Genomic DNA, 57,067 nt, shown 5'->3' with positions numbered 1-57,067 from the left:
CGGATCGCCTTTCGTGCAGGACCTTGACCAGGGGCGCCGCTATGCGACCCTCGAGGATTTTCGCAACTTCGTGAAGCTCGCCTACATGAGTCCCGGGCTGCAGCATTCCGGCGGCACGATTTGCGAGCCTGTCGATGTGCCCGTCAACAAACGTCACTTCGACATGGTTTACAGCCACATCCGGTACAGCGACAAGCCGTTCATGGGTTCGGTCACGCATCCGGAGCGCGCCGAAGACACGGTGGCCATGGCGCGAATCGTGTTTGGCGAAGATTTTCTGGCGAACAACACGGTGCTGACCAGCCTGATCAACGCCAATTCGCCGATGTGCTTCGACGCAACCATGCTCGGCGCGGCGACGGTTTACGCCGAAAACAACCAGGCGACGGTCATCTCTCCGTTCCTGCTCGCCGGAGCGATGTCGCCGGTGACCGCAGCGGGCACGCTGACCCAGATCCTGGCCGAGGCGCTAGCCGGCATGGCCTACATTCAGCTCGTGCGGCCCGGAGCTCCCGTGGTGTTCGGTTCGTTCGCATCGGCCGTGTCGATGCAGTCGGGAGCGCCGACCTTCGGCGGCCCGGAACCCAGCCTGGTCTTGTACGGTGCGGGCCAGCTGGCGCGCCGCCTGGGCGTGCCGTTCCGCAGCGGCGGCGGCTTGTGCGCTTCGAAAATTCCAGACGCCCAGGCGGCTTACGAATCCGCCAATACACTGCAGACGGCAGCGCTGGCGGGCGTGAACTTCATGCTTCACGCGGCCGGCTGGCTCGAGGGCGGCTTGTCGATGGGCTACGAGAAGTTCATCCTCGATGCCGACCAGGCCAATATGATCGCGGTGCTCCTGAAGGGGGTGGACATGTCGGAGTCCGGGCAGGCCATGGATGCGCTGCGCGAGGTCGGGCCCGGTTCGCACTTTCTCGGCGCCGCGCATACCCAGGCCAACTTCAAGACCGCGTTTTACCGTTCCGGCGTCGCGGACAACAACAGCTTCGAGCAATGGGAGCAGGATGGCTCGCTCGACGCCGCCCAGCGCGCCAACCGGATCTTCAAGCGGATGCTCGAGGAGTACGAGGCGCCGCCGCTCGATCCGGCCATCGACGAGGCCCTGCTGGAGTTCATCCGGCGGCGCAAATCCGAGTTCGAGGATCGGGACTACTGATGTCCGGCGAACATCAGAGCGCCGAGCGTCCGATCCTGGTCATCGCCTGCGGCGCGCTGGCGCGCGAGATCGAGGCGCTCAGCCGCCGCTGGGGCTGGAAGCACCTGCATCTGAAGTGTATCGACGCGAAACTGCACAACCGGCCGGCCGAAATTCCCGCGCGACTGCGGAAAATGATCCGCCGGCACCGCTCGGCTTACGACGAGATTTTCGTCGCCTACGCCGACTGCGGCACCGGCGGAGGCATCGACCGGGTGCTTGCCGAGGAAGGCGCCCAGCGGCTGGAAGGGGCGCACTGCTACGAGTTCTTCGCCGGCCGGGAACGTTTTGCAGCGCTTTCCATGGCGGAGCCCGGCACGTTCTACCTGACCGACTTCCTGGCGCGCCACTTCGATCAGTTTGTTGTCAAGCCGTTGGGCCTGGACCGGAATCCGGAACTCCGCGACGCGTATTTCGGCAACTACCGCAAGCTCGTTTACCTCTCGCAGACGGAAGACGAGCGGCTTCTCGAATCGGCCGCACGGGCCGCCGCGCGCCTTGACCTGGAATTCGAGCACGTGCACTGCGGTTACGGCGAACTGGAAACCAGCCTGGCGGCGCGTTTCAGGCGGCGGCGGACGATCCCTATTGCAGCCGAAGGCAGCAGGGGAGCCTAGCGAGAGATGGGCGCCGGTTCCGCTACCGGGCGGGTTGGGACATACCGGATGCGGCGATGGTCGGTGCGCAACGCCCGCGGACTCAAGAGAATCTATTCCGCCATCGAGCGGGTCCTGGTCTGGTGTCACCCGCTGTTGCGGCGCATCGGGTTCGCACGGCTCGACAAGCCGTTCATGAAGGTCGAGTCGATCACGAAGGGCTTCCTGCTCGACTCGCAGAATTGCGGCCAGTGCATCGTGGGTTTCACCGGACTGTCGTGCCCGATGAACTGCCCGAAGAAGATGCGCAACGGCCCCTGCGGCGGCGTCCGCGCCGACGGCAACTGCGAGGTCAAGCCCGATATGCCATGCGTCTGGGTGCTCGCGTGGGAAGGCAACCAGCGGTTGCGCGAAGAGGAAATTCCGCTGCAGGTCGTGCAGCCGCCCGTCGATCACCAGTTGATCGGCCGGTCGGCCTGGCTGCGCGAGGTGCGCATCGTGGTCGGGAACTCCAGCCATGCAGTTTGAAGACGAACCGCTGGTACCCGGCGAACGGCTGCCGATCAGGCCCGGACACTCCTCGTTCGGCCGGCTCGAACGCGTGCTGCGGGCTGGCGGCTTCGCGGTGACCGCCGAAATCGCACCGCCCGATTCGGCCAATCCGGCCGAAGTGTACGAGCGTGCGGCGCTGTACGACGGCTACGTGGATGCGATGAACGCGACCGACGGCTCGGGCGCCAACTGCCACATGTCCAGCGTCGGTATGTGTTCGCTGCTGTGCCGGCGCGGCTACGCGATGGTGATGCAGGTATCGGCCCGGGACCGCAACCGGATCGCCATCCAGGGCGACGTGCTCGGCGCGTCGGCCATGGGCGTGGCCAGCATCCTGTGCCTGACCGGCGACGGCGTGGATGTGGGCGATCATCCGCAGGCCAAGCCGGTATTCGACCTGGACTGCATGTCCATGCTCAGCATGATCCGCTGCATGCGCGACGAGTCGCGGTTCCTGAGCGGGCGCAAGCTGAGCGTGCCGCCGCCGGTGTTCCTCGGCGCCGCCGCGAACCCGTTCGCGCCGCCGCTGGACTACCGCCCGCTCCGGCTGGCGAAGAAGGTCGCCGCAGGCGCGCAGTTCGTGCAGACCCAGTACTGTTTCGACATCGAAGCCTTCAAACGCTACATGGCCGCGGTGCGTGACGCCGGAATCCACGAGAAGGTCTTCGTCCTGGCCGGCGTGGGCCCGCTGGCGTCGGCCCGGTCGGCCGAGTGGATTCGCCGCAACGTGCCGGGCGTCCATATTCCCGACGCGATCGTCCGGCGGTTGAAGGGCGCAGCGAATCAGCAGCGGGAAGGGGTGAATATCTGCCTCGAGATGATTCACCGGATCCGGGAAATCGAGGGTGTGCACGGCATACACATCATGGCCTATCGCCAGGAGCACTGGGTCGCGGAAATCGTCGAGCGGTCCGGTGTGCTGGACGGCCGCCGCCCCTGGCAGCCCCCGCTGGACTGGAAGAACGCCGCGTGGGATCGGGGTCACCCCGCGTTAACGGACGCGCCAGGCAGGCAGGCAGTGGAGAAAGTCTCATGACGGAAACAGTCATTACGTCGCCCACCAGGGAAGTGCGGATCGGTTTCGACCGGCCCTTCGTCATCATCGGAGAGCGCATCAATCCCACCGGACGCAAGGTCCTGGCGGAGGAGATGGCGCGAGGCGATTACAGCCGGGTCGAGGCGGACGCCATCGCCCAGGTCGAGGCCGGTGCGCACATGCTGGACGTCAATGCCGGCGTGCCGCTGGCCGACGAACCGAAGATGCTGGCCGACAGCGTTCAGCTTGTTCAGTCGATCACCGACGTGCCGCTGTCCATCGATTCATCCATCGTCGCGGCGCTGGAGGCGGGATTGTCCGTGTACCAGGGCAAGGCGCTGGTCAATTCGGTGACCGGCGAAGAAGAGCGGCTGGAGTCGGTCCTGCCGCTGGTGAAGCGGCACGAAGCCGCCGTCGTCGCCATTTCCAACGATGAAACCGGTATCTCCGAGGACCCGGACATGCGCTACGCGGTGGCGAAAAAGATCGTCGAACGCGCCGCCGACCATGGCATCCCCCGCGAGGACGTGGTGGTGGATCCGCTGGTCATGCCCATCGGCGCCATCAACATGGCGGGCAGACAGGTCATGCACATCGTCCGCCGGCTGCGCGACGAACTCAAGGTCAACACGACCTGCGGCGCATCCAACGTCAGTTTCGGATTGCCGAACAGAAACGGAATCAACTCCGCGTTTCTCACCATGGCCATCGGCGCAGGCCTGACCTCGGCGATCACGAATCCGCTGCACGACGACGTACTTCAGGCGGTGCTGGGTGCCGATGTCATGATGGGCCACGATCCGAACTGCACCAACTGGATCCGAAAGTACCGCCAGCCGTCGGCCGCGCGGCCGGAGCGTGAGCGCGGCGGCAGGCGCCGGCGACGCCGGTCGGCCGTGGCCTGAGCACGGCACCAGCGCCCCGCACGAGGAACTGACATGGCCAGCAAGGACGCCAGGATCGTGTTTACGCCTTCCGGACGGCGCGGCACGTTTCCCCGCGGCACCCGGTTGCTGGATGCCGCCCGCAGCATCGGCGTGGACGTGGACTCGGTGTGCGGTGGCCGCGGACTGTGCGGCCGCTGCCGCATCGTGTGCATGGACGGCGACTTCGCCAAGCACGCCATCAAGTCCCGCCCGGCGCACCTTTCGGCGCTCAACGAGACCGAGGCGAGGTACAGCGAACGTCGCCGGGAGCTTGCGAACAACCATCGCCTGAGCTGCCAGGCAGAGATCCGGGGCGATCTCGTTATCGACGTGCCTCCGGAAAGCCAGATGCACCGCCAGGTGGTACGCAAGGATGCCGAGCACCGCGAGATCAAGCTCGACCCGGCCACACGCCCCTACCACGTCGAGGTGCAGCCCGCCGATCTGCTGGAAGCCACCGGCGACCTGCAGCGGCTCTGCGACGCGCTGGCCTGGGAGTGGCACCTGGAAGACCTGGCGTGCGATCCCGCCATTCTGCCGGGATTGCAGACCGCGCTTCGGGATGGCGAATGGCGAGTCACCGCGGCCGTGCACCGGCAAACCACCCTCGTCGCCGTCTGGCCCGGCTTCAAGCCCAGCGTCCATGGCGTCGCGCTCGACATCGGTTCCACGACCATTGCCGCCCACCTCGTGAACCTGACAACGGGCAACGTGGTCGCTACCGACGGGATCATGAACCCGCAGATCCGTTTCGGCGAGGACCTGATGAGCCGGGTTTCCTACGTGATGATGCACGCGGAAGGCGCCGCCGAACTGACCCAGGCCGTTCGCCAGGGCGTGAACGACGTGATCGGTGACGTTTGCAGCCGAGGCGGCATCGACGCAGCGGACGTTGTCGAGCTTACGATCGTCGGCAATCCGATCATGCACCACCTGTTCCTGGGGCTCGATCCCCGCGAACTCGGTGGCGCCCCGTTTGCGCTGGCTGTCGATACCGCGCTCGATCTGAAGGCCCGGGACATCGGCATCGGGATTCATCCCGGCGCCAATGTCTACGTGCTTCCGTGCATCGCCGGACACGTGGGTGCCGACGCGGCCGGCATGGTGCTGGCCGAGGAGCCGCACCTGCTCGAGGAGGTTTCGCTGGTAGTGGACGTGGGCACCAACGCGGAGATCGTGCTCGGCAACCGCGACCGGCTGCTGGCCTGCTCCAGTCCCACCGGCCCGGCATTCGAAGGCGCGCAGATTTCCGCCGGCCAGCGCGCCACGCCCGGCGCCATCGAGCGCGTGCGTATCGATGCGGAGAACCTTGAGCCGCGTTTCAGCGTAATCGGTTCGGAGGTCTGGTCGGACGATCCGGGGTTCGAGGAAGCCGCGGGGGCGTCCGGAGTGACGGGTATCTGCGGATCCGGCATCATCGAGGTGGTCGCCGAGATGTACCTGGCCGGAATCATCAACGAGGATGGCGTCGTCGACGGCTCGCTGGCCGCCCGCAGCAAGCGAATCGTCGCGGACGGGCGCACCTTCTCCTACGTCCTGCACGACGGCCCGCGGCAAATACTCGTCACCCAGAATGACGTCCGCCAGGTGCAACTCGCCAAGGCGGCGCTGTACGCGGGCGTGCGGTTGCTCCAGGACCGGGCGGACTTTGACGGTATCGACCGGATACGGCTGGCCGGGGCGTTCGGTTCCCACATCGATCCGAAGTACGCGATGGTCCTCGGGCTGATTCCCGACTGCGACCTCAGCCGGGTCGAGTCGGCCGGCAACGCCGCCGGCATGGGGGCGCTGATCGCGTTGCTTAACGTACCCGCCCGTGCCGAGATCGAGGCCGCGGTTCGGAGGATCGAAAAGATCGAGACGGCGGTGGAGCCTAAGTTCCAGGAATACTTCGTGGATGCCATGGCGATCCCGAACAAGCGCGACGCCTTCCCACGGCTGTTCTCGGTGGTGACAAGGCCGGCCGGGGGGCCGAAGTCCGTCGGCGCGCGCCGGCGACGACGCAAGAGGGCGGAATCCGCGGGAGGCGAACCATGAATCGCAAGGTTTCGTTCACCGCGATGGATCACGGCACCCGCGAGGATTACGACCTGGTGGAGGCTCAGGACGCACGCAACGCGGACGAACTCGCCGACCGGGTGCTGGCCTGGCTGCGCTCGATGCACGGCGACTCGCCCTACCGGATCAGCCGCCTGGAGCACGCGCTGCAGACCGCGACCAGGGCGGAACGCGACGGCGCGGACGACGAAACCGTCGCCTGCGCGCTGCTTCACGACATCGGCGACGTAATTTCGCCGCGCAATCACTCCGAGGTGGCCGCCGCAGTGCTCGTCCCTTACGTGAACGAGAAAAATCACTGGATCGTCAAGCACCACGGGCTGTTCCAGGGCTATTACTGGCTGCAACACTACGGCCGGGACCGCAATGCCCGGGACCGCTATCGCGACCACGAGCACTACGAAGCGTGCATCGAATTCTGCGCCCGCTGGGACCAGGTTTCGTTCGATCCCGCCTACAGGACGCACCCGCTCGAACACTACGAGCCGCTTGTGCGCGAACTGTTCGCCCGACCGAAGCGGACATTTCTCTGAGCCGGCGGTGAAATCGCGAGCGAAAGTTGTCGTGATCGGAGGCGGCGTCGTCGGATGCGCCGCGTTGTATCACCTAGCCAGGAAGGGCTGGGGCAACGACGTGGTGCTGGTCGAGAAGGGCGAACTGACATCCGGCTCGACCTGGCACGCCGCGGGTCTGCTGCCGTTGTTCAACATGAGTTACTCCGTGGGCCAGGTACACAAGTACTCGGTCAATCTCTACCGGCAGCTCGAGGAAGAAACCGGCCAGCAGGTCGGGTTCAACCGGGTCGGCAACCTGCGGCTGGCCATGAACGACGACCGCATGGACGAGTACTGTCAGTATGCGGCGACCGCGAAGACCATCGGGGTCGACGTGCGCTTCCTGACGCCGGCGGAGATCAGGGCGCTCTGGCCCCTGTGCAATATCGACGGACTGGTCGGAGGCATCTTTCACCCGGAGGATGGCTACATCCAGCCCGCCGATCTGACCCAGGCGCTGGCACGGGGCGCCCGCGCACGCGGCGCTGCGATCTACCGCAATACCGCGGTGGTCGGGATCGCCCGGGCTACTTCCGGCGCCTGGGTAGTGCACACGAAAAAGGGCGACATCACCTGCGATCACGTGGTCTCCGCGACCGGGAATTACGCCCGACAGACCGGCGAGATGGTAGGACTTGACGTCCCCGTGATGCCGGTGGAGCACCAGTACATCGTCACCGAACCGCATCCCGACCTTGAGAAGCGCAAGCGCGAGGGCCTGCCCGAACTCGGCGTGCTGCGCGAATCGGACGGATCGTGGTACCTGCGCGAGGAAAACAGCGGCTTCATCCTCGGTCCCTACGAAAAAGACGCGCCCTGCTGCTATGTGGATGGCCCGGACCCGCAAGCCGAGTACGAACTGTTCCAGGAAGACATCGACCGCCTCATGCCGCACATCGAGGCCGCGATGAACCGGGTGCCGGCGTTCGCCGAGGTCGGAATCAAGAAGGTCTACAACGGCGCCATCGCCTACACGCCGGACGGCAATCCGATCATCGGGCCGGCCTGGGGCATCGAGAATTTCTGGCTGTCCGAAGGACACAGCTTCGGCATCACGGCGGCGGGCGGCGCGGGGTGGCAACTGGCGGAGTGGATCGTCGAGGGCGAGCCGACCATCGACATGCTGGGCGTCGAGCCGCGCCGCTTCGGCGAATACGTCACCAGGGACTACCTGGTCGAGAAAACCGAGGAAGCGTACGCGCACGTATTCATCATCCATTACCCGGACGAGGAACGGCCGGCCGCGCGTCCATTGCGCACCGCGCCCTGCTACGAACGAATGAAGGCGCGAGGCGCGGTGTTCGGGCAGAAGTTCGGCTGGGAGCGGCCGAATTTTTTCGCCACCGACGGCCTGCCCCAGGAAGACGACTGGTCGTTCCGCCGCTCGCGCTGGTTCGAGGCGGTCCGCAGGGAAGTCGACAACGTCACCCGCAACGTCGGCCTGCTGGACATGACGGCTTTCGCCAAGTGCCGTATATCCGGCCTGGGCGCGGAAGATTTTCTCAACCGGTTCGTCGCCAACAGTGTGCCTAAGCAGGCCGGGCGCCTGTGCCTGGCGCACGCGCTGAACCGCGACGGCGGCGTGCATTCCGAGTTCACGATCCGGCGCGAAACCGGCGATTCCTTCTACCTTGTGTCGGCCGGGGCCTTTCAGCGTCTGGACCACGACTACCTGCGCAAGCACATGCCGCAGGACGGTTCGGTGCATTTCACGCCGCTGACCGGCGCTACCGGAGTGCTGGTGGTGGCCGGCCCCAAGGCGAGAAAACTGTTGTCGCGGGTTACGCGCGCCGACCTCTCCAACGAGGCGTTTCGCTGGCTGACCGCCCGCAATATCGTGATCGGTTCGGCGCCGGTCAACGCCATGCGATTGAATTTCGTGGGCGAGCTTGGCTGGGAATTGCACCATCCGCTGGAGTACCAGAATCACATCTTCGATACGCTGTTCGAGGCCGGCGAAGACCTGGGGCTGGCGCCGTTCGGAATTCGCGCCATGGATTCCATGCGAATGGAAAAATCCTACCGGTTGGTGGGCCTGGAACTGTCGATCGAGTACTCCGCCTTCGAGTCGGCGCTGGATCGCTTCATCAAGCCGGACAAGGGCGACTTTCTCGGACGCGACGGGCTGCTGGCGGGGAGTCGGAACGGTCTCAAGCAGGTACTCGCCACGCTGGAAGTTCACGATGTCGAGGACGCCGACGCGCTGGGCAACAACGCGCTGCTCAAGGACGGCGAGACCGTCGGCCGCGCCACCAGCGGGAACTTCGGCTTCCGGGTGGGCAAGTCGCTGGCGCTGGGCATGCTGCCACCCGAACTGGCGGTTCCGGGGGCCGAGGTCGAGATCGAGGTCCTTGACAAGACCCTCCCGGCGACGGTGATTGCGGACAGCCCGTTCGATCCGGCCAACGAACGGCTGCGCGACGTAAACGGCGCCAACGGATAGCGCGCGATGAGACGATACTCGGGGCTGGCCCTGCTGCGCAACGCGCTTGACTACAACAGAAACTGGCCGCCTGCCTGGCGCAGTCCCGAGCCGAAGAAAAGCTATGACGCGATCATCGTCGGCGGCGGCGGGCACGGCCTGGCGACCGCGTACTACCTGGCCAGGGAGCACGGCCTCGGAAACGTTGCCGTGCTTGAGAAGGGCTGGATAGGCGGGGGCAACACCGGCCGCAATACATCCATCGTCCGCTCCAACTACCTCTGGACCGAGGCGTCGCTGCTGTACGAGAAATCGCTCAAGCTCTGGGAAGGATTGAGCCGGGAACTGAACTACAACGTCATGTTCAGCCAACGCGGCGTCTACAACCTCGGCCACTCGCTGCAGGACATGCGCGACATCGAACGGCGCGTCAACGCCAACCGGCTCAACGGGATCGACGCCGAGGTGCTCGGCCCGGCCGATGTCCAAAAGGCGATTCCCTGCATCAATACCTCGCCCGGCGCGCGCTATCCGATACTCGGCGCTTCGCTGCAGCGGCGCGGCGGCGTTGCGCGCCATGACGCCGTCGCCTGGGGCTTCGCGCGGGCGGCCGACGCGCTCGGCGTGGACATTATCGAACGGTGCGAGGTCACCGGCATCGAGGTCCGGGCAGGCAGGGCCGTGGGCGTCGCGACCACGCGCGGTGCAATCGCGGCCGACCGCATCGGCGTGGTAGTCGCCGGGAACGCCGGCGTGCTGGCGGGAATGGCGGGCCTGCGCCTGCCGATCGAGAGTCACCCCCTGCAGGCGTTCGTTTCCGAGCCCATCAGGCCGGTGCTGGACACCGTGGTCATGTCCGGCGCGGTGCATGGATACATCAGCCAGTCCGACAAGGGCGAACTGGTGGTCGGCGCCGGAATCGACGCCTACAACGGCTACGGCCAGCGCGGCAGCTTCCCGGTGATCGAGCATGCAATGCAGGCGATCATCGAGCTGTTCCCTGCGTTCAGCCGCGTACGCATGCTCAGAATGTGGGGCGGAATCGTCGATATCTGCCCGGACGCCTGTCCGATCGTTTCGAAAACGCCGGTTGAGGGCCTCTACTTCAACTGTGGCTGGGGCACCGGCGGGTTCAAGGCGACGCCGGGCTCCGGATGGGTGTTCGCGCATACGCTCGCCCACGATCGGCCCCACGACCTCAACGCGCCCTTCAGCCTGGACCGGTTCGCCTCCGGGGCGCTGATCGACGAACACGGCGCCGCGGCGGTGGCGCACTAACGGCACAACGCCAGGTCCCCGAGCATGCTGCTGATCGAATGTCCCTGGTGCGGCCCCCGGGCCGAAACCGAGTTCAGCTATGGCGGCGAAGCCGGTATCGAGCGCCCTGCCGACCCGTATGCACTGAGCGACGCGGAATGGGCCGACTACCTGTTCTTCCGCCGCAACCCGCGGGGGGCGCACCGGGAGCTGTGGAACCACGCCCAGGGCTGCCGGCGGTGGTTTGGCGTCGAGCGCGACACGGTCAGCTACCGCATCGAGAAGAGCTACAGATTGAGCGGCGCCGGCAGCGGCCGGCCGGTCGCAGCCCATATTGAAGCCAGCGAAGAGAAGCGCCGCTGACGATGGCCGCCGCCCAGCCGAATCGTTTGCCGAGCGGCGGCCGTATAGACCGTTCGCGGCCCCTGGCATTTTCCTTTGACGGCAAGGCCTGCGAAGGCTTTGCCGGCGACACGCTGGCGTCCGCGCTGATGGCCGGCGGAGTATCCCTGGTGGGACGCAGCTTCAAATTGCGGCGCCCGCGCGGAATCGTCGGCAGCGGCGCGGAGGAACCGAACGCGATCATGCAGATCGGCGAAGGTCAGGCCGCGCAGCCCAACCTGCCGGCGACGCAGGTCGAACTCCGCGGTGGCCTGACGGCGCGCACCACCCGCGGCTGGCCCGGCGCGCGATTCGATATCGGCGCGATCAACGACGTGTTCGGCCGGGTGCTGGGCGCCGGCTTCTACTACAAGACCTTCATGTGGCCGCGCTCCTGGTGGAAGCACTATGAGCACGCAATCCGCAAGTCGGCGGGCTTCGGGCAGGCGCCGGACGGGCCGGACCCCGACCGCTACGAGCACATGAACACGCACTGCGACGTGCTGGTGGCCGGCGGCGGAGCGGCCGGCCTGATGGCGGCGATGACGGCGGCGAAATCCGGCGCACGGGTGATTCTCGCCGACGAGCAGAACGAATTCGGCGGCAGTCTGCTCGCGTCCGCCGCGAGTATCGACGGAGTTCCGGCCGCCGACTGGGTCGCCGCCGCGGTTGCGGAACTGCAAGGCCTGGAAGACTGCTTCCTGCTGCCTTCAAGCACGGTTTTCGGTTACCACGATCACAACTTCCTGACGATTGCCCAGCGTTGCGCCGGGCCTCCGGGCAGCTCGGACGGCGAAGGGGTCCGGGAGCGGCTGTGGCGGGTCCGGGCCCGGCAGGTGGTGCTGGCGCAGGGCAGCCTTGAGCGGCCGCTGGCGTTCTGCAACAACGACCGTCCCGGCGTGATGCTGGCCTCGGCCGTCTCTGCCTACGTCGAGCGGTATGCGGTGCTGCCGGGGCGGCGCACGGTGGTCTTCACCAACAACGATTCCGCCTACCGCGCGGCGATCAGCCTGGCAGGGGCCGGGGCCGAGGTTGCCGCCATCGTTGACAGCCGCTTCGGGGGGGACGGGCGAACGGCGCCCGCCGGGGAACTGGGCGCGCGGGCCCAGGCCCTGGGTATTCCAGTGCTGGCGGGCCACGTCGTGAGCGATGTGGCCGGCCGGCGCCGGGTCACGGGCGCCAGCATCGCGCGGTGGAGTGGCGACAGTTGGGGGACAGTCAGGAGCACGATCCGCATGGACTGCGACCTCGTGGCCGTGTCGGGAGGCTGGAGCCCCGCGGTGCATCTACACTCGCAGGCTGGGGGGCGGCTTGCCTGGGACGAATCGCGGCTCTGCTTCCGGCCCGCGGAAGCGCGTCAGGCCCATGTTTCGGCCGGCGCGTGCAACGGCAAGTGGTCGCTGGGCGAATGCCTGGCCGACGGGTTGCGCGCCGGCGCCGAAGCCGTGTCGAGACTGGGACTGAAAACGGCGGCCATCAGGGCGCCGGACACGTCCGCCGATACCGGGGAAAACCCGATCGAACCCCTGTGGCGGGTCCCGGCGGCCAGGGACGCGGATCGCTGCCCCAGACAGTTCATCGACTTCCAGAACGACACCACCGTCGCCGACATTCGACTCGCCACACGCGAGGGCTATCGCAACGTGGAGCATGTCAAGCGATACACGGCGCTCGGCTTCGGCACCGATCAGGGCAAGCTCGGCAACATCAACGGCATGGCGGTGCTCGCGGACGTTCTCGGCAAGGCGATCCCTGAGGTGGGGACGACCACGTTTCGGCCAGCCTACACGCCGGTGAGTTTCGGGGTCTGCGCCGGCGAAAGTGTCGGAGAGCTTTACGATCCGGTTCGCACGACCGCGATCCATGAGTGGCATGAAGCAGCGGGCGCGCCCATGGAGACGGTCGGCCAGTGGCACCGCCCCTGGTACTTTCCGCGGGACGGCGAAGACCTGCACGCCGCGGTGGCGCGGGAATGTCTGGCTGTGCGCAACTCGCTGGGCGTCATGGACGCCTCCACGCTGGGCAAGATCGATGCCTGCGGGCCCGATGTGGTCGAATTCCTGGAGCGGATTTACACCCACAATGTCGGCAGGATGAAGGTCGGGCGCTGCGCGTACGGCGTCATTCCAGGCGAGGACGGCATGCTCATGGACGACGGCGTGATGGCGCGAACCGGCGAGCAACGCTTTTACCTGACCACGACGACCGGAGGTGCGTCGGCGGTGCTGGACTGGATGGAGAAGTGGCTGCAGACCGAGTGGCCGGAGCTTGAGGTTTACCTGACGTCGCTCAGCGACCACTATTCGACGATCGCGGCGGCCGGTCCCAACAGCCGCAGCCTGCTGGAAAAGCTGGGCTGCGATATCCCGCTGGACAAGGAGAGTTTCCCGTTCATGACCATGAAGCCGGCGGTGCTGGCGGGTATCCGCGTGATGCTGTTCCGGGTGAGCTTTTCCGGCGAATTGGCGTTCGAGATCAACATCGACAGCAACGACGCGCTGGCCATGTGGCGAAAGATCATGGAGGCCGGCGCCGATTTCAACATTGCGCCCTACGGAACCGAAACCATGCACGTGCTCCGCGCCGAGAAGGGATTCATCATCGCGGGCCAAGACACCGACGGCTCGGTGACGCCCGTGGACCTGGGAATGAACTGGCTGCTGTCAAAGGACAAGGACTTTCTCGGCAAGCGTTCGCTTCAGCGTCCCGATTGCCTGCGCGAGGACCGCAAGCAATGGGTGGGACTGCTGTCGCAAGACGGCCGGACCGTTCTGCCGGAAGGCACGCAACTCATCGGCGATGCCGGCAAGCCCTCAGCAATGTGCGGCCATGTCACGTCCAGCTATTTCAGCGCCTGCCTGGAACACCCGATCGCGCTGGCGCTGGTAGCCGGCGGGCGGCAGCGCAAGGGTGAGACCATCTACGCGGCGCAGGCCGGGCGCGACCCCCTGCCGGTACGGATCGTCTCGCCGGTCTTTTACGACCCCAAGGGACGGCGTCAGCATGTCTGAAGCGGGCCCGCCGTTCCCTCGTGTCGCCATCAGCGTTCGTTCCGGCCGCGGATTCCTCAACCTCAGGCTGAATCCAGGCGACGGGCAGGCCCTCGAGGCCGCCGGGCGCATTCTCGGCCAACCCATACCGAGGGCCGCGAATACGTTCACGGCCGGCGAGCACGAGATCTACTGGCTGGGGCCGGACGAGTGGCTGGTCGCGACCGGAGCGGAGCGCGTCTCCGCTCTCGGCAACGAACTCGCGAATGCGCTCGGCGGTTTCCACGCTGCGGTCAACGATGTGAGCGGAGGCCATGTCGAGCTGCTTGTGCGCGGCGCAGACGCGCGCGCCGTGCTGGCGAAAGGTTGCACACTCGATCTGCATCCGAGGGAGTTCGCCCCGGGGCAATGTGCACAGACCGGCCTGGGCAGGGCGACTGTGCTGCTGGCCGCCCGCGACCCGTCAACCTGCACAATCGTCGTTCGCCGCAGCTTCTCCGGCTACCTGCGCCGCTGGCTGGAGAATGCCGCGCGCCCCCACGGCGCCCGTTTGCCGGCACTCTAATGCGGGGTCAGTCCAGGAAGGCCAGTACTTCTTCCGCGATGGCAGGGGCACCCTCTTCCATGACTGCCCGGGTCACGTCCCGGCGCTCCACGAAGCGGGCGCCGGGGATGTCGGCCGCGGCCCTGCGCGTGTGTTCCTTGAGCATGTACTGGCTGGCGACGACCAGCGTTTCGTGCCGAACTTCGCGAAAGCGCGGCGCGCAATCGTAGGTGAGTGTGGCGTGGTATCCCCAATTGGCCCGTTCCCCCGCACGCAACATTTCCACGAAGTTGCCGAAAGCCCGCCTGAACGGCATGCCGTCCAGGCGCCTGGCCACGCTGAACTCCCAGGCACCGGCCAGGCTCGCCAGGTCTCCGTCGTAGCGTACCGGCGCGGTGGACTTGGGATATCGGCCGGCCTGCTGCTCAGGAGTGAAGTAAGGCACGTCAACAATGGTCATTCTTCGCACGCGGGAAGGCTCCAGCCGCGCCATCTCCACCGCCAGCAGGCAGCCGCTGTGAAAGCCCATGAGGTCCACGGGGCCGGCCGGCGCCCCGGGCGCTCCTGCAAGCGCCTCAAGTACGGTTTGCGCGAGTTCCTCCATCGAGAGCATCTCTTCCGGTGCGTCCGATCCCCCGAACCCGGGGCAATCCGGCGCGAGGACCATGCGCCGCTCGTTCAATAGCGGCGCGATCGTCTCGAAGAAAGCGCCGCTATAGGGAAACGGGTGCAGACAGACCAGGAGCGGGCCGGCAGGCTTCCGGCGCGATTCGAGATACCGCAGGTGAATCTGACCGCTTTGGGTCGATACGTAGGCCCGTTTCATGTCGGCCGGTTGCGCGCATCAATCCCCGCGCAGCGCCGGGGCGTGGGCCAGGTCCGGCTTGCGGGCGGCCAACACCTCGTCGGGACGCCGGATCGGCATGCGGTGCGGGGCGGAGCGAACCGCCTCGGGATCGCTGAGGGCCGCGTCGCGGATACGCACCATGGCTTCAATCAACGCATCCAGCGCTTCGGGAGATTCGGTTTCGGTCGGCTCGATGAGCAGGCACTCGGGAACCAGAAGCGGGAAGTACACGGTGGGCGCATGAGAGCCTTCGTCCAGCATGGCCTTGGCGAAATCGGCCGCGGTGACTCCGGTTCGATCGCGCAGGCGCTTGAGGCTGATCACGAATTCGTGCCCGGCGCGCCGTTCTGGATAGGCCAGATCGAAGCCCTCCTCCGCGAGCCGGAACGCCAGGTAGTTGGCGTTGAGCACCGCGTGGTCGGCCACGCGCTGCAGTCCCTCGCGCCCCAGCATCCTCAGGTACACCCAGGCGCGCAGCAGCACGCCGATGTTGCCGCCGTTGGCCGCCAGCTTTCCGATGCTGTCCGGACCGTCGGTGCGCCACCGGTAGGCCCCTTCGGCCTCTTCCACGTAGGGCACGGGGAGAAAGGGCTTGAGACTGCTTGCCACGCCCACGGCCCCGGCGCCGGGACCGCCGCCGCCATGCGGCGTGGAGAAAGTCTTGTGCAGGTTCAGATGCACCGCGTCAAAGCCCATGTCTCCCGGCAGCACGCGGCCCAGCAGGGCATTGAGGTTGGCGCCGTCGTAATACAGCAGGCCGCCGGCCGCGTGAACCCGTCTTGATATCTCCAGAATATGGCGCTCGAAGACGCCCAGAGTCGATGGGTTGGTGAGCATGATGCCGGCCGTGCGCGGGCCCAGGGCCTCATCCAGCGCTTCGAGTTCGATATCCCCGTCATTGCCGGTGGCGATTTCCCGAACCTTGAGGCCGCACATGGCGGCCGTGGCCGGATTAGTGCCATGCGCGGCATCGGGCACGATGATCTCGTCGCGGCCGTAGTCTCCGCGGGCATGATGGTAGGCCTTGAACATCGCCACGCCGGCGAACTCCCCCTGGGCGCCGGCCATCGGCGCCAGCGTGATGGCCTCCATGCCGGTCACCGCGGCCAGCATGTCCTGCAGTTCGTGGAGACACTCCAGCAGGCCCTGAGCGGAAGCGTCCGGAGCGGCCGGGTGCACGTCGAGAAATCCCGGCAACGAAGCCAGGCGGTGGCAAGCCCGCGGGTTGTATTTCATCGTGCAGGAACCCAGCGGGTAACTGTTCGTGTCGATCGAGAAATTCAGCTGCGACAGGCGCGTGTAATGGCGCACGACATCCAGTTCCGAGACTGCGGGAAGGGGTGCGTCCCGGTCCCGGACCAATGCCGCCGGCAGGCCCACCGGAGCGGCGCTGTCCGCGTCAGGCGCCTGCGCCCGGGCCCGCCGGCCGGGACGCGACACGTCGAATATCAGCCTGCGCGCCATGTCAGGCGGCTTGTCCGGAATCGTCGGTTTCATGTTTCGTGTAGCGCGCTGACGTAGCACGACGATTTCGCGAAGCGCGCTGACCTGGCGCGACGATTTCGCGCAGCGCGCGGGCGTAGCGCAAAATGTCGTCCTCCGTGCGCATCTCGGTTGCGCAAACCAGTAGCGCGTTGCCCAGTTCGGGATACTCGGAGGAGATATCGATGCCGCCCAGGATGCCCTGCTCCGCCAGGGCGGCGAGAACAGGGGCTACCGGGCGGTCCAGGCAAAGAACATCTTCGTGGAAAAAGGGCGCGTCGAACGCCCGCCGCACGCCCCCAATGGCGGTCAGCGCGTCCACCAGTTGCGCCGTCCGGGCGTGACAGGCCGACGCGACCCGGCGCATGCCTTCGCCGCCGAGCAAAGCCATATACAAGGTGGCCGCGACCACCATCAGCCCCTGATTGGTGCAGATGTTCGAAGTCGCCCGGCTGCGACGGATATGCTGCTCGCGCGCCTGCAGCGTCAATACGTAGGCGGTATCGCCGGCCGCGTCCACCGTCCGCCCTGCCAGTCTTCCCGGCATCTGGCGAATGTATTGAGCCTTGCAGGCCAGTAGCCCCAGGTAGGGACCGCCTCCGGACATCGGTATGCCCAGCGGCTGGCCTTCACCGCACACGATATCGGCGCCGAACTCGCCCGGCGGCCGCAACAGGCCCAGCGAAACGGGATTGATCCCCACGACCAGCAGCGAGCCCTCCCGGTCGGCGAGCGCGCGCCAGACTTCGAGGTCGGGCATACCGCCAAGGTAATTCGGCGCGGCCACGGCGATCGCGTCGAATCCGCCACCGACTTTCTCGTAAACATGGTTGAAATCGGCGCGGCCGGAATCGTCCAGGGGGGCTTCCACCAGTTCGATACCCTGACCGTTCAACAGCGTCCGCGCGACCGCTCGCCAGGCCGGGTGCAGCGAGCGCGCCACGGCAATCCGGCGAGCGTCCGACTTCTTGTTGCAGCGCACCGCCATCAGGCAGGCCTCGGCGAAGGCCGTGGCGCCGTCGTACAGCGATGCATTGGCGACATCCATGCCGGTCAGCCCGGCAATCATGGTCTGGTATTCGTAGGTGAGCTGAAGCGATCCCTGCGCGGCCTCGGGCTGGTAGGGCGTGTAATTGCTGTAGAACTCGCCCCGCGATGCGATGTCCCAGATCGCCGCGGGTATGTGGTGTTCGTAGGCGCCGCCGCCGGCGAAGCAAAGCAGCGGATCATTGCAACCGGCCCTCTGCCGGGCAATCCTCCCGATCCCCGCTTCGTCCAGGCCCGAAGGAATGCCTGGGGGTTCGTTCCGCAGCAGCGTTTCCGGGATCTCGTCGTAGAGGTCGACAACCGATCGGGCGCCCAGGCGCCGCAGCATGTCCTGGACCTGCGAGGACGTGTGCGGAACGAACGGCATTTCGGGTCAGGAATCCAGCAGTTCTTCGTACTGGTCCGGGTCCAGCAATTCCTCCCATTCGGCCGCGTCTTCCGGCGCCATTTCGAACAGCCAGCCGCCGCCGTAAGGATCATTCGAAATCTGTTCCGGTGAATCCTGGAGCGATTCATTGACTGCCACGACCTCGCCGCCCGCAGGCGAATAGACGTCGCTGGCCGCCTTGACCGATTCCACCACCGCGCACACGTCGCCGGCCGCGAACGATGCCCCAACCTCCGGAGTATCGACATAGACCAGGTCGCCGAGCTGTTCCTGGGCGTAGTCGGTCAGACCGACTACCAGCGTCCCGCTGTCTTCCCTGCGCACCCACTCGTGTTCGCTGGTGTACTTGAGATCGGTCGGTATTTCTGACACTGCTGTTTCCTCTTCAATCTTCACTGTCGCCTTGCGCGCCAACCAGAATGCGGCCGCGGCGCACGAACGGCGGCTTCACAACGGTGCACGTGGCTCCCACGCCGCGGATTTCCACCTCGCAATCGGCATACGCACCGCGCGGAATGCGCGCCAGGCCGATTGAGGCGCCCATGGTAGGCGAATAGCCGCCGCTAGTCACGATGCCCGGGCCGTGCGGAGTCCGTACCGTTTGACCGGCGCGAAGCATACCCCTTTTCTTGAGCACCAGGCCCTTGAATACGGGCAGGTCTTCGTTGTCCGCCAGTTGCTCCAGCGCACGCCGGCCCACGAAATCCCGCTGTGACGGATCCATCGCCACGGTCCACTTCAGACCGCAGTGCAGCGGCGTTACCGAGTCGTCCATGTCCTGGCCGTACAGGCACAGGCCCGCCTCCAGCCGCAGGGTGTCGCGCGCTCCCAGTCCGCACGGCGCCACGCCGGCCTCGAGCAGTGTCTGCCACAACGCCTGTCCCGTTGCCGCGTCCAGATAGATTTCAAACCCGTCCTCGCCCGTGTAGCCGGTTTGCGCGGCGAGGAAGCCGCGCGATCCCATCGCATTGAAGGGCTTCAGCGCGGCCAGTTCGCTCGCGAATTCGCCGCCGAGCACTGCCGCGGCCGCCGCCGCGCCCGTTTCCATGGCTTGCGGACCCTGGACCGCCAGGGTAACCCGCTCCTCCTCGGCCACAAGCGTTACCGGAAACGCGCGCGCGGTCTTCCGCATTTGGGCGTGCACGGAATCCACGGTTGCGGCATTGCTGACCACGCGGTAGCGGTCATCCGCCAGACGGTAGGCGATCAGGTCGTCAATGACGCAACCGGATTCATTCAGCAGGCAGGTGTAGAGGCCCGCAATCCGCTCGCCCAGGCGATCGACGTCGTTGGCCAGCAGGCGGCGCAGATAAGTCTTCGCGCCGCGCCCGGACACCATCGTCAGGGCCAGATGGGAAACATCGAAAACGCCGGCGGCCCGGCGCACGGTGTGATGTTCGGCTACCTGCGAGCCGTAGTGGAGCGGCAGCTCCCAGCCGGCGAAATCGACCAGGCGCCCGCCGCACGCGCCATGCTGTTCCCGCAGCGGCGTCGCCTTAGACGGCATACTTCACCAGCTTCCCGAATTCCGGTTGCGGTTGGCACTGCCGTAGCCCTGCTTGTGCCCCCTTCTTCCAGGAGCGTTGGAGCAGGGACAGCGAGAATCGAGCCAGGATGGCGTCTCCGGGAAGAAGGGGGCACAAGCAGGGCGGGATCGAAGCACCGCAAAGACGCAGGGCTTTAGCCGGCATTGAGCGAGCGGGCGATGAAGCGGTCGATTTCCCTTTCCAGGATCGGCAGCGGCAGGGCGCCGTTGGCCAGCACGGCGTCGTGAAACGCCCGCACGTCAAATTCCGCGCCCAGGGCGTCTTCGGCCCGCCTGCGCAATTCCTTGATCTTCAGTTCGCCGAGTTTGTAGCCCAGGGCCTGGCCAGGCCACGCGATATAGCGGTTGATTTCGTTTTCGACGTTGGTCAGGCTGAGCGAAGTGTTGTCCGCCAGGAAGACGACCGCCTGGTCGCGCGTCCAGCCCTTTGCGTGAATTCCGGTATCGATGACCAGCCGGCAGGCCCGCCACATTTCGTAGCTGAGCCGGCCGAAATGCTCGTATGGGGTCGTGTAAACGCCCATTTCGATGCCCAGCCATTCGGTGTAGAGCGCCCAGCCCTCGACAAACGCGGTGAATCCCAGCGTGCGGCGGAATTCCGGGACGTCCTCCAGTTCGCGCGCCAGCGCAATCTGCAGGTGATGGCCCGGAACCGCTTCGTGGACCGTCAGCGCGGGCAACTCGTAGAGCGGGCGCTGGTCCAGCGCGTACGTGTTCAGCCAGTAGTAGCCGCCGCGATTGCCGCCGCGGGGTGCGGACCAGTAGCGGGCGGTGGTTCCGGTCGGCGCCATTTCCGCGGGCATGGGCATGATGCCGTACGGCGTGCGCGGCAAGAGGTTGAACCAGCCCGGCAGAATGCCGTCCACCTTCTTTGCGATCCGCGACGCATGGCCAATCAGCTGTTCCGCGGTCTCGGCGTAAAAGCGCGGGTCGGTGCGCAGAAACGTAACGAACGCATCAATGCCGCCCTCGAATTGAAGTTCCTCGACGATGGCAAGCATTTCCAAGCGGATGCGCGCCACCTCGGACAATCCGATTTCATGGATTTCATCCGGGGAAAGATCGAGCGTAGTCATGGCGCGTATCCGCTGCCGGTAGTATTCCGCTCCTTCGGGCAACTCCGAGGCGCCGATACTGTCGCGAACGTGCAGGCGGTACTCCGTGTCCAGAAAACCCGCCAGCCGTCCCAGCGCCGGTAGCACCTGCCCGCCGATGACCTCGCGGGCTTCCGTCTCGAGCCGCGCGCGGTCTGTCTCGCTCAGCGAATCGGGCAGGCGCCTGAATGGTGCGAAAAAGGCGCTTTCGCCGACCGCCTTTCCGGCCGGCGCGGTTACCGTAGGCAGCACGCTTTCCAGCGCCACACGCGGCGCGACGAACCCGTCGGCAAGGCCGGCGCGCATGTTCTCGATGTTCTGATCCACGTAGCGGGGGATTGCCCGCAATCGCTGCAGAAAATCGTCGTAATCGCCGAGCTTGCGAAAACTGACGCTGTCCGCGGCGCGCAACAGGCCGGAATGAAAGCCGCTGTCGGCGATAAAGGGTATCCGCTCCGGGTAGAACGACGCCGACTCGATGCGGTTGCGCAGCATCCACTCGAAGAGTTCCCGGTCCATCCTGCGTTCCGCAGGGAGCGCATCCAGGTCGATCCCGTTCAGCCGATCAAGGAATGCAGCCGATTGCCGCCTGCGGCGCTCGATATCGTCGAGCGAAACTCCAGGCAAACTCCCGTTGTAGTCGCTGACGCCCATGGAGGTGGCCAGCAGGGGGTTCTCGCGCAGCCGGGTCGCCCACTCTTCCGCGAACAACTCATCCAGTTGCTGTTCCGCCGTCGCCGGCTGAGCGCCGGCAGGAACAAAGCCCGCCATCAACAGGATCGCCAGAATACAGATCGGACCGGCTGCTGTTCGCATGCGTTTACTCCTCTTGCTGCGTCGAGGGCGAGACGCCCTCGCTCCCGGCCTCATCTCTCTCTATAGACGATGCGCCCTTTGCTCAAATCGTAGGGGGTCAATTCCACCGTTACCCGGTCGCCGGTAAGTATGCGGATGTAGTGTTTGCGCATCTTGCCGGAGATATGCGCCATCACCAAGTGGCCGTTATCGAGCGTGACGCGGAAAGTCGTGTTGGGCAGGGTCTCGGTGACTACCCCCTGAAACTGTATCGGTTCCTGCTTCGCCACTGAGCCGCTACCCTGCCGGTGCGCCAAATCGCCGCGCGGACCTCACTGGTCCTCCTCGGCCATCTGGCGCTCGTCCACTTCCAGCGCCAGTCCCTCGCCCGATTCATCGAGTTGCACCAGCAGGCGCCCGCCCTGCTGCAGGTCGCCGAACAGCATCCGCTCGGCCAGCGGCTTCTTGATGTGCTCCTGGATTACTCGCGCCATGGGTCGGGCGCCCATTTTACGGTCATAACCCCGCCTGGCAATCCACTCCCGGGCCTCGTCCTCCAGCACCAGGGTCACGTTCTTCCCCTGCAATTGCGCCTCGAGCTCCAGCACCAGCTTCTCGACCACGCGCAGCACCGAATCGTGCTCCAGCGCCGCAAACTGAATAACGCCGTCGAGGCGGTTGCGGAACTCGGGCGAGAACATTTTTTCAATCGCCGACATGGAGTCGCTGGAATGGTCCTGCGGCGTAAAGCCCATCGACCCGCGGGCCGCCTCGCGGGCGCCGGCGTTGGTGGTCATGACCACGATCACGTGATTGAAATCGGCCTTGCGGCCGTTGTTATCGGTCAGCGTGCCGTGGTCCATGACCTGCAACAGCAGGTTGAACACATCCGGATGCGCCTTCTCGATTTCATCCAGCAGCAATACCGAATGGGGATGGCGGGTGACGGCCTCGGTGAGCTGTCCGCCCTGATCGAAGCCCACGTAACCCGGAGGCGCTCCGATCAGCCGCGACGCCGTATGGCGCTCCATGTACTCCGACATGTCGAAACGCAGCAGTTCCAGGCCAAGGCAGTAGGCGAGCTGGCGCGTCACTTCTGTCTTGCCGACGCCGGTGGGACCGGAAAACAGGAAGCTTCCGACCGGCTTTTCGGCTTCGCGCAAACCGGACCGGGCCATGCGTATCGCCGATGACAGCGCATCGATGGCCGGATCCTGACCGAAGATCACGCGTTTCAGATTGCTCTCCAGCTGCTCCAGCAACTCGCGGTCGGAGGCCGAGACGGTCCGGGGCGGTATGCCGGCCATCTGCGCCACCACCGCCTCGACCTGTCCAACGTCCACGATCAGTTCCTCATCCTCCGCGGCGTTCAGTTTCAGCCGCGCTCCCGCCTCATCGACCACGTCGATGGCCTTGTCCGGCAGGCAGCGGTCGCCAATATGGCGGTCCGAGAGCTCGGCGGCGGCGCGCAGGGCGTCGTCGTCGTAGCTGGTCTTGTGATGGTCCTCGAAGCGGCTCTTGAGCCCGCAGAGGATTTCGTAAGTCTCTTCGACGGTGGGCTCCGGAACGTCGATCTTCTGAAAGCGCCTGGCCAGCGCCCGGTCGCGCTCGAATACGCCGCGATACTCCTTGTAGGTGGTGGAGCCGATACAGCGCAGATCGCCGTTGGCCAGCACCGGCTTGATGATGTTCGAGGCATCCAGCATACCGCCGGAAGCGGCCCCGGCGCCGATCACCGTATGGATCTCGTCGATGAACAGGATGGCTCCTTCCTCTTCGGCAAGTTCGTTGACCAGCGCCTTGAGGCGCTTTTCGAAATCGCCCCGGTAGCGTGTTCCGGCCAGCAGCGCGCCCATGTCCAGCGCGTAGAGCGTGCATCCGTCCAGCGACGGCGGGACGTCCTCGCTCACCATCATCATCGCCAGGCCCTCGGCCAGCGCGGTCTTGCCGACGCCGGCGTCGCCCACGAAAAGCGGGTTGTTCTTGCGCCGGCGGCCGAGCACCTGCATGGCGCGCTCGATCTCGCCGGCGCGCCCCACCAGGGGGTCGATCTTGCCGTTGCGGGCGCGTTCGTTGAGATTGGCGGCGTAGGTCTCCAGCGCCCGTTTGCCGCGCGCGTCGGCGGCGTCTTCGGCCGGCTCGCCGGCGGGAGAGGCTTTGGCCCGCGAAATGCCGTGGGAAATGTAGTTCACGACATCCAGGCGTGTGACGCCCTGCCGATTCAGCTCGCTCACCGCGAAGGTCTGGTTCTCGGCGAACAGCGCCACCAGGACATTGGCGGAACTGACTTCCTTGACGCCGCTGTTCTGCACATGGGCCATGGCGCGTTTGAGTATCCGGTCGAAGGCGCGCGTGGGCCGGGTCTGCCGGTCCGCTTCCACGCCCAGAGTCGGCATGGTCTCCTCGAGATGCTCCTCCAGCGCCCGGGCCAGATCATCCACGTCGGCTTCACAGGCAGCCAGGATCTCCGTCACTACCGGACTGCTGGTCAGGGCCAGCAGCAGATGCTCCGCCGTCAGGAATTCATGGCGGCTCTCCCGCGCGCGCACCAGCGCGTTGGACAGGCAGATCTCGAGTTCGCGGCTCAGCATCTTGGTAGAACGTGGCTTGGAGCCAACACTAGGCCTTCTCGACCACGCACGCAAGCGGATGTTCGTGGCGGCGCGCGTAGTCCAGCACCTGGGCGGCGCGGGTTTCGGCGATCTCGAAAGAAAAGACGCCGCAGACGCCACGCCCCTTCATATGCACTTCCAGCATGATCCGGGTAGCCTTCTCGCGTCCGTAGCCGAACAATTTCTGCAACATCTGCACGACAAACTCCATCGGCGTATAGTCGTCGTTGAGCAGCACGACGCGATACAGTGATGGGCGCTCGACTTCCGGCGGCGCGACTTCGGTTTCCGGGGCGCTGCCGAAATCGGGCAGGCGATCCTTGTTGGTTGGCTTGTTCATTTCCGGTGTGCGGGATGATGCCTTTACGGCATCCGGAATGATGCCTTCAGGGCATCTGGAATAATGCCCTAAAGTTATCACAATCTCCCTGCAACAATGCGTCGCAAGCGTGGACATTTCGCATGACTTTCGAGAATAGCGGCAGACTTCTGTGGCGCCTGCCGGCACTCGCCCTGATGGGCGTGGCGGCGTGGCTACTGGTGGAAATCGCGTTGACGGCCTGGCGTATGACGCAGTTCGAACCTCCGACGGCAACAGGCATCCGGCCGGCGGCTGCAACGCGGGAGACCGGCGCGGGAGCGCCCGGCAGCAGCCTCTTCGGCCTGCCCGCTCAGCGCGGAAATGCAGGACAGGCACCGTCTGTCATTCGCAACGGCAACTTTCGTCTTACGGGCGTCGTGGCTAGCGCAAACAGGAGGCTGGCGCACGCCATCATCGAGACCGGCGGTGTTTCGGAGACCTATTTCCTCGGTGACACCGTGGCTTCCGGCATCCTTCTGCAGGAAGTGCGGCCGCATGAGGTGTTGCTTCGGCGCGGCGCCGAAACGCTCCGCCTCCCGCTCAGCGAATCGGGCATGACCGTGAGCGGGAGGCCGGCGCCGTCCGGCGCGGGCAGCATCGGCGATCAGCTGCTGGCGCTTCCGCGAGAGACGCTATCGCAATTGATCAACATGGATCCGATCATGGACGCCGACGGCGCAATGGAAGGCTACCGGCTTTCCCCCCGATCGCGCAGAGCATGGTTCGACAGTCTGGGGCTGGTCTCGGGCGACCTGCTGGTCGCGGTGAACGGCGTTTCCTTCGTCCCGGACAACCTGGCGCAGGCCCAGCGGGAAATGAGCGCCGAAGGCGATATGATGCTAACCATACTGCGCGACGGGGAGCAGTTGGAAATAGCCGTAGGAAGCGAAAACTTCGGCCTGCTGGCGATGTGAGGGTATGCAGATGAGTCCCATCCGAAAGAAACCTGTCCGGCGGTGGCCTGCGGCGGCTGTCCTGCTGCTCGCCGGCACGCTGGCGGCCCAGCAGGACACGGTCCGACTGAATTATCGCAATACGGACCTGCAGGAGGTCGTGGAGGCCGTCGCCGAAGCCACCGGCAGGAATTTCGTGATCGATCCCCTGGTGGGCGCCGACAGAAAGGTCAATCTGTTCGGATCGCAGCCGTTGTCTCCCGAGGCCTACTACCAGGCCTTCCTTTCCATGCTGAGCGCTCACGGCATCGTTGCCGTGCCCTCGGGGCCGGTCATCCGCCTTTCTCCGGACCGGACCATGCGGATCCTTGCCGGCGCCGGCCCGGAGTCATCGGCGAACGACGAACTTCAGACCCTCGTTCTGACCGTTACCAACGTGGACGCTCAGGGTCTTGTGCCGATCGTTCGCCCGATGATGTCGCCCGGCGCGCACGTGGCGGCCCACCCGCCGACCAACGTCCTGATCCTTTCCGACCGCGGCTCCAACGTGAACAAGGTGGCGCGCGTTATCGGGCGCATCGACCAGAAGAACGACCGGCCCGTCGAAGTGATTCCGCTGGAACACGCCAGCGCGCGGGACGTCGTTCGCGTTCTGAACGAAATGGCGGTGGGGGCGGACGCAGCCTTCAACCTGGCGGTGGCGGACGACCGCACCAACAGCGTGCTGCTGGGCGGCGAGCAGAATCGGCGCCTTGAACTCAGGGCCCTGGTCGCGCACCTCGATGCGCCTCCGGTAGAAGGCGGCGACACTCGCGTTCGCTACCTGAATTACGCGGATTCCGAGAACATGGCGGCGCAACTCTCGGCCCAGTTCCAGGATCAGGGCACCGGCGAAGAGCGGGTGCTGGTGACTGCCGACGTTGCGACCAACGCTCTGATCATGGACGCGCCGCCGGCCACCATGCGACAAATGCTCTCCGTTGTGGACCAGCTCGATATCCGCCGCGCGCAGGTGCTGGTCGAGGTCCTGATCGCCGAGGTCAGCGCGGATCGGGCCAACCAGCTCGGCGTCAACTGGGCGGCCTACGACCCTCAGCGCGTGCTGGGCAGCACCGATTTCCCGGCCTCGGGGACCAGCCTGCGCGAACTGGTGGCCGGGTCCCTTTCCGGCACCGATCAGGGACGGGCGGTGGCGGCGGAAGCGCTGGGCCCCGGCGCGGGCTTCGCGGTCGGGCGCGTGCGGGACGACGGACTGAGCTTCGCCGCACTAATCAGCGCCGTGGAGAACACCCAGGGTTCCAATATCCTCGGCACCCCGATGGTGGTTACGTTGGACAACGAGGAAGCCACGATCAACGTGGGTCAGAACGTGCCCTTCATCACCGGCAGCTACGCCAGTTCGGGCATCAACCCCAGCAGCGCGGACGGTCAGATCCGGCCGTTTACGACGGTGGGCCGCAATGACATCGGCCTCACGCTCACAATCACGCCGAGGATCAACCGGGGCGACGCGGTCCGGCTGGAGATCGACCAGACGCTGTCCGAACTGGCGCCATCGGTGGCGGGCGCCGTCGACCTGGTGACCAATACCCGCGAATTGACTACGGCGGTGATCGTCGAAGACGGCGGCACCCTGGTGCTGGGAGGGCTGATCCAGGACAAGATCCGGGAGAGCCGCCAGTCCGTGCCCGTGCTGGGCAGCCTGCCGTTGATCGGCGCGCTGTTTCGCGCCAGCGGCCAGACCCGCGAAAAGACCAACCTGATGCTGTTCATCCGCCCCACCATCCTGCGCGACTCGGCCCAGGCCGACGCCGCCACCAACGTCAAGTACGACTACCTGCGCCGCCAGCAACTCGCGCAGTCGTTCTCGGGGGGAAGCACGAAAATGCCCGAGCTTGAGGATGCCTTCGATCTGGGCGAAGAGGAGGAAGACAACGCCGGGACCGTAGAGGCCGACGGCTCCGATTCCGATTGAACGCACTGCCCTTCAGCTTCGCGCAGCGTCATGGAGTGCTGCTTGCGCCCGGACCGGATGGTGAACTGATCGCGCTGGTGCGGGCCGGCGCCGGGCTGGCCGGGCTGGCCGAGGCCGGCCGCGTCGTGCGCCGGTCCCTGCGGCCGAAACTGATCGACGCGGAAGAATTCGACCGCCGCCTGAGGGCCCGCTACGAGAGCGGCGCCGACAGCGCCCTGTCGATTGCCGAAGACCTGGACGAGGACACCGAACTGGGCGCGCTGGCGCGGGAGCTTCCGGCTCCTTCCGATCTGCTGGACAGCGAGAACGACGCCCCGATCATCCGGCTGCTGAACGCGGTGCTGGCGTCCGCGATCCGGACCGGCGCTTCCGACGTGCACCTGGAGCCGGGCGAGTTCAACCTGAGCGTGCGCTTCCGCGTCGACGGCGTGCTTCGCGAAACGCTGAAGCTCCGCCGGGGACTGAGCCCGCTGGTGATCTCCCGCGCCAAGGTCATGGCGGACCTGGACATCGCCGAGAAACGCCTGCCGCAGGATGGTCGCATTTCACTTCGTATCGCGGGCCGCGCGGTGGACGTGCGGGTTTCCACGCTGCCCGGCATCCACGGCGAGCGCGTGGTGCTGCGGCTGCTGGACAAGCAGTCCGGCAGGCTGGACCTCGAATCGCTGGGCATGGACGCGGGGACGCTGCAGCACATGGAGCAGCTCATTCAGCGACCGCACGGGATCGTGCTGGTCACCGGCCCCACGGGGTCGGGCAAGACCACCACGCTGTACGCCGCGCTGGACCGGATCAACGACAGCACGCGCAACATCATGACGGTGGAAGACCCGGTGGAGTACTACCTGGACGGCGTCGGCCAGACACAGGTCAACAACCGTGTGGGTCTGACCTTCGCACGCGGTCTGCGCGCAATCCTCCGCCAGGATCCGGACGTCGTCATGGTGGGCGAGATCCGCGACCTGGAGACGGCGGAAATCGCCGTGCGCGCCAGCCTTACCGGTCACCTGGTTTTCTCCACGCTTCACACCAACACCGCGGTAGGCGCGGTGACCCGCTTGCGCGACATGGGGCTGGAGCCCTTTCTGATTTCCTCCAGCCTGCAGGGCATCCTGGCGCAGCGACTTGTGCGCCGTCTCGATCCGAAAACGTGCGAACCCTATTCGCCGGGAGAATACGAGTGCGCGCTGCTGGAAACGAGCCCTGACGAGGCGCCGACGCTTTACCGGCCCGGTCCGGTCGCCACAGCCGATGGCGGCGGGTATCGGGGCCGCACCGGCATCTATGAGTTGGTCCGTGTCGACGACCGTTTGCGCAAACTCATACACGACGGAGCGCCGGAACAGCAGCTGGAGGATGAAGTCCGGAAGGATGCGCCGCCGCTTCGCTCCAACGGACTGGACAAAGTGCGTAAAGGCATTACCTCGCTGGAGGAGGTAATGCGCGTAACCAGCGAGGAGTAGGGCGGGTCCGCGGTGGCCCAATGGAGCTTCGCCGCGCTGGACGAGGGTGGCCGCCGCAGGCGCGGCACCGTTGAAGGAGACAACGCGCGTCATGTGCGCAGCCTGTTGCGCGAGCAGGGCTTGCGGCCGCTAAACGTGCGGCCGGCGGCGCCGGGCATCGCAAGCCGTTTCCGGCTCGGCCAGCGGCGCGCACTGGGCAGTGATGCCCTGGCGCAGCTGACCCGCCAGCTTGCCACGTTGCTGCGCGGCGGACTGCCGCTGGACGCGGCCCTGAACGCGCTGGCCGCCCAGCGCGCTCGCCACAGTGGAGTCCTTATGGGCGTGCGGGCCCGCGTGCAGGAAGGCTACAGCTTCGCCGAAGCCCTGGGCGCTTCGCGGCGCAGGTTTCCGGAACTGCTTGTCGCCACGGTCGGCGCCGGCGAGCGGATCGGCCGCCTTGAAGAAGTGCTGGAGCGGCTGGCCGAACACTTTGAGAAACGCCAGGCGTTGCGCCAGCAGGTACGGGCGGCGCTGGCCTACCCGATGGTACTCACCGTCTTCAGCCTGGCGATCGTCAGCCTCATGCTGGTCTATGTCGTGCCGCAGGTCACCCCGGTATTCGTCGACAGCGGCGTGGAGTTGCCGCGGCTGACGCGCGTGCTGATTGCAGTAAGCGATTTCGCCCGCGCCTGGGGCTGGCTGGCACTGCTGGCGGCGGCCGCGGGCTGCGGCCTCCTCGCTCGCTCGCTGCGCCTTCCCGCGGCGCGCCTGAGGCTGCACCGGCTGCTCCTGCGCACTCCGCTGTTCGGCGCACTATCGCGCGAACTGAATTCGGCCCGGCTGATGCAATCGCTCTCCACGCTTACCGATGCCGGCGTCTCCGTCTGGGAGTCCTTGCGGGTGGCCGCGCGCATGCTCACCAATCTGCCCATGCGCCAGGCCGCGATGGACGCGGCCCGGGAAGTCAGCGAAGGCAAGCCGGCCGCCGAGGCGCTGGACCACCACGGGCTGTTTCCGCCGCTCTGCATCCAGCTTATCGCCAGCGGCGAGGCCAGCGGCGAGCTGCATCAACTGCTGGGCCGCGCAGCAGAAACCCAGGAACGGGAGCTGTCGGCGCGCATCAACACCCTTACTTCGCTGTTGCAACCGGTACTGATCATGCTGGTGGGCGGATTCGTGCTGCTGATCGTGCTGTCGATACTGATGCCGATCTTCGAAATGAACCGCCTCATCGGCCAGTAGCCCGGGAGCGAGGATCATGCCCTCGTTTCCCGGGGGCGTATGAAGGAGAGAGGGGTTCCTGACCGCGGCGTGCGAAATGCGCGGAGTAGCTGAAGGTTCCGGCAGGCCCGGGCGGGCTGGCCTACCGGCGCCGAAAAGAGTAAAGCGGCCGTGATCTGCTATCGCGGCCGCCTTACTTCGGTGAGATTATTTCTGCTGGTTTTCCTCGAACATGCGATCCATGCGTTCGCTGGTTGCGTCCGCCGAGGCGCTCGCCTCCGCCGCCGCTTCAGCCGCACGTTCGGCAGTCACGTTCGCCCGCTCCACTTCGGCAGCAGTCTGACGTTGAGCCGCTTCCAGATCGCCGATTCTGCCCTCAAGGGCAGACAGTCTGCTGCCCATCGCAGCAGCGCCGGCATCGATCTTGGCGGCCATTTCGTCCATGCCCGCGGTGCAGCAGCCGGACATGGCCACCGCGACCGCCGGTGCTCCGAGCAGAGCAACAACAAGTCTGGTCTTTTTCATGAAGGTCCTCGGGTTCTCGGCATGTAAAGCGCGCCTGTATCCAGCGCGCCCGCGTATATTCGCCCAGCCCGCCGGAAATTGCAAGAGATCGGGGTATTTCCGAGGCTGAAAAACCCCGGTCGGAACGCCCGGCGGACAGCCCCTCTCAGCCCCCGCCGGCAGCGGCCTGAACCGGCTCCCGGGAGGGGGAAATCGGCGTGGGAACGCCCCGGCGCTCGATCAGAACCCGGCGCATCGCCTGCACGTCCAGAACGACCCGCGCCGCCTGCGCCGAAGCCCTGATCCGCTCGATCAGACTGCCGGTTTCTTCCGCCCCGCGGTCCTCCAGCGCAGGATGCGCCTCCAGGTACAGCCGGCCGTCGCGCCAACCGATCTTGACCGGCTGATTGACGATGGTCACCGGCAATCCGGTGGGAACCTGCGGAAACAGCCACTCGATGTCTTCCGGGAGCATCCGCAGGCAGCCGTGCGTCACCTGCATGCCGACCCCGCGCGGCTTGTTGGTCCCGTGGATCAGGTAACCCGGCGCGGAGAGATTGATCGCGTAGTCGCCCAGGGGATTGTCCGGCCCGGGCGGTACGACCCGCGGCAGGACCTCGCCATCGGCAGCGTACTCGGCGATGATGGACTTGGGCGGACGCCAGGTGGGACGGGTCCGTTTGCGCGTGACTCTCCAGTCGCCCAGCGGGGTCTGCCAGTCCATGCGCCCGATACTGATCGGGAAGGTCGCCACCATTTCCTGCCCGTCCCGCTCATGATAGAAATACAGGCGGTACTCGGCGATGTTCACGACCACGCCGCGGCGACGTGCGTTCGGCAGAACGAAGGAAGTCGGCAGCAGGACCCGCGCACCGTCCCTGGGCACCCACATATCGACGTCGGGGTTGGCCTGCTTCATGTCGGAGAAACCCAGGCCGTTGCGCCGGGCCGCATCCAGCAGCGACTCGCGACGGTCGGCGGCGATCCAGTGCGATTCGCCCACGACGGTCGCGGTCGGCGACGGCAGCAGGAAAGTCTCCGCTTTTACGGGAAGGACGGCGAAGGTCCCGAGAGTCAGGAGCAACAGCCGTATAGACGTGATTCGCATCAGAACTGCATGAGGCCTGCGGCCCAGGTCAATCCTCCACCGAACGACACCATCATTATGCGCTGTCCGCGCCTGATTCGTCCATCCCTTACCGCCACGTCCAGGGCCAGCGGGATGGAGGCCGCTCCCGTATTCCCGTGGTCCTGCACCGTAAGAACCACGCGTTCATCAGGCAGGCTCAGGCGTTTGCCGATGGCCTGAATGATGCGCAGGTTGGCCTGGTGAGGGATCAGCCAGTCGATTCCGCCGCGATCCAGGCCGTGCCGCTCCAGCAACTGGTCCACGGTCCTTCCCATCGTGCGAACGGCGATCTTGAACACCTCGTTGCCCTTCATCCGCACCGCAAGGCCGCCATCGCCCAGTTCCGCGGGATTGCGGGAAACGCCGGCCCGGCTGCGCAGGATATCCACATAGTTGCCGTCCGCGCCCAGAATGAAGCTCATTATTCCCGGTTCTTCGGCCGGCTCCAGCACCACTGCGCCCGCCCCGTCTCCGAAAAGAACGCAGGTCGAGCGGTCGCTCCAGTCGGTAATGCGGGAAAGCACCTCCACGCCCACGACCAGGGCCTTGTTGGCCCGGCCCAGGCGGATCATCCCGTCCGCGAGGCTCATGCCGTAAAGCCAGCCGGTGCAGGCCGCTTCGCAACTGAAAGCGGCGCAGGGCGGGATCTCCAGAGCCTGCTGCACCAGGCAGCCGACGTTGGGAAAAACCAGGTCCGGCGTGGTTGTGCCCACGACCACCAGGTCGATCTCGTCCGGTGAGCAATTGGCGGCTTCGAGCGCGGCCCGCGCCGCCGGAACGGCCAGATCGGAACTGGCCTGTTCATCGGCGGCCATATGCCGCCGTTCCATTCCGGTGCGCGTGCGTATCCATTCGTCGGTCGTATCGACCATCCGCTCGAGGTCCTGGTTGGTGAGCACTCGTTCCGGCAGGTACCTTCCGGTGCCCGCGATACGAGAATGTCTCAGACCCGCTATGCCGCCAGGTTGCTCCATACGCCCTGGATCCGCTCGTTCAAACCTTTCGCTACCTCGCGCATGGCCAGCTGTATGGCCTGCTGCCAGCCGACCTCGTTGCTGGCGCCATGGCTCTTGATCACGATGCCGTTCAGCCCCACCAGGGCCGCCCCGTTGTGGCGGTTCGGATCCAGCCGTTTCTTGATGGTGTAGAGAAAGGGCCAGCACGCCAACCCGTAGGCGCGGCTGAGCCATCCGGTCTGGAAATACGACTTCATCTGCGCGTACACGAACTGCGCCGAACCCTCCATCGTCTTGAGCGCGATATTTCCGGTAAATCCTTCGCACACCACGACGTCGGCGCGGTGCTTGAACACGTCGTTCGGTTCCACGAAGCCGTGATAGTTGAGGTGGCTGTCGCTGAGCAGGGCGCCGGCCGCCTGCACCGTCTCTATGCCCTTGATGTCCTCTTCGCCATTGTTCAGCAGACGGATCGCGGGGTTCTCGACATTGTTGATCGAGGCGATCACCGAACCCATCACCGCGAACTGCAGCAGATGGGTAGGCGTGCACACGGGGTTGGCGCCCAGATCCAGCATGTAGCAGGCGCCGCTGAGCGTCGGCAGGGCGACCAGGATGGCCGGCCGGTCGATTCCGGGAAGCATCCTGAGGATCAGCCGTCCGATCGCCATCAGGGCGCCGGTGTTGCCGGCGCTCACACAGGCCTGCGCCTCGCCGGAACGGGCAAGTTCCAGGGCCACGCGCATCGAGGAGCGCTTCTTGCGTCGCAGGGCCTCGGAAGGCGTGTCCTCCATCGACACGACCTGATCGGCATGGTGAATCTCCACGCGCCTGGACTCCTTGCCCAGCCGGCCCAGGTTGCGCCGCACGGTATCCGCGTCGCCCACCAGGATCAAACGCAATTCCTCGCGGCTGCGGAGCATTTCCAGGCTGCCCCGCACCGCCACGGCCGGACCCAGGTCGCCGCTCATGGCGTCCACTGCTATGGTTACGAGCTTGCTCATGGCAAACGCCGGGCCGGCGCAGGTCGAACGACCGCTGCCTTGAAAATCACGATCGCCGCAGCCCGGCGCTAACGCGCGGGCTCAGCCTTCCATCTCCTCCTCATCCGCCTCCGGGGGCGGCGGAATGATCTCGCGCCCCCGGTAGAAGCCGTCGGGCGCAATATGATGGCGGCGGTGCAACTCGCCGGTCTCGGGATCCATGGAAAGAGTCGGGCGCCCGAGCGCGTGATGCGACCGGCGCATGTCCCGGCGTGAGCGCGATTTACGGTTTTGTTGAACTGCCATTGTCATACCCCTTGGAACAGGCCCAAAGTGCGGTTAAATCTACTCTTGCCGAAGCAAAGCCCCCAGGCCGGCCAGCGGCCGGCTTGCACCCGGCGATGAGTGGGTTTCCGCTTCCCCCGAGACCGTACACCCATCGTGTACGGGCGCCAGGGGCAAGCTGGTCAATATCTCATCCTCCAGTATTGTACCCAGCGCCAGCCCTACCGGGCCGGCCACCACTGTGTCGTAGGGCGAAGCTACTTCTCTGATCTCGTTTTCGCCGGCCACGATAGTGAGCTTGCAATCCACCTCGACAGGCAGCCGAACCGGCGCCAGGCAGCGCTGGCACTTGAGCTTGAGCGCGCCAGCGGCTCGCACGCGCACCAGCGGAAAGCCCTCCAGCCCCAATTCGAACGACCAACTCGCGTGCAGCCGCTCGGCCAGCCCGCTGCTCCGACACAGATCGGCCAGACGTGCGGAGTCGCCTACGGCAAACGTGGTTTCTACGCTATGGCGGCGGCCGGCCCACTCACGCAACTTTCGAAATGCAATGACGTTACGCTGAATCACACTGAGGCCCCTGTCCCGGAACTTCGGGAAATGACGAAGGAAGCGCGGGCCGCTATCATAGGAAGCTGTCTTTACGCTGTCAATTCAGCGGGTTATTTGAATGGCTTCAAAGATCGTGCTGGCGACGCAATCACCTTACAAGCGCCAGTTGCTTTCACGGCTGGTCGGCGATTTCGTTACCGACCCCTCCGGTATCGACGAAAGTCCGCTGGCCGGCGAAAAGCCGCGCGAGCAGGCGGCGCGGCTGGCCGAGGCGAAGGCCCGCGAGGTCGCGACGCGCCATGCCGGCACGTGGATCGTCGGCGCCGACCAGCTGGCCGAACTGGACGGCCGCGCCGTGGGCAAACAGCCCACGGCGGAGCGGGCGCACGCGATGCTGATGTCACTCTCCCATCGGGCGCTCAGTTTCCACACGGCCGTGTGCGTCCTGGACCCCGCGGGCAATGCTCATGCCCATTCCGACCTCACGGTGGCGCGGTTCCGGCCGCTGGATCGGGCGCTGGTGGAGCGCTATCTGGCCCTGGATGAACCCTACGACTGCACGGCGGCGTTTCGCGCCGAGGGCGCGGGGCCGCTACTGCTTGAGGCGCTTGAGACGGCCGACCCCACCGCCATCGTCGGCCTGCCGCTGATCTGGCTGGCCTCGGTCCTGCCCCTCGACTAGTCGTTGGCCCGCGAGGGGCGGTAGCCGGAAACGATGGGGTAGCGCCAGTCGCGGCCGAAGGCGCGCCGGGTCACGCGCACGCCCGGCGGCGCCTGCCGGCGCTTGTATTCGCTCAGGCGCACCCGGTCGAGCACCTGGCGCACGACGCCCGGCTCGAACCCCCGCTCTGCAATGTGCTTCACCGAAAGGTCTTCCAGCATCAGCGCGTCCAGCACCTCGTCCAGCACCTCGTACGGGGGAAGCGAGTCGCTGTCGAGCTGCCCCGGGCGAAGTTCCGCGGTGGGCGGGCGATCGATGACGCGCTGCGGTATCGCCGGCGACAGCGTGTTCCGGTAGCGCGCCAGACGATATACGCGGGTCTTGGTGCAGTCCTTCAGCGGAGCGAAACCGCCCGCCATGTCGCCGTACAGCGTCGCGTAGCCCACCGCGTACTCGCTCTTGTTGCCGGTGGCCAGCACCAGGCGCCCCTGCTTGTTCGATATCGCCATCAGCAGCATGCCGCGGCAGCGCGACTGGATGTTTTCCTCGGTCACGTCCTCGGGAAGACCCGCAAACAGGTCCGCGAGCGTGCCGCGCATCGCCTCGACCATCCCGGAGATGGGCAGCACTTCGTATTGCGCGCCAAGGGCTCTCGCCTGACTTTCGGCCTCCTCGAGGCTCAATGGCTGCGTGTAGCGATACGGCATCATCACCGCAAGCACGCGGTCCGCGCCGAGGGCGTCCACCGCCAGTGCTAGCGTAAGCGCCGAGTCGATCCCGCCCGAAAGTCCCAGCACGACGTTCTCGAAGCCGCTCTTTCGCACGTAGTCGCGAACCCCCGCAACAAGGGCGCGGTAGACCTCCTCGTCTTCGGGCATGAAGGCGGCCAGGTCTCCCCGACGCGGCCGCGCGGGCTCTCCGTCGGAGAAGTCCAGCCGGCAGTACCACAAGCCTTCCGTAAAGGCCTCGCCGCGCACGCAGGGCCGGCCCGAGCCGTCGATCACACAGGAGGCGCCATCGAATACCAGCTCATCCTGTCCTCCCACCTGGTTGACATAGGCGAAGGGCAAGCCGGTCTCCGAGGCGCGCCGCGCCAGCAGCTTCTCGCGCTCAGGCTGCTTGCCCAGCTCGTACGGGGAGCCGTTCGTTACCACGATCAACTGGGCGCCGCCGTCCGCCAGGCGCCGGGGCACTTCGGGTTCCCATACGTCTTCGCAAACCGCAAGGCCCAGCCGCAGCCCGTCCAGGTCCACGCAGTCCGCTTCCGTGCCCGGAGCAAAGTAGCGCCGCTCGTCAAATACGCGATAGTTGGGCAGCACGTTCTTGCGGTGCAGGTGAAGCCGGCGGCCTTCGGCGAAAAGAGCGGCGGCGTTGAACCACCGGCCGTCCTCCCGGTGCGGGTAGCCGATCACGACCGCAATGCCGCGCGAAGCGTCCCGGACCCGCCGGATGCCGGCGGCGAGATCCTCGCGCAGACCCGCATGAAACAACAGGTCTTCCGGGGGATAGCCGCACAGGGCCAGTTCCGAAAACGCAACCAGGCCGGCTCCGGCCGACCGCGCCTCGTCGATCGCGTCCAGAATGCGCGCCGCGTTTCCGGGCACGTCTCCCACCAGGAGGTTGAGTTGCGCAAGCGCGATCTTCATGGCGCTCTGATCCCGCCTTTCCTCGCCCCCTCCTTCCGGGAGACGCATGAATCCATCCATGGAGCTTGCTCCGGCATCCCTGCCTCCAATACTCCCGGAAGGAAGGGGCGAGGAAAGGCTAAGGCCGGAGGAGTGATACGCAAGGGAGCTTTGTGCTAGGAGAGCGCCTTTGCCATGGTGGCGCCGATCTCCGCGGGGGAACGGGTCACGGCTACCCCGGCGGCCTGAAGCGCCTCGTACTTGGCTTCCGCAGTGCCCTGCCCGCCGGCGACGATCGCGCCCGCATGGCCCATACGCTTCCCGGGAGGCGCGGTCACGCCGGCGATATAGGCCACGACCGGCTTGGACACCTCGCTCGAGATGTACTCGGCGGCCTTCTCCTCGTCGGTGCCGCCGATCTCGCCCACCATGACGATTCCCTCCGTCTCCGGATCCCGCTCGAACATCTCCAGACAGTCAATGAAATTCAATCCGCGCACGGGATCGCCGCCGATGCCGACGCAACTCGTCTGCCCCAGGCCGTGCGCGGTGGTCTGGTGTACCACTTCGTAGGTGAGCGTTCCCGAGCGCGAAATGATGCCGATGCGCCCCGGCTCGTGGATAAAGCCGGGCATGATGCCCAGTTTGCACTGTCCGGGCGTGATCACGCCCGGACAGTTGGGCCCGAGCAGGCGGCAATCAAAGGACTTCAGCGCCGCCTTGATGCGCACCATGTCAAGCACGGGAACACCTTCGGTAATGCAGACGATCAGGCGGATACCGGCATCGGCCGCGGCCATGATCGCATCGGCGGCGGCGGGCGCGGGGACGAACACCAGGCTGGTGTCGGCGCCGGTCGCCCGTACGGCCTCCTCGGCCGTATCGAAAACCGGCAGTCCCAGGCATTCCTGACCGCCCCGTCCCGGGGTCGCGCCGGCAAGGATGCGGGTGCCGTATTCCAGGCATTGCTCGGCGTGGAAGCGGCCCTGGCGGCCGGTCAAACCCTGGCAGATCGCCCGCGTGGATGAATCGACCAGGATGCTCACGCCGCCATCTCCACGGCGATGCGCGCCGCATCCGCCAGATCCGAGGCCGCCGTTACCGTCAGTTCGCTCGCATCAAGCATGGCGCGCGCGCGCTCGGCATTTGTCCCCTCCAGGCGGGCGATGACCGGAACCTCCACGCTGGCCTCGCGCACGGCCTGCAGAATACCTTCCGCAATCACGTCGCAGCGCACGATGCCGCCGAAGATGTTCACAAGGATGGCGCGAACCCTGGGATTGGAGAGAATCAACCGGAAACCGGCCGCTACCCGCGCCGAATCGGCGGCTCCGCCGACGTCCAGGAAATTGGCCGGCTCGCCGCCCTGAAGCTTGATCAGGTCCATGGTGGCCATCGCCAGCCCCGCGCCGTTGACCATGCAGGCGATCGAGCCGTCCAGGGAAACATAGCTCAGGCCCACTTCCTGCGCGCGCCGCTCCAACTCGTCCTCCTGCCCCGGATCCCTAAGCCCGGCAAGGTCCGGCTGCCGGAACAGCGCGTTGTCCTCCACCGCGATCTTGGCATCCAGGGCCAGCAGCCTCCCCTCCCCGTTAACCACCAGGGGGTTGATCTCGATGAGGCTTGCATCGCATTCGTCGAACAGACGATACAGGGCGCCGGCCAGATCATGCATCTCCCGGGCCGCCGCATCCGCAAGTCCGAACACCTTGGCCAGGCGCCGGCCCGCATGGGGCATGATTCCCGTGGCCGCCCGCACCTTGACCCGAGCGATCTTCTCCGGCGTGATGCGGGCGACTTCTTCAATGTCCATGCCCCCGGCGGCGGACCCCACAAAACAGGCGCATTCGTCGGCCCGGTCGATCAGCAGGCTCAGGTAGAGCTCGCGGGCGATCGAACTGGCCTGCTCAACGTAGACCTTCTCGACCGGTAGCCCTTCCGGGCCGGTTTGCGGGGTAACAAGACGCGTGCCGAGCAGCCCTTCGGTGGCTTCCTGAACGGCTTCCGGCGAATCGCAGAGTTTCACGCCGCCGCCCTTGCCCCGCCCTCCGGCGTGCACCTGCGCCTTGACGACCCACTTTTCGCCGCCGAGTTCGCCCGCCGCGGCCGCGGCCTCCTCCCCCGAGGACGCTGCTAGCCCGGAGGCGACCGGCACGCCGTAGCGGCTCAAAAGCGCCTTTGCCTGGTATTCGTGCAGATTCACGCGGGCATTCTGAATCAATAGCGCAAAGCCGCGCAAGCCAAGTGCCGGCTTGGCACTGGAAATTGCGCTCAAACGCGGGCGAATTCGCGCTTGCGCGCGCCCTGGGCCTGACTTATTCTGGCGGCGTTTCGCGCAAAAGGACTGGATGCCATGCAACAGAGGTCACAAGGATTTACCCTGGTGGAATTGCTGATCGTCATCGCCATCATCGGCATTCTGGCGGCCCTGGCGATTCCCGCCTACCAGGACTACACGATACGCGCGCAGGTGCAGGAAGGTCTGGCGCTGTCGGTGCAGACGCGCAACGCCGTCACCGAGACTTATGTGGGGAGCGGCGGCGGGCCGGGAAACCGGGAAGAAGCCGGTTTGAGCGCGGAAGCGGCGGATACGCAGGGACGTTATGTTGCGTCCGTGGACATCGTCGACAGCGAAGTGGTAGTCACCTTCGGCAACGAAGCCAATCGCATCATCAGGGACAAGGTGCTGTACCTCACGCCGTATGTGGCGGACGACGGCGCCACGCTGCTATGGAGGTGCGGCAACGCCCCGGCCCCGGAAGGGCAAGCGCTCGGCGCGGAGGAAGCCGCTACCGACCTGGAAAACTCCTACCTGCCGCAGTCCTGCCGCTCCTGATTTCCCTGGTCGCAGGACTGCACCGCCGCCATGGAACACGGCGCGCTCGGCAGCCCACTGAGCAAACGCCTGGTGGCGCTGGGCATAGTCGGACGCGACACGCTGGCATTGGCGGAACGGGAGCTGGGCGCCTCGGACGCGGGCCTCATCGCCTGGCTGGCTGAACGCGAGGAAGTCGACGCGGCGCGGCTGACCGGAGCGATCGCGCGCGAGTTCGGCCTGCCCCTGCTCGACCTGGACCGCCTGGCAGAAATGGCGCCGCCAGCCAGCGGAATTGATCACGACTTCCTGGCCTCGCATGGTCTGGCCGCCCTGGCGGCCGATGGGGACAGGCTGGTCCTGGGCCTGGCGGATCCGGCGCAGATCACGGTGCTCGATGAAGTGCGCCGACGCACGGGCCTCAAGCCCTGCGCCGTCGTCGTGGAGCATCGGAAACTGGCGGCGCGTTTGCGGTCGGCGGACGCGGGTCCGCCGGAGAGCGATTTGCTGGCGGACGAACTGCCGCCCATGGAGTTCGAGGCCGAAACGCCGCAGGAGGAAGACCCGGCCATCGTTGCCTCCGTTGACGAAGCGCCGGTTGTGCGCTTCGTCAACGGCATACTGCTGAACGCCATACGCCAGGGGGCGTCGGACATCCACTTCGAACCTTACGAGGACGAATACCGCGTACGCCTGCGCATCGACGGCCTGCTCAGGATCGCGGCACGGCCGCCGGCCGGGCTGGCGGCCAAGGTCTGCGCGCGGCTCAAGGTCCTGGCCCGGCTGGACATAGCCGAAAGGCGCGCGCCGCAGGACGGAAGAATCCGGCTGCGCCTGCCGAACCGGCGCAAGGTGGACCTGCGAATGAACACCCTGCCCACTCTCTACGGGGAAAAGGCCGTGGTGCGGATCCTGGATTCGGGCGCGGCGCTGCCGTCATTGGATGAACTGGGCATGACCGCGCGGCAGCAAGCTCACTTCCTCGCCGCGCTGGATCGCCCCCAGGGAATGATCCTGGTCACCGGACCTACCGGCAGCGGCAAAACCGTGACGCTGTACGCGGCCCTGGAACGCCTCAACGTGCAGGAACGCAACATCAGCGCGGTCGAGGACCCCTGCGAAATCCAGCTTGCCGGCGTCAACCAGGTCAATGTGAACCGGGCCGCCGGGCTGACCTTCGCCAGTGCACTGCGGGCCTTTCTGCGGCAGGACCCGGACGTGATCATGGTGGGCGAGATACGCGATGCGGAAACCGCCGCCATCGCCGTGCGCGCCGCCCAGACCGGCCATCTCGTGCTTTCCACGCTGCACACGGAGGACGCTCCCGCCTCGCTGACCCGCCTGCGCGACCTTGAGGTCCCGCCCTACGCGGCCGCCTCGGTCCACCTGATCGTGGCGCAGCGCCTTGCCCGGCGGCTGTGCCCCGAATGCCGGCAGCATTATTCGCCGGGCGAGACGGCGCTTCGCGGGCAGGACGTCGGCGAGGACATCCTGCCCGCCGGCGCCCGGCTCTACCGCCCCTCCGGCCGGGGCGCCTGCCGTCAATGCGCCGACGGTTACCGCGGCCGCGTGGGGGTGTTCCAGGTCATGCCGATTTCGCCGGCGCTGCGGCACCTGATACTGGACGGCGCTCCGATTGCCGCCATAGAAACCCAGGCTCATGGCGAAAACGTCTCCACGCTGCGCGAATCCGGACTGCGGAAAGTCCGTGACGGCGTTACCAGCCTTGAGGAAATCAACCGCGTGACCACATCCGGCACAGGCGCCGCGCCTGGCGCCGACAAGCCCTGATTGAAATGGCAAGGAGCACCTATTCCTGGGAAGGCCGGGCGCGCGACGGACGGTTGCTCAAAGGTTCGCGGCGCGACATCAGCGCGGCGAACGTCCGCGCGGAACTGCAACGCGACGGCGTCACACCCATCAGGGTGCGCGCCGCGCGGCCAAGCCGCAGTCAGCGCCGCTCGATCAAGCCGGTGGATATCGCATTCATGGTGCGCGAACTCGCCACCGTGCTCCAGGCAGGCCTGCCGGTTGTCCAGGCGCTGGATATCACCGCCGAAAGCCAGCACCAGGTCCGCATGCAGGAATTGCTGGAAACGCTCTCGCGCGAGGTCGCCGCAGGCAACCCGCTCAGCGACGCCCTGAGGCGCCACCCGAAGCACTTCGGCGGGCTCCACGTCAGCCTGGTGGCGGCGGGCGAGCGCTCGGGACGCCTCCCGAATCTGCTGGCCAACCTGGCCACCTGGCTGGAGAGGCGCGAGCGGATACGCAAGAAGATGTCTTCCGCGCTGAGCTATCCGGCGGCCGTTCTGGGGATCGCCGCCGTCGTGGTCGGACTGATGCTGATCTACGTCGTACCGGAATTCGAGCGCATGTTCGCCGGATACGGGGCCGGACTCCCGCCGCTCACCCGTCTCGTGGTCAGCCTTTCCGAACGTCTGCGCGAAGATGGTCTTGCCTGGCTGATCGTGACCGGCTCGGCCGTCCTTTTTCTGGCGTGGCTGCGCAAGCGCCTGCCCGGGTTGCGCATGCTGGAGGACCGGCTCAAGCTGTGCCTGCCGATGCTGGGTGGACTTTTCGCCCGCGCGGCTCTGGCGCGATTCATGCGCACGCTGGCGACCCTGCTGGACGCGGGCCTGCCGGCGATCGAGGCGCTGGACGGAGCCGCGGGCGCCTGCGGTAGCCGGGTTTACGAATCGGCCATTCGGCAGGCCCGGGACGACGTGGAGACGGGCCAGAGCCTCACGCGCTCAATGGCCTACGTACAGGCGTTACCGCCCGCACTGATCCGGATGCTGGGCGTGGGGGAGGAAACCGGGCGCCTGAGCGAAATGTGCCGCCATCTGGCGGAGCGCTACGAGGAGGAACTGCAGGCGTCCGCCGACCGCCTGGGCGCGCTGCTGGAACCGCTGCTCATGGCGATACTCGGCGTCCTGATCGGGGGGCTTGTGCTGGCCATGTATTTGCCGATTTTCCGGATGGGATCGGTGATATGAGCGGGCCGGGAGCGACAGTCCTGCGGCCGCAACCGCACCTCCCCTTCCGGAACACGCCGGCAAGCACGTCCCTGTGGGCTCTCCTCAGCCATCCCTGGCTTCGGAAGGTTCCGGAAGGGGAGGTGCGGTTGCGGCCTTCAGTTGTCGGTGCGGGGATAATTCAGGGCGAACGCCATTGCTAGAGGGGCGGGATAGAACCTTGTACTGGAGTTTTCAGATTGGGCAAACGGCCCCGGCATGGACGGCGCTCGTTGCGGTCTTCGCCGGGCTGGTCCTGGGCAGTTTCGCCGGCATGCTGGTCTATCGGCTGCCGCGCGGCCTGGCGCTCGACAAACCGGGATCTTTCTGTCCCGGATGCCGGACGCCGATCGGCGGGCGGAGCAATATTCCGCTGGTGGGCTTTCTCCTTCGGGGCGGTCGCTGCGCGCATTGCGGCGGGCGTATTCACTGGCGGTATCCGCTCAGCGAACTTCTTTGCGCACTGCTCGCGCTGGCCGCATGGTATGCGTTCGGGGCCTCGCCGGAAGCGATCGCGACACTCCTGTTCTGTGCGGCGCTGGTGGCGTTGGCGCTGATCGACGTCGAGCACGGCCTGCTGCCCGACCGCCTGACTCTGGGCCTTCTGTGGGCCGGACTCGCGTACAGTCTGGCGCCGAAATCGGGCGGCGGGGCTGCGACTGCCCTGCTGCCCTTTCCCGGCCCCGGGCAGGCGATCGCCGGCGCCATCGCGGGCTACGCGTTCCTCTGGTTATTCAATCGCGCCTGGCGAACACTGCGCAAGAGGGACGGGCTGGGCCTCGGCGACTGTAAACTGCTCGCCGCAATGGGGGCATGGCTCGGACTCAACGGACTGCCGCTGGTGATCGTGCCGGCGGCCGTCGTCGGCGCACTGAGCGGGCTGCTCATGATTGCCCTGGGACGCGCTTCCCTGTCCCAGCCTATTCCGTTCGGCCCGTTCCTGGCGGCCGGCGGCGTGTTTGCGCTCTTCCTGGGACCGGACATGGCCCTGCTGCCGGGATTGGCCGGCGCCCCGGGCCTGACCGGATCATGAAGACGCGATTCACCGTGGGGCTCACGGGCGGAATCGCCAGCGGCAAGAGCCTGGTCGCGGACCGACTGGCCTCGCTGGGGGCGGCGGTCGTCGATACCGACGTCATTTCACGCGAACAGACTGCAGCCGGAATGCCTGCCCTCGCGGAAATCGCCCGTCAATTCGGCGCGGACCTGATCCGCGCCGACGGCACGTTGGATCGCGCGGGGCTTCGCGGGCAGGTCTTCTCCGACCCGGCCGCGCGAAAACGCCTCGAAACCATCCTGCACCCGCGCATCCGCAAGGCTGCCTGGGAGCGCGCCGGCACGACCGCGGGACGCTACCTCGTGATGGTCGTTCCGCTGCTCGTTGAAACCGGCTTCACCGACGGGATCGACCGGGTGCTGGTTATCGACGCGCCGAGGAAACTGCAAATCGGACGCCTGCGGGAACGGGATGGCGTTACCCGTGCCCAGGCCATGGCCATTCTTGCATCGCAGGCAAGCCGGCGGCAGCGCCGCGCCACGGCCGACGACGTCATACTCAACGACGGAACGCGCCGCCGGCTTATCGCGAAAGTGGACGAACTCCACGCCCTGTATCTGAGGCACGCGGAGGTCTTGGCCAAACACTAGCGCCGTGGCGCTGAAGAGCGTTTGCGCGATAACATTGACGGCAATGGCGCTGCCGCTCCTCGAATGAACGATTCCTTCGGTCCGCACTCCTCTACGGTCATCCTGTACGAGTTCCCCCTGCGCGACGCCACCCGGCTGCTTCTGCGCCTGGAGGTTCTCGACCAGCAACTGAAGCACGCTCGCGGCTACAGCGGTCGGGAGCGGAACCGGATTGCCGCGCATGCCGTATTGAGCGCGCTGGATCTGGTATTCCGCGAGGACTTGCGCGCTCAACTCCTGCAGCAGATCTATTACCTGCAACGCAACTACGAAATCCTGCGCGCCCACGAAGACATCCATCAGGAAGGATTGCAGGCGACTCTCGCGGAACTGGAGGAGTTCCGCGAGGAATTGTCGCAACTCAAGGCCAATGAGGTCAGGACGCTGCGTTTCGACCCCCTGATCAGCGCGTTGCGCCAACGCGACTCCGTGACCGATGCGGCAATGGCCGTGGACCTGCCGATGTACCAGTGGTGGCTGAGTTCCGGACCGGACCGGCGCCGCGAGGACATCCAGCGCTGGACCGAAACCTTCAAGCCGCTGATGGACGCAAACCGCAGGTTCCTGGCGCTGCTGCGCCAGCGCGGCGAGTATCGCGATTGCTCGGCCAGCAGCGGAGGTTTCACGGCCTCCATTACGCGCGGCCATGAACTGTGGATGGTTCGAGTTGCGGTGCCGGCGGACGCCCCCTGCTTTCCGCAGGTCAGCGGGGCTTCCGACAGCAGCAAGATTCACGTGCGATTCTTCAAGACACCCCCGGGGAAGGATGCTTCGGAACCTTACCGGGCGGATTTTTCCTTCAGGCTCGCGGTCTGCTGAATCAGCAATTCGACCAGCGGGCGGTCCGCCGGCAGGAATCCCATGCCGCCGAGGTTTTCGGGAAACTCCCAGCAGAGTTCCTGCCCTTCCCGGCCGCCGGGACTGCCGTCGTAGTCCTCGACCGCGAAGAAATGAAGCTCGACCAGGCGGTCCGGATACTCCTGTTCGTAGTTCATCAGCTCGGTCGACCGGCGAACGGATATCCCGAGTTCCTCGTGGAGTTCGCGGTCCAGCGTCCGGCGCGGCGTTTCGCCCTGCCTGACCTTGCCCCCGGGAAATTCCCAGGCGCCGGCCATGTGCTTGCCCCGCGGGCGGCGCGCAACGAGCACGCGGCCGTCTTCCCGCCGAATGACGCCTGCGGCTACCGTGATCCTAGTGTGCATAATGGAAGGAACACATCCTGCTACGAGTACATGGAGAAAGGGCATGCAGCTTAACTTGAGTGGCCATCATCTGGAGATCACACCGCGCACCAGAAAGTACGCCAGCAACAAGTTCAAACGCATCAAGCGGCATTTCAGCCGGGTCACGCAGATTCACTGCGTATTGTCGGCGGAGAAATCGCATTACAAGGCCGAGGCCACTGTTCATCTCAGCCAGGGCCGTTTGTACGCCGACGCGGTCCGGCACGACCTCAGGGCGGCCGTGGATGAACTGGTTGACAAGCTGGACCGGCAGGTTCGGCGCCACAAGGAGAAACTTGTCGACCATCGCGCCCGGGAAGCGCCGCACCACGGCCTGAACTGACTGCCTCCTATAGGAGGAGCATGCTGGCGAGGCCGAGGAAGGCGGCGAATCCGACGACGTCGGTGATGGTCGTGAGCACGACGCCGCCCGCCAGCGCCGGGTCGATGTTGATGCGCCGCAGAATCAGCGGCACCAGCACGCCCGACGCCGCCGCCGCCAGCAGGTTGATGGCGATCGCCGCGCCGGCGATGAGCGCCACCTCCAGGTTGCTGAACACTCCCAGCGTGACCACCGCAACGACCAGCGCCCAGCCCAGGCCGTTCAAGAGGCCCACCGCGATCTCCTTCCAGAGCAGCCAGCGCACGTTGGAATTCTGAATCCGGCCCTGCGACAGGCCGCGCACCATGAGCGTGAGCGTCTGGCTCCCGGCGATGCCGCCCATGCTGGCAACGACCGGCAGCAGGACCGCCAGCAACGCCACGCGCTCCACCGCCGGCTTGAACCAGGCCACCACGCCGGCCGCGACCAGTGCGGTCACGAGATTGAGCCCCAGCCACAGCGTGCGGCGGCCGGTGCTGACCGCCACCGGCGCAAACATGTCATCCTCCTCGTCCAGGCCGACGGAACCCAGGATCTCGTGATCGGTCTGTTCCTGCAGGGCGTCCACGACATCGTCGGCGGTGATCTGTCCCACCAGCCTGCCTTCGTCGTCCACCACCGCGGCCACTGAACTGTCGATGTTCTGGAACTGCCGAATAACGTCCGAAGCGCTGGTATCGCAATGGATAGGACGCGCCTCGGTATCCATGAACCGGCTGACCCTGGCATCGGCCGCGCCGCCGAGGAGGTCGCGCACCTGCAATACGCCCCGGTAGCGGCGCCTGCGGTCAACCACATACACGCAATACAGGTCCTCGGGAAGTTCGGGGTGCGAGCGCAGATAGGTGAGCACTCCTTCCAGTGTCATGTCCGGGCGCACCGAGACGACTTCCGGCGCCATGAGGCCGCCGGCCGAATCCGGCGGGAAAACAAGGACGGATTGCAGGAGTTCCCGCTCGTCTTTGTCAAGCGACCGGATGATGCGCTCGGTGATGTCGCCGGGAAGGTCGGCGACGAGGTCGGCCAGATCGTCCAGCGGCAGGCCCTCGGCGGCATCCACCAGCGCGGCGGACTCCATGCCTTCCATGATCTGGGCGCGCACCTCGTCGTTGAGCTCGACCAGGATCTCGCCCTCGTCTTCCTCGTCAACCAGTTCCCAGGCGAGTTCGCGCCGCCCCGGGGGCAACGACTCGATGAGTATTGCGGCTTCGCGCGGACTCAGCGCGTGTACGAGACGGCGCAGGCGCGGTTCGGTGTCCGCCGCCAGCAGGGCGCGCAGGGCTTCGCGCGGAGAGGAGTCGCGCGCATGCTCAACCATCTAAGGCATCAATCCTCTATGGGAAGCACGGTCATCGAATCGGTGTGGCCGGAGACGCCGGTAATCGCGCCCTTGGTGATGATCACCAGGTCACGGGCTTCAAGCCCGCCCGCTTCGCGCAGACGCTCGAATACGGCGCGAAACAGCTTGTCCGGCTGGGTCTCGGTCACGTCGAAGGCCACCGGAACCACCCCCCGGTAGAGCGTGACCCGACGCTGCGTGCCCGGATGGCGGGTCAACGCGAAAATGGGGAGATCGGAGCGGATACGCGACATCCACAGCGCCGTGGCGCCGGATTCGGTCAGCGCCGCAATCGCACGAACGTCCATGTGGTTGGCGGCGTACATGGCGGCCTTCGCAATACCCTCGTCCACCCGTTCGAACGCGCCTTCGGTAACCGGGCTGGTTTCCATGCGGCCCGGCATCCAGGCTTCGGCGCCCTCGCAAATGGAGGCCATGGCGGCAACGGCCTCGGCAGCGTACTCGCCCACCGCGCTTTCCGCCGACAGCATCACGGCGTCGGTACCGTCCATGACCGCATTGGAAACGTCGGAAACTTCCGCCCGGGTCGGCATCGGCCGGTCGATCATCGACTCCATCATCTGCGTGGCGGTTATCACGACCCGGTGCCGGTGCCGCGCGCGGCGGATAATCGACTTCTGCTGGCCGATCAGGCCCTCGTAGCCGGTCTCTATCCCCAGGTCTCCTCGCGCCACCATCACCGCGTCGGCGGCATCCACGATTTCGTCGAGGTTGTCCAGCGCCTCCGACCGCTCGATCTTGGCGACGATGTGGGCGGAGCCTCCCGCTTCCCTGATCAGCTGGCGCGCAGTCTCGATATCGGCACCGTCGCGGACGAAGGAAACGGCGATCCAGTCGAGTTCCGCTTCGGCCGCCAGCTTCAGGTCCCGCCGGTCTTCCTCGGTGAGCGCGGGCACCGCCAGCAGCCCCCCGCCCCGCTTGTTCACGCCCTTGTGATCCGAAACCACGCCACCGTGAACCACGCTGCAGTGCACTCTGGATCCGCGCGTCTCCTCAACCCTGAGTTCCACGTTCCCGTCGTCCAGCAACAGGGTGTCGCCGGACACGACGTCCTCGCCGAGGGTGGTGAAATTCAGCCCGACGCCATGAACGTCGCCCGCATAGGCATCGAGCTCGTGATCGAAAAAGAATTCGGCGCCGTCTTCGAGGCGCACCGGGCCATTGGCGAAGCCTGCGATGCGGATCTTCGGCCCCTGGAGGTCTCCCAGCAGGGCCACGCAACGGCCCAGTTCCGCGGCGGCCTCCCGGACCTCGGCAATGCGCCGATAGCGGACGTCCCAGTCGCCGTGCGAAAAATTGAGCCGCAAGGCGTCGGCGCCGTTTTCCAGAACGCCGCGAAGGACTTCCGGCCGATCGGTGGCGGGACCCAGGGTCGCAATGATTTTCGTGCGGCGCATCAACGCTGCATCATACAGGCGTGTCGTGCTTCTTCACCCAGCTTTAGCGCGTTTGGAGAACGGATACGCCGGGCAGTTCGCGCCCCTCCAGCCAGGCCAGCATCGCGCCGCCGCCCGTGCACAGATGATCCAGTTCCGAAGCCAACCCGAACTCGTCCAGCGCGCGCAGGGTGTCGCCTCCCCCGGCAACGCGGTACGCGGGACTGGCCGCAACCGCTTCCGCCACCTTGTGGGTGCCGCGGGCAAACGCTTCCACCTCGAACAGTCCAAGCGGGCCGTTCCAGACGAGGGCGCCGGCGCCGGCAATCGCCTTTGCATAGAGCTCCGCCGTTCGCGGTCCGATGTCCAGGATCATTTCGTCCGGTCTTACGTCTTCGACCGGTGCGATACGGGCGCGCCGGGGCGAGTCCGGTGAAGGCGCCAGCACGGCGTCCAGCGGCAGCAGCACCTCGGCGCGGCCCGACAACACCTGCCGCGCCTCGGCGAACATTTCCGGTTCGGCCAGCGACGCCCCCAGCTCCACGCCGATCGCGCCCAGCAGGGTATTGGCGATTCCTCCGCCCGGGATCAGCACGTCCGCCTGCGAGGCCAGCGACCGCAGCACGCCGAGCTTGCCGGAGATCTTGGCGCCGCCGGCGATGGCGGTCAGAGGTCGGGGAGGATCCGAAAACGCCGCCTGCAAGGCCCTCAGTTCGGCCAGCAGAAGCGGACCCGCGCAGGCTTCCGGCGCCGCCCGCGCGACCGCGTGTACGCTGGCCTGGGCCCTGTGGGCGCTGCCGAAGGCATCCATCACGAACAGGTCGCACAGCGCCGCCATGCGCTTTCCGAGTTGCGCGGAGTTGTCCTTCTCCCCGGCGTTGAAGCGCACGTTCTCGCACAGGACCGCCTGTCCGCCGGCAACGTCCACGCCGTCCAGCCAGTCGCGCCGGAGCGGCACGGGCACGCCCAGGGCCTGGCTCAGCTCCGCTGCGACGGGGGCCAGGGAAAACCGGGCATCGAACGACCCTTCCGCCGGGCGTCCGAGGTGCGAAAGCACGATTACCGCCGCGTCGCGATCAAGGCAGTGGCGAATTGCCGGCAGCGCCGCCCGGATGCGCTGATCATTGGCAACCCGGCCCTTTTCGATCGGGACGTTCAGATCCGCGCGAATCATGACCCGCCGTCCGGTGACGACGGCGGAACTCAGCGCGGGAACGGTCATCAGGGTGCTTCGAGCAAGGCCAGCGTGGTGTCCAGCATGCGGTTGGCGAATCCCCATTCGTTGTCGTACCAGGAGCACACCTTGACCAGGTCATCGCCCAGCACCTTGGTCATGCCGGCGTCGTAGACCGACGAATACGGGCAGTGGTTGAAGTCGGCGGAAACCAAGGGCTCGTCGTTGAAGGCCAGCACGCCGCTCAACTCGCCGTCGGCGGCGGCCTTCATGGCGGCGTCGATTTCCTCCACCGTGGTTGCCCGCGAGGCGCGGAACGTGAGATCGACCAGGGACACGTTGATCGTGGGCACGCGCACCGAAAAGCCGTCCAGCCGGCCGTCCAGTTCCGGCAGCACCAGCCCCACGGCAGCCGCGGCCCCGGTCTTGGTCGGAATCATCGACTGGGTGGCCGACCGGGCGCGGCGCAGGTCCTTGTGATAGACGTCGGTCAGGACCTGGTCGTTGGTGTAGCTGTGGATGGTGTTCATGATGCCCTGCTCGATGCCCACCGCCGCGTGCAGCACCTTGGCCATGGGCGCAAGGCAGTTGGTGGTGCATGAAGCGTTGGAAATGATCGTGTGGCTCGATCGCAGCACCTGGTGGTTGACGCCGTAGACGACCGTGGCGTCCACGTCCTTGCCCGCTGGGGCGGAAATCACCACCCGTCCGGCCCCGGCGTTCAGATGCATTCCGGCCCTGTCGCGCGAGCGGAACAGTCCGGTGCATTCCAACACCACGTCCACGCCGAGCTCCGCCCAGGGCAACTGCGCCGGATCGCGCTCCGCCAGCACCCGGATACGGTCTCCTTCCACCAGCAGGTCGTCGCCGTCCATCGCGACCTCAGCGCCGAAGCGCCCGTGAGCGGTGTCGTAGCGCGTCAGATGCGCGTTGGTATGGGTATCGCCCAGGTCATTGATGGCGACGATCTGTACCGCGCCGCGCTTCCCTTCTTCGTAGAGCGCGCGGAGGATGCAGCGCCCGATTCGTCCATAGCCGTTGATTGCAATTCTTGCCGCCACTTCCCTACCTCAACTTGAAGCAAGCCCGCGCACTTCGGCGACGGACTCGCGGGCCAATGCCGCCACCGCTTCCGCGGTGAATCCATAATGTTCGAACAACTCGCCGCCGGGCGCCGATGCGCCGTAGCGGCTAATTCCCAGCACGCGTCCGTTGGGGCCTGTAATGCCGGGCCAGCCTCGGGGAACGCCCGCTTCGACCGCCACCCGCGCCTTCACGCCTTCCGGCAGCACCGACTCGCGGTAGCCGGGCTCCTGCTGCATGAACACGTAGACGCAAGGCATGGAGACGACCCGCGCGGCTATGCCCTCGCCCTGAAGCTCGGCTGCCGCGGCCATCGCCAGCTGCACTTCCGAGCCGGTCGCGATCAGCAGCACGTCGGGCGCGGTGGCCGCTTCCTGGTGCAGCACGTATCCGCCGCGGGCCACCTGGGCCAGCTGCTCGTCGCTGCGCTTCTGGGCCGGCAGACCCTGGCGCGTAAGCACCAGGCTGGTGGGGCCGTCGCGGCGCTCGATCGCCGCGCGCCAGGCCACCGCCGTCTCGACCGCGTCGCACGGCCGCCATACGCGCATATTGGGAATGATGCGCAGCGATTCCAGATGTTCGATAGGCTGGTGCGTGGGGCCGTCTTCGCCAAGCCCGATCGAATCGTGCGTGAAAACGAATATGCAGGGTTGGCGCATCAGCGCGGCCATGCGGATAGCGTTGCGCTGGTAATCGGAAAACGTAAGAAAGGTGCCGCCGTACGGAATGAAGCCGCCGTGCAGCGCCAGTCCGTTGATCATGGCGCCCATGGCGAACTCCCGAACGCCGAAATAGACGTAGTTGCCTCCGCCTTCGGCCGTGATGTCCACGGACCCGGAATGGCGCGTGCAATTGGACCCGGTCAGGTCCGCCGAACCGCCCACCAGTTCCGGCAGCATCGGCGCGAACGCCTCCAGGGCCCCCAGCGACGCCTTGCGCGTGGCCTGGGTCTTATGCTCCGCCGCGATATTCCCGATCGCCCGTGCGGCCGACGCCTGCCAGTCTTCCGGCAGCCGGCCGTCCATTCGCCGTTCGAACTCCGCGGCCTCGGCCGGAAACGCCTCGCGATAGGCCGCAAAGCCTTCATTCCAGTCATCGACCTGCCGGTCGCCGCGATCGCGGATGTCCCAGCCGCGGCGAATATCTTCCGGCACCTCGAACGGCGCATGCGGCCAGTTCAACTCCTTGCGCGCGGCCTCGATCTCGGCCTCCCCCAGCGGTGCGCCGTGCGTATCCGCCGTGCCCTGCTTGTTGGGCGCCCCGAAACCGATGACGGTGCGGGCACACACCAGGCTCGGCCGGGTTCCTTCCGCACAGGCCTGGTCCAGCGCCTCGCGCAGGGCCTCGGGATCATGGCCGTCCACGTCGCGAACCACGTGCCAGCCGTAGGCCTCGAACCTGCCGGGCGTATCGTCGCGGAACCACCCGCCGACCTCTCCGTCGATCGAAATGCCGTTGTCGTCGTATATGCAGATCAGCTTGCCCAGGCCCAGCACGCCCGCCAGTGAACAGGCTTCGTGCGAGATGCCTTCCATGAGGCAGCCGTCGCCCAGCAATACCCAGGTCCTGTGGTCGACGATCTCATGTTCGGGGCGGTTGAATTCGGATGCCAGCAGCCGTTCGGCAAGCGCCATGCCCACCGCGTTGGCCAGACCCTGGCCCAGCGGCCCCGTCGTGGTCTCGATGCCGATCTCGACGTTGAGTTCCGGGTGGCCGGCCGTGTGCGAGCCAAGCTGCCGGAAGGCCTTGAGCTGGTCGAGGTCCAGGGCGTAGCCCGCCAGGTGCGCGGCGCCGTACAAGAGCATGGAACCATGCCCGTTTGAGAGCACCAGCCGGTCGCGGTCCACCCAGTGAGGCTGGCTCGGCGCTACCTTCAGGTAATCCGAGTAGAGCAACTCCGCAATGTCCGCCATGCCCATGGGCATGCCGGGATGGCCGGAGTTGGCGCGCTGCACGGCGTCCATGGCCAGCGCGCGCAAGGCGTTTGCGCGCTCCCGGCGCGCGGCCTGCTTCGCTAACTGCGCCACTTGATCGAGCAGCCCTGGCTGGAATTCTGGCTGCGCGGGCCCTGGCCCGTCCTTGCGATCCGGACCATGGCGTCGAACAGTTCACGGGGCGCGTCCGGGGGACCGGCGCGCGATGTGCTGGAATCCAGCCGCCCCCGGTACTGCAGTTCAAGATCGGCGTTGTAGCCGAAGAAGTCCGGCGTGCAGACCGCACCGTAGCTGCTCGCCACTTCCTGCGATTCGTCAAACAGGTACGGAAAATCGAAGCCTGCCTGCTCGGCCAGGGCAGCCATTCGCGGCGGGGAATCCGCCGGGTAGCGAACCACGTCATTGGGCATGATCGCGACGCTGCCGATGCCGTGCTCGCGCAACTCGGCGGTGTCGCGCGACAGTTTGCCAAGGATGGCCTGCACGTACGGACAATGATTGCAGATGAACATCACCAGCGTGCCGTTCTCGCCGGCACAGTCCTCAAGACTGAACTCGCGCCCGGACGGATCCGGCAGGTTGAAACGCGGCGCGGGGGCGCCGAAATCGCAGGGAGGCGGACCCATCAGCATGGCGTGCTCCTAAGTTGCGGCAGCGAAGGGGAAGAGCTGGATGGCAAAGCGGTGACGGGTTAAATCAGGGCTGTTTGAACTGGCCGCCGGAAGCTTCCACGAAAGGCGGGAAGTTTATCACGCAGGCCGTTTCCGATAAACGCCGAAACGGGAGTTTCAGGAGCCGGTCGGCATATTATTGGCGCATGCGCACCGGCACCCCGCTGTTTCCCCTGCCCACGGTCCTTTTCCCGGAGGGCCCGCTGCCCTTGCGGGTGTTCGAGCCTCGTTACGTGGACATGGTCGGAAGGTGCATGCGCGACGACGAACCGTTCGGCGTGATCCGGATCGAAGAAAACGGCAAGTCGTCTTCGGAGTCGCAGCTTTGCAGGATCGGAACGCTTGCCATCATTGCCGACTGGTTCCAGAGTGACGGCGGCCTGCTGGGAATACTGGCCATCGGTTCGCTCAGGTTCCAGCTCCACGCGACGGCCCGGCAGCCCGACGGATTGCGGGTCGGCGACATCGAGGAACTGCCGCCGGAACCCCAGGTCCCCCTGCCGCCGGAGTTCGTTTCCATGAGTTCCGCGCTGCAGCACCTGATTCAGAAGCTCGACCGGCTTTACCAGGGCATCGAAACGCGATTCGACGACGCCAGTTGGGTCAGTCTGCGGCTGGCCGAGATTCTGCCCATCGGCCTGGAGCACAAGCAGCATTGCCTGGAGTTGGAGGACCCGCTGGAGCGCCTGCGGTATCTCCGCCCTCTGGTGCGCCTGAGCCGCTAGGCCCGCGGAAATGCCGAACGACATGCTGCATGTGGAAGAGCGCGACGGCGGCCTGCTGCGTCTCACGCTCAACCGCCCGCGGCAGCACAACGCACTGAGCTTCGAGTTGCTGGAGCGACTGCGCGAAACGCTCGAAAGCTACGCACGGGACGCAACGCTCAAGTGCGTAGTCGTAACCGGCGCCGGCGACAAGTCATTTTGCGCCGGGGGCGATCTGCACGAACTCGACTCGATGCGGTCGCTGGATGACGCCCGCGAAATCTCCCGCATCGGGCGCCGGGCACTGGATGCGGTGCGCTATTTTCCGGTGCCGGTGGCCGCGGCGCTGAACGGGGACGCGCTGGGCGGCGGCGCCGAACTGGCGCTGGCCTGCGACTACTGCCTCGCAGCAAGGCATGCGCGAATCGGACTTTTGCAGGCGCGCCTTAACCTCATGACCGCATGGGGCGGGGCCGCGGACGTCCTCGCACGCTGCGGCAGCGCCAGGGGTCTGGCGCTTTTGCTCACGGCAAGACGGCTGAGCGCAGATGATGCGCTCAAAGCGGGTCTCCTGGACGAAGTGTGCGCCCAGGGCCAGGACGTGGACGAACTGGCGCAGGCCTGGAGCGCTGCGATGACGGAGCGCAGCCGCGCAGTGTTGCGCGGGCAGAAAGCTCTGGCGGTCGTCATGCGCAGGACCATGCAGGAGGCGCTGGCCGAGGCCGAAGAGCAGCACATGGCCAATGCCTGGACCGATCCCGCGCACTGGGAAGCCGTGCGGCAGAGTTTCTCCGGCAAGAAGGCATAGAGGAGTCGCGCAGGACATGAATTCGGGTTTTCGCTGGCCGGGCGGCGCCGGCCTTGCGCTTTCGGTTGTGCTCAACATCGAGGAGGGCGCCGAGGCCAGCCCCAAAGACGGCGATCCGCGCCCGGATCCCGTGGATGAGCTCGGCATTGCGCTGCGCGGCTCGAGACGCAATCTGCCCAACGAGAGCAACTACCGGTACGGCGTGCGGGCGGGGGCGCCCCGCCTTCTCGACATCATGGACCGCTACGGCGCCCCATGCACGGTGGCGGCCGCGGCGCTGGCGCTCGAGCGCGCACCGGGACTCGCCGAAAGGCTGGCGCAAAGCCATCATGAAGTCTGCGCGCACGGGTTTCGCTGGGCCTTCCAGCACCGCATGGATGAGGCCGAGGAACGCGAATTCGTCCGCAAGGCCGCCGACAGTATCGAGGCTTCCGTCGGGCGCCGTCCGCAGGGCTGGCTGTCGCGCTACCTGTTTACGGACAACACGCGGCGGCTCCTCTCCGAGGAGGGATATGGCTATCACATGGACGATTTCAGCGATGACCTGCCCTGGTGGGACGTTGACGGACCGCGGCCGATGCTGGTGATGCCCTATGCTCTGGACACCAACGACATGAAAATGTGGAATTCGCCCGCCTATACGGCGCGGGGCTGGTTCGATTACCTGAACGACAGCCTCGATCTGCTGCTGAAGGAAAGCCGCAGCGCACCCAGGATGATGTCGGTGGGGATACATGCGCGCATTGCCGGCCGGCCCGGACGGGCCGCGGCCTTCGATTCCTTCCTGGCGCGCGCCGTCACGCGGCCGGGCGTGTGGGCAGCCACCCGATTGCAGATCGCCGAGGCCTGGAGAGACGCCCACCCGCCGCCCGGCTAAACGCTACGGCACTAGGGAACGAGAACCGCGGCGCCGTTGAGGCGGCCGGCGCGAAGATCCGCCAGGGCCGCGTTGGCTTCCTCAAGGGGATAGCTCCTTACGCTCGTGCTGATCGGCGTCGCCTCGGCCAGCGACATGAATTCGTCGGCGTCGGCGCGGGTAAGGTTGGCCACGGAGCGCAAGACGCGCTCTCCCCACAGCAGGTCGTACGGAAACGCGGGTATCTCGCTCATGTGGATTCCGCCACACACGACGGTTCCGCCCTTGCGCACCGCTGAGAGAGCCGCGGGAATCAGGCTGCCCACCGGCGCGAAGATCAGCGCGGCATCAAGTTTTCGCGGCGGCGCCCGCTCCGAAGGTCCGGCCCAGACCGCGCCGAGTTCGCGGGCGAACGCCTCGCCCTGCCGGTCTCCGGGACGGACAAAGGCATAGACGTCCTGGTTTTGCGCCATCGCCACCTGGGCGACGATGTGGGCCGCGGCGCCGAATCCGTAGATCCCGAGGCGCTGGGCCGGGCCGGCCAGCTTCCAGCTGCGATAGCCGATCAGGCCGGCGCACAGCAACGGAGCGGCATGCTCGTCGGAGTAGCTCTCCGGGATCGGCACACAGTAGCGCGCGTCGGCGAGGATGCCCTCCGCGTAGCCGCCGTGGCGGTGAAAGCCGGTAAACTGCGCCCTCTCGCAAAGGTTTTCCCGGCCTTCGCCACAATAGCGGCACTCGCCGCAAGTCCAGGCCAGCCAGGGCACGCCGAAGCGCTGCCCGGGGCGGATACGATCAACGTCTTTCCCGACTTCTTCGGCTATCGCTACCGCCTCGTGCCCCGGGACGATCGGGAGACTCGGGTCGGGCAGTTCGCCATCGACGAGGTGCAGGTCGGTGCGGCATACGCCGCAGGCCAGAACACGGCCCCGTACTTCACCTGCGGAGGGGGACGGCAGGTCCAGTGTTTCGGAACGCAGGTCGCCGCGCGGACGGCTGAGAATCATCGCGCGCATGGCGCGATTGTGGCATGAGAACCTGCCGACCGCCTTGCCGGGAGGGCTCAGGCGGG

General features: G+C 66.3%; 53 protein-coding genes (1 of these 53 cut by a window edge). 27 read left to right on the top strand and 26 right to left on the bottom strand.

What is annotated here, in order from left to right; all coding sequences use genetic code 11:
- The 12 genes in view from F4Y72_05080 to F4Y72_05025 are tightly spaced (at most 33 nt apart) and all read left to right on the top strand, a layout consistent with a single transcriptional unit that may run on beyond the window.
- Positions 1-1,156, top strand: partial view of a trimethylamine methyltransferase family protein gene (locus F4Y72_05080; protein ID MXZ27660.1) — the 3' portion only. The gene continues 407 nt to the left of window position 1, outside the view; 1,156 of the gene's 1,563 nt are visible here — the last part of the coding sequence; the start codon falls outside the window, past its left edge; its stop codon occupies positions 1,154-1,156.
- Positions 1,156-1,812 (top strand): DUF1638 domain-containing protein, encoded by a 657-nt coding sequence (locus tag F4Y72_05075; protein MXZ27659.1) that lies wholly within the window; start codon positions 1,156-1,158, stop codon positions 1,810-1,812. Before F4Y72_05080 ends, F4Y72_05075 begins: the two co-directional genes overlap by 1 nt.
- A 6-nt stretch (positions 1,813-1,818) precedes the next feature.
- A complete protein-coding gene (locus F4Y72_05070) occupies positions 1,819-2,319 on the top strand; it encodes a hypothetical protein (GenBank protein MXZ27658.1) in 501 nt (166 codons plus the stop codon).
- Positions 2,309-3,379 (top strand): methylenetetrahydrofolate reductase, encoded by a 1,071-nt coding sequence (locus tag F4Y72_05065; GenBank protein ID MXZ27657.1) that lies wholly within the window; start codon positions 2,309-2,311, stop codon positions 3,377-3,379. The genes F4Y72_05070 and F4Y72_05065 overlap by 11 nt, the downstream gene beginning before the upstream one ends.
- Entirely contained in the window at positions 3,376-4,284 is a 909-nt protein-coding gene (locus F4Y72_05060) for a methyltetrahydrofolate cobalamin methyltransferase (protein MXZ27656.1), read from the top strand. The genes F4Y72_05065 and F4Y72_05060 overlap by 4 nt, the downstream gene beginning before the upstream one ends.
- 33 nt (positions 4,285-4,317) lie before the next feature.
- The gene (locus F4Y72_05055; protein ID MXZ27655.1) at positions 4,318-6,342 is read left to right on the top strand and encodes a DUF4445 domain-containing protein; all 2,025 of its coding nucleotides are present in this window, start codon (positions 4,318-4,320) and stop codon (positions 6,340-6,342) included.
- Positions 6,339-6,896: an HD domain-containing protein gene (locus tag F4Y72_05050; protein ID MXZ27654.1), complete on the top strand. Its 558-nt coding sequence runs from the start codon at positions 6,339-6,341 to the stop codon at positions 6,894-6,896. Before F4Y72_05055 ends, F4Y72_05050 begins: the two co-directional genes overlap by 4 nt.
- A gap of 7 nt (positions 6,897-6,903) precedes the next feature.
- A complete protein-coding gene (locus tag F4Y72_05045) occupies positions 6,904-9,360 on the top strand; it encodes an FAD-dependent oxidoreductase (protein ID MXZ27653.1) in 2,457 nt (818 codons plus the stop codon).
- Between the two features lie 6 nt (positions 9,361-9,366).
- Positions 9,367-10,617, top strand: coding sequence for a sarcosine oxidase subunit beta family protein (locus tag F4Y72_05040; protein ID MXZ27652.1), 1,251 nt, complete (start codon positions 9,367-9,369; stop codon positions 10,615-10,617).
- A gap of 24 nt (positions 10,618-10,641) precedes the next feature.
- Complete coding sequence (locus F4Y72_05035; GenBank protein MXZ27651.1) at positions 10,642-10,959, top strand: sarcosine oxidase subunit delta; 318 nt, start codon at positions 10,642-10,644, stop codon at positions 10,957-10,959.
- A gap of 2 nt (positions 10,960-10,961) precedes the next feature.
- Positions 10,962-13,988: a sarcosine oxidase subunit alpha family protein gene (locus F4Y72_05030; protein MXZ27650.1), complete on the top strand. Its 3,027-nt coding sequence runs from the start codon at positions 10,962-10,964 to the stop codon at positions 13,986-13,988.
- The gene (locus F4Y72_05025) at positions 13,981-14,532 is read left to right on the top strand and encodes a sarcosine oxidase subunit gamma (GenBank protein MXZ27649.1); all 552 of its coding nucleotides are present in this window, start codon (positions 13,981-13,983) and stop codon (positions 14,530-14,532) included. Before F4Y72_05030 ends, F4Y72_05025 begins: the two co-directional genes overlap by 8 nt.
- 7 nt (positions 14,533-14,539) lie before the next feature.
- Here F4Y72_05025 and F4Y72_05020 read toward each other — a convergent pair whose 3' ends face one another.
- The 9 genes from F4Y72_05020 to clpS form a co-directional block, all read right to left on the bottom strand.
- Entirely contained in the window at positions 14,540-15,337 is a 798-nt protein-coding gene (locus F4Y72_05020) for an alpha/beta hydrolase (protein MXZ27648.1), read from the bottom strand.
- A gap of 18 nt (positions 15,338-15,355) precedes the next feature.
- Positions 15,356-16,822: a glycine dehydrogenase subunit 2 gene (locus tag F4Y72_05015; GenBank protein ID MXZ27647.1), complete on the bottom strand. Its 1,467-nt coding sequence runs from the start codon at positions 16,820-16,822 to the stop codon at positions 15,356-15,358.
- Between the two features lies 1 nt (position 16,823).
- Positions 16,824-18,254 (bottom strand): aminomethyl-transferring glycine dehydrogenase subunit GcvPA, encoded by a 1,431-nt coding sequence (locus tag F4Y72_05010; protein ID MXZ27646.1) that lies wholly within the window; start codon positions 18,252-18,254, stop codon positions 16,824-16,826.
- Between the two features lie 6 nt (positions 18,255-18,260).
- Positions 18,261-18,647, bottom strand: a complete 387-nt coding sequence (gene gcvH, locus F4Y72_05005; GenBank protein ID MXZ27645.1) for a glycine cleavage system protein GcvH — start codon at positions 18,645-18,647, stop codon at positions 18,261-18,263.
- A gap of 13 nt (positions 18,648-18,660) precedes the next feature.
- Complete coding sequence (gcvT, locus tag F4Y72_05000; GenBank protein MXZ27644.1) at positions 18,661-19,782, bottom strand: glycine cleavage system aminomethyltransferase GcvT; 1,122 nt, start codon at positions 19,780-19,782, stop codon at positions 18,661-18,663.
- 173 nt (positions 19,783-19,955) lie between these two features.
- A complete protein-coding gene (locus tag F4Y72_04995; protein ID MXZ27643.1) occupies positions 19,956-21,785 on the bottom strand; it encodes a DUF885 domain-containing protein in 1,830 nt (609 codons plus the stop codon).
- The gene (infA, locus tag F4Y72_04990; GenBank protein MXZ27642.1) at positions 21,782-22,000 is read right to left on the bottom strand and encodes a translation initiation factor IF-1; all 219 of its coding nucleotides are present in this window, start codon (positions 21,998-22,000) and stop codon (positions 21,782-21,784) included. Before infA ends, F4Y72_04995 begins: the two co-directional genes overlap by 4 nt.
- 42 nt (positions 22,001-22,042) lie before the next feature.
- Positions 22,043-24,301 carry an ATP-dependent Clp protease ATP-binding subunit ClpA gene (gene clpA / locus F4Y72_04985; protein MXZ27641.1) on the bottom strand — a complete coding sequence of 753 codons (2,259 nt, stop codon included), beginning with the start codon at positions 24,299-24,301 and terminating at the stop codon, positions 22,043-22,045.
- 28 nt (positions 24,302-24,329) lie between these two features.
- On the bottom strand, positions 24,330-24,662 hold the full coding sequence (gene clpS / locus F4Y72_04980; protein ID MXZ27640.1) for an ATP-dependent Clp protease adapter ClpS: 333 nt from the start codon (positions 24,660-24,662) through the stop codon (positions 24,330-24,332).
- Between the two features lie 122 nt (positions 24,663-24,784).
- On the opposite strand from clpS, the gene F4Y72_04975 reads away from it, so the two are divergent.
- The 4 genes from F4Y72_04975 to F4Y72_04960 are packed head-to-tail and all read left to right on the top strand — an operon-like array spanning position 24,785 to position 30,235.
- Positions 24,785-25,597 carry a hypothetical protein gene (locus tag F4Y72_04975; GenBank protein ID MXZ27639.1) on the top strand — a complete coding sequence of 271 codons (813 nt, stop codon included), beginning with the start codon at positions 24,785-24,787 and terminating at the stop codon, positions 25,595-25,597.
- A gap of 4 nt (positions 25,598-25,601) precedes the next feature.
- Complete coding sequence (gene gspD, locus F4Y72_04970; protein MXZ27638.1) at positions 25,602-27,551, top strand: type II secretion system protein GspD; 1,950 nt, start codon at positions 25,602-25,604, stop codon at positions 27,549-27,551.
- Positions 27,548-29,014: a type II secretion system protein GspE gene (gene gspE / locus F4Y72_04965; GenBank protein MXZ27637.1), complete on the top strand. Its 1,467-nt coding sequence runs from the start codon at positions 27,548-27,550 to the stop codon at positions 29,012-29,014. The genes gspD and gspE overlap by 4 nt, the downstream gene beginning before the upstream one ends.
- 12 nt (positions 29,015-29,026) lie before the next feature.
- Positions 29,027-30,235 carry a type II secretion system protein GspF gene (locus F4Y72_04960; GenBank protein MXZ27636.1) on the top strand — a complete coding sequence of 403 codons (1,209 nt, stop codon included), beginning with the start codon at positions 29,027-29,029 and terminating at the stop codon, positions 30,233-30,235.
- Positions 30,236-30,421: 186 nt separating this feature from the next.
- Here F4Y72_04960 and F4Y72_04955 read toward each other — a convergent pair whose 3' ends face one another.
- From F4Y72_04955 to F4Y72_04930, 6 genes are all read right to left on the bottom strand, one after another.
- Positions 30,422-30,739 (bottom strand): hypothetical protein, encoded by a 318-nt coding sequence (locus F4Y72_04955; GenBank protein ID MXZ27635.1) that lies wholly within the window; start codon positions 30,737-30,739, stop codon positions 30,422-30,424.
- A 145-nt stretch (positions 30,740-30,884) separates the two neighbouring features.
- The gene (locus F4Y72_04950) at positions 30,885-31,826 is read right to left on the bottom strand and encodes a L,D-transpeptidase family protein (GenBank protein MXZ27634.1); all 942 of its coding nucleotides are present in this window, start codon (positions 31,824-31,826) and stop codon (positions 30,885-30,887) included.
- A complete protein-coding gene (locus tag F4Y72_04945; protein ID MXZ27633.1) occupies positions 31,826-32,794 on the bottom strand; it encodes a ketoacyl-ACP synthase III in 969 nt (322 codons plus the stop codon). Before F4Y72_04945 ends, F4Y72_04950 begins: the two co-directional genes overlap by 1 nt.
- A gap of 5 nt (positions 32,795-32,799) precedes the next feature.
- The gene (gene plsX, locus F4Y72_04940; GenBank protein MXZ27632.1) at positions 32,800-33,807 is read right to left on the bottom strand and encodes a phosphate acyltransferase PlsX; all 1,008 of its coding nucleotides are present in this window, start codon (positions 33,805-33,807) and stop codon (positions 32,800-32,802) included.
- A gap of 81 nt (positions 33,808-33,888) precedes the next feature.
- A complete protein-coding gene (gene rpmF / locus F4Y72_04935; protein MXZ27631.1) occupies positions 33,889-34,092 on the bottom strand; it encodes a 50S ribosomal protein L32 in 204 nt (67 codons plus the stop codon).
- A 39-nt stretch (positions 34,093-34,131) separates the two neighbouring features.
- Positions 34,132-34,725, bottom strand: a complete 594-nt coding sequence (locus tag F4Y72_04930; protein ID MXZ27630.1) for a hypothetical protein — start codon at positions 34,723-34,725, stop codon at positions 34,132-34,134.
- Between the two features lie 16 nt (positions 34,726-34,741).
- Between F4Y72_04930 and maf the strand changes: the two genes are divergently transcribed.
- Positions 34,742-35,305 carry a septum formation protein Maf gene (gene maf / locus F4Y72_04925; protein ID MXZ27629.1) on the top strand — a complete coding sequence of 188 codons (564 nt, stop codon included), beginning with the start codon at positions 34,742-34,744 and terminating at the stop codon, positions 35,303-35,305.
- Here the strand turns inward: maf and F4Y72_04920 are convergent.
- The 3 genes from F4Y72_04920 to sucC form a co-directional block, all read right to left on the bottom strand.
- Positions 35,302-36,978 carry an NAD+ synthase gene (locus F4Y72_04920; protein MXZ27628.1) on the bottom strand — a complete coding sequence of 559 codons (1,677 nt, stop codon included), beginning with the start codon at positions 36,976-36,978 and terminating at the stop codon, positions 35,302-35,304. The genes maf and F4Y72_04920 overlap by 4 nt on opposite strands.
- A 107-nt stretch (positions 36,979-37,085) precedes the next feature.
- On the bottom strand, positions 37,086-37,955 hold the full coding sequence (gene sucD, locus F4Y72_04915) for a succinate--CoA ligase subunit alpha (protein ID MXZ27627.1): 870 nt from the start codon (positions 37,953-37,955) through the stop codon (positions 37,086-37,088).
- Positions 37,952-39,112, bottom strand: a complete 1,161-nt coding sequence (gene sucC / locus F4Y72_04910; protein ID MXZ27626.1) for an ADP-forming succinate--CoA ligase subunit beta — start codon at positions 39,110-39,112, stop codon at positions 37,952-37,954. Before sucC ends, sucD begins: the two co-directional genes overlap by 4 nt.
- A gap of 150 nt (positions 39,113-39,262) precedes the next feature.
- Between sucC and F4Y72_04905 the strand changes: the two genes are divergently transcribed.
- The 6 genes from F4Y72_04905 (at position 39,263) to zapD (ending at position 45,243) form a co-directional block, all read left to right on the top strand.
- Positions 39,263-39,745 carry a pilin gene (locus F4Y72_04905; protein ID MXZ27625.1) on the top strand — a complete coding sequence of 161 codons (483 nt, stop codon included), beginning with the start codon at positions 39,263-39,265 and terminating at the stop codon, positions 39,743-39,745.
- A gap of 30 nt (positions 39,746-39,775) precedes the next feature.
- On the top strand, positions 39,776-41,515 hold the full coding sequence (locus F4Y72_04900) for a type IV-A pilus assembly ATPase PilB (GenBank protein MXZ27624.1): 1,740 nt from the start codon (positions 39,776-39,778) through the stop codon (positions 41,513-41,515).
- Between the two features lie 5 nt (positions 41,516-41,520).
- Entirely contained in the window at positions 41,521-42,720 is a 1,200-nt protein-coding gene (locus tag F4Y72_04895; protein MXZ27623.1) for a type II secretion system F family protein, read from the top strand.
- A gap of 292 nt (positions 42,721-43,012) precedes the next feature.
- Positions 43,013-43,771 (top strand): prepilin peptidase, encoded by a 759-nt coding sequence (locus tag F4Y72_04890; GenBank protein ID MXZ27622.1) that lies wholly within the window; start codon positions 43,013-43,015, stop codon positions 43,769-43,771.
- Positions 43,768-44,385, top strand: a complete 618-nt coding sequence (locus F4Y72_04885; protein MXZ27621.1) for a dephospho-CoA kinase — start codon at positions 43,768-43,770, stop codon at positions 44,383-44,385. Before F4Y72_04890 ends, F4Y72_04885 begins: the two co-directional genes overlap by 4 nt.
- Positions 44,386-44,448: 63 nt before the next feature.
- Positions 44,449-45,243: a cell division protein ZapD gene (gene zapD, locus F4Y72_04880; protein MXZ27620.1), complete on the top strand. Its 795-nt coding sequence runs from the start codon at positions 44,449-44,451 to the stop codon at positions 45,241-45,243.
- Here the strand turns inward: zapD and mutT are convergent.
- Positions 45,204-45,671, bottom strand: coding sequence for an 8-oxo-dGTP diphosphatase MutT (gene mutT / locus F4Y72_04875; protein MXZ27619.1), 468 nt, complete (start codon positions 45,669-45,671; stop codon positions 45,204-45,206). The genes zapD and mutT overlap by 40 nt on opposite strands.
- On the opposite strand from mutT, the gene raiA reads away from it, so the two are divergent.
- Entirely contained in the window at positions 45,670-45,990 is a 321-nt protein-coding gene (gene raiA, locus F4Y72_04870; protein MXZ27618.1) for a ribosome-associated translation inhibitor RaiA, read from the top strand. The two genes, mutT and raiA, sit on opposite strands and share 2 nt — an antisense overlap.
- 7 nt (positions 45,991-45,997) lie before the next feature.
- On the opposite strand, the gene mgtE is transcribed toward raiA, so the two are convergent.
- From mgtE to F4Y72_04840, 6 genes are read right to left on the bottom strand one after another with little or no spacing between them, the layout of a single operon-like run.
- On the bottom strand, positions 45,998-47,347 hold the full coding sequence (mgtE, locus tag F4Y72_04865) for a magnesium transporter (GenBank protein ID MXZ27617.1): 1,350 nt from the start codon (positions 47,345-47,347) through the stop codon (positions 45,998-46,000).
- A gap of 8 nt (positions 47,348-47,355) precedes the next feature.
- Entirely contained in the window at positions 47,356-48,786 is a 1,431-nt protein-coding gene (gene pyk, locus F4Y72_04860) for a pyruvate kinase (GenBank protein ID MXZ27616.1), read from the bottom strand.
- Between the two features lie 43 nt (positions 48,787-48,829).
- The gene (locus F4Y72_04855) at positions 48,830-49,987 is read right to left on the bottom strand and encodes a phosphoglycerate kinase (protein ID MXZ27615.1); all 1,158 of its coding nucleotides are present in this window, start codon (positions 49,985-49,987) and stop codon (positions 48,830-48,832) included.
- Positions 49,987-51,000 carry a type I glyceraldehyde-3-phosphate dehydrogenase gene (gene gap / locus F4Y72_04850; GenBank protein MXZ27614.1) on the bottom strand — a complete coding sequence of 338 codons (1,014 nt, stop codon included), beginning with the start codon at positions 50,998-51,000 and terminating at the stop codon, positions 49,987-49,989. The genes F4Y72_04855 and gap overlap by 1 nt, the downstream gene beginning before the upstream one ends.
- Before the next feature lie 9 nt (positions 51,001-51,009).
- Positions 51,010-52,986: a transketolase gene (gene tkt, locus F4Y72_04845; protein MXZ27613.1), complete on the bottom strand. Its 1,977-nt coding sequence runs from the start codon at positions 52,984-52,986 to the stop codon at positions 51,010-51,012.
- A 50-nt stretch (positions 52,987-53,036) separates the two neighbouring features.
- Positions 53,037-53,588, bottom strand: coding sequence for a thioredoxin family protein (locus F4Y72_04840; protein MXZ27612.1), 552 nt, complete (start codon positions 53,586-53,588; stop codon positions 53,037-53,039).
- 185 nt (positions 53,589-53,773) lie between these two features.
- On the opposite strand from F4Y72_04840, the gene F4Y72_04835 reads away from it, so the two are divergent.
- Genes F4Y72_04835 through F4Y72_04825 form a run of 3 tightly spaced genes read left to right on the top strand, consistent with a single transcriptional unit; the run spans position 53,774 to position 56,016 of the window.
- Positions 53,774-54,352: a peptidase S16 gene (locus F4Y72_04835; protein MXZ27611.1), complete on the top strand. Its 579-nt coding sequence runs from the start codon at positions 53,774-53,776 to the stop codon at positions 54,350-54,352.
- Between the two features lie 10 nt (positions 54,353-54,362).
- Entirely contained in the window at positions 54,363-55,139 is a 777-nt protein-coding gene (locus F4Y72_04830) for an enoyl-CoA hydratase/isomerase family protein (protein MXZ27610.1), read from the top strand.
- Between the two features lie 16 nt (positions 55,140-55,155).
- Positions 55,156-56,016 (top strand): polysaccharide deacetylase family protein, encoded by an 861-nt coding sequence (locus tag F4Y72_04825; protein ID MXZ27609.1) that lies wholly within the window; start codon positions 55,156-55,158, stop codon positions 56,014-56,016.
- Between the two features lie 11 nt (positions 56,017-56,027).
- Here F4Y72_04825 and F4Y72_04820 read toward each other — a convergent pair whose 3' ends face one another.
- Complete coding sequence (locus tag F4Y72_04820) at positions 56,028-57,011, bottom strand: zinc-dependent alcohol dehydrogenase family protein (protein ID MXZ27608.1); 984 nt, start codon at positions 57,009-57,011, stop codon at positions 56,028-56,030.
- Between the last annotated feature and the right edge of the window lie 56 nt (positions 57,012-57,067).

This window comes from Gammaproteobacteria bacterium (genome assembly GCA_009838035.1).
Taxonomy (GTDB): Bacteria; Pseudomonadota; Gammaproteobacteria; order Steroidobacterales; family Foliamicaceae; genus Foliamicus.
Note: the sequence above shows the minus strand (reverse complement) of the source record. Positions and strands in the feature narration are given on the sequence as shown.

What these genes read in the sequence shown, in the direction of transcription:
- F4Y72_05075 (MXZ27659.1), top strand. Translation starts at nt 1,156, where the DNA reads ATGTCCGGCGAACATCAGAGCGCCGAGCGTCCGATCCTGGTCATCGCC.
- F4Y72_05070 (MXZ27658.1), top strand. Translation starts at nt 1,819, where the DNA reads ATGGGCGCCGGTTCCGCTACCGGGCGGGTTGGGACATACCGGATGCGG.
- F4Y72_05065 (MXZ27657.1), top strand. Translation starts at nt 2,309, where the DNA reads ATGCAGTTTGAAGACGAACCGCTGGTACCCGGCGAACGGCTGCCGATC.
- F4Y72_05060 (MXZ27656.1), top strand. Translation starts at nt 3,376, where the DNA reads ATGACGGAAACAGTCATTACGTCGCCCACCAGGGAAGTGCGGATCGGT.
- F4Y72_05055 (MXZ27655.1), top strand. Translation starts at nt 4,318, where the DNA reads ATGGCCAGCAAGGACGCCAGGATCGTGTTTACGCCTTCCGGACGGCGC.
- F4Y72_05050 (MXZ27654.1), top strand. Translation starts at nt 6,339, where the DNA reads ATGAATCGCAAGGTTTCGTTCACCGCGATGGATCACGGCACCCGCGAG.
- F4Y72_05040 (MXZ27652.1), top strand. Translation starts at nt 9,367, where the DNA reads ATGAGACGATACTCGGGGCTGGCCCTGCTGCGCAACGCGCTTGACTAC.
- F4Y72_05035 (MXZ27651.1), top strand. Translation starts at nt 10,642, where the DNA reads ATGCTGCTGATCGAATGTCCCTGGTGCGGCCCCCGGGCCGAAACCGAG.
- F4Y72_05030 (MXZ27650.1), top strand. Translation starts at nt 10,962, where the DNA reads ATGGCCGCCGCCCAGCCGAATCGTTTGCCGAGCGGCGGCCGTATAGAC.
- F4Y72_05025 (MXZ27649.1), top strand. Translation starts at nt 13,981, where the DNA reads ATGTCTGAAGCGGGCCCGCCGTTCCCTCGTGTCGCCATCAGCGTTCGT.
- F4Y72_05020 (MXZ27648.1), bottom strand. Translation starts at nt 15,337, where the DNA reads ATGAAACGGGCCTACGTATCGACCCAAAGCGGTCAGATTCACCTGCGG.
- F4Y72_05015 (MXZ27647.1), bottom strand. Translation starts at nt 16,822, where the DNA reads ATGGCGCGCAGGCTGATATTCGACGTGTCGCGTCCCGGCCGGCGGGCC.
- F4Y72_05010 (MXZ27646.1), bottom strand. Translation starts at nt 18,254, where the DNA reads ATGCCGTTCGTTCCGCACACGTCCTCGCAGGTCCAGGACATGCTGCGG.
- gcvT (MXZ27644.1), bottom strand. Translation starts at nt 19,782, where the DNA reads ATGCCGTCTAAGGCGACGCCGCTGCGGGAACAGCATGGCGCGTGCGGC.
- F4Y72_04995 (MXZ27643.1), bottom strand. Translation starts at nt 21,785, where the DNA reads ATGAGGCCGGGAGCGAGGGCGTCTCGCCCTCGACGCAGCAAGAGGAGT.
- clpA (MXZ27641.1), bottom strand. Translation starts at nt 24,301, where the DNA reads ATGCTGAGCCGCGAACTCGAGATCTGCCTGTCCAACGCGCTGGTGCGC.
- clpS (MXZ27640.1), bottom strand. Translation starts at nt 24,662, where the DNA reads ATGAACAAGCCAACCAACAAGGATCGCCTGCCCGATTTCGGCAGCGCC.
- F4Y72_04975 (MXZ27639.1), top strand. Translation starts at nt 24,785, where the DNA reads ATGACTTTCGAGAATAGCGGCAGACTTCTGTGGCGCCTGCCGGCACTC.
- gspD (MXZ27638.1), top strand. Translation starts at nt 25,602, where the DNA reads ATGCAGATGAGTCCCATCCGAAAGAAACCTGTCCGGCGGTGGCCTGCG.
- F4Y72_04955 (MXZ27635.1), bottom strand. Translation starts at nt 30,739, where the DNA reads ATGAAAAAGACCAGACTTGTTGTTGCTCTGCTCGGAGCACCGGCGGTC.
- F4Y72_04950 (MXZ27634.1), bottom strand. Translation starts at nt 31,826, where the DNA reads ATGCGAATCACGTCTATACGGCTGTTGCTCCTGACTCTCGGGACCTTC.
- plsX (MXZ27632.1), bottom strand. Translation starts at nt 33,807, where the DNA reads ATGAGCAAGCTCGTAACCATAGCAGTGGACGCCATGAGCGGCGACCTG.
- rpmF (MXZ27631.1), bottom strand. Translation starts at nt 34,092, where the DNA reads ATGGCAGTTCAACAAAACCGTAAATCGCGCTCACGCCGGGACATGCGC.
- maf (MXZ27629.1), top strand. Translation starts at nt 34,742, where the DNA reads ATGGCTTCAAAGATCGTGCTGGCGACGCAATCACCTTACAAGCGCCAG.
- F4Y72_04920 (MXZ27628.1), bottom strand. Translation starts at nt 36,978, where the DNA reads ATGCGTCTCCCGGAAGGAGGGGGCGAGGAAAGGCGGGATCAGAGCGCC.
- F4Y72_04905 (MXZ27625.1), top strand. Translation starts at nt 39,263, where the DNA reads ATGCAACAGAGGTCACAAGGATTTACCCTGGTGGAATTGCTGATCGTC.
- F4Y72_04900 (MXZ27624.1), top strand. Translation starts at nt 39,776, where the DNA reads ATGGAACACGGCGCGCTCGGCAGCCCACTGAGCAAACGCCTGGTGGCG.
- F4Y72_04895 (MXZ27623.1), top strand. Translation starts at nt 41,521, where the DNA reads ATGGCAAGGAGCACCTATTCCTGGGAAGGCCGGGCGCGCGACGGACGG.
- F4Y72_04890 (MXZ27622.1), top strand. Translation starts at nt 43,013, where the DNA reads ATGCTGGTCTATCGGCTGCCGCGCGGCCTGGCGCTCGACAAACCGGGA.
- F4Y72_04885 (MXZ27621.1), top strand. Translation starts at nt 43,768, where the DNA reads ATGAAGACGCGATTCACCGTGGGGCTCACGGGCGGAATCGCCAGCGGC.
- zapD (MXZ27620.1), top strand. Translation starts at nt 44,449, where the DNA reads ATGAACGATTCCTTCGGTCCGCACTCCTCTACGGTCATCCTGTACGAG.
- raiA (MXZ27618.1), top strand. Translation starts at nt 45,670, where the DNA reads ATGCAGCTTAACTTGAGTGGCCATCATCTGGAGATCACACCGCGCACC.
- mutT (MXZ27619.1), bottom strand. Translation starts at nt 45,671, where the DNA reads ATGCCCTTTCTCCATGTACTCGTAGCAGGATGTGTTCCTTCCATTATG.
- mgtE (MXZ27617.1), bottom strand. Translation starts at nt 47,347, where the DNA reads ATGGTTGAGCATGCGCGCGACTCCTCTCCGCGCGAAGCCCTGCGCGCC.
- pyk (MXZ27616.1), bottom strand. Translation starts at nt 48,786, where the DNA reads ATGCGCCGCACGAAAATCATTGCGACCCTGGGTCCCGCCACCGATCGG.
- F4Y72_04855 (MXZ27615.1), bottom strand. Translation starts at nt 49,987, where the DNA reads ATGACCGTTCCCGCGCTGAGTTCCGCCGTCGTCACCGGACGGCGGGTC.
- tkt (MXZ27613.1), bottom strand. Translation starts at nt 52,986, where the DNA reads ATGGACGCCGTGCAGCGCGCCAACTCCGGCCATCCCGGCATGCCCATG.
- F4Y72_04840 (MXZ27612.1), bottom strand. Translation starts at nt 53,588, where the DNA reads ATGCTGATGGGTCCGCCTCCCTGCGATTTCGGCGCCCCCGCGCCGCGT.
- F4Y72_04835 (MXZ27611.1), top strand. Translation starts at nt 53,774, where the DNA reads ATGCGCACCGGCACCCCGCTGTTTCCCCTGCCCACGGTCCTTTTCCCG.
- F4Y72_04830 (MXZ27610.1), top strand. Translation starts at nt 54,363, where the DNA reads ATGCCGAACGACATGCTGCATGTGGAAGAGCGCGACGGCGGCCTGCTG.
- F4Y72_04825 (MXZ27609.1), top strand. Translation starts at nt 55,156, where the DNA reads ATGAATTCGGGTTTTCGCTGGCCGGGCGGCGCCGGCCTTGCGCTTTCG.
- F4Y72_04820 (MXZ27608.1), bottom strand. Translation starts at nt 57,011, where the DNA reads ATGCGCGCGATGATTCTCAGCCGTCCGCGCGGCGACCTGCGTTCCGAA.